The organism is Haloactinospora alba (assembly GCF_006717075.1).
GTDB lineage: Bacteria > Actinomycetota > Actinomycetes > Streptosporangiales > Streptosporangiaceae > Haloactinospora > Haloactinospora alba.
Genome location: NZ_VFQC01000001.1, coordinates 2,265,256 through 2,321,171 on the forward strand (window position 1 = coordinate 2,265,256; position 55,916 = coordinate 2,321,171).

General features: G+C 68.3%; 53 protein-coding genes, 6 tRNA genes and 6 pseudogenes (2 of these 65 only partly in view). 32 read left to right on the forward strand and 33 right to left on the reverse strand.

The window, feature by feature from the left end; translation table 11 throughout:
• On the forward strand, positions 1-381 hold the 3' portion of the coding sequence (locus FHX37_RS10180; RefSeq protein ID WP_141923692.1) for an SsgA family sporulation/cell division regulator. It extends 39 nt beyond the left edge of the window; 381 of the gene's 420 nt are visible here — the last part of the coding sequence; the start codon falls outside the window, past its left edge; its stop codon occupies positions 379-381.
• 172 nt (positions 382-553) lie between these two features.
• Here FHX37_RS10180 and FHX37_RS10185 read toward each other — a convergent pair whose 3' ends face one another.
• Entirely contained in the window at positions 554-1,396 is an 843-nt protein-coding gene (locus FHX37_RS10185; protein WP_141923693.1) for an aminotransferase class IV, read from the reverse strand.
• A 944-nt stretch (positions 1,397-2,340) separates the two neighbouring features.
• Here FHX37_RS10185 and FHX37_RS10190 point away from each other — a divergent pair.
• From FHX37_RS10190 to FHX37_RS23205, 8 genes and pseudogenes are all read left to right on the forward strand, one after another.
• The gene (locus FHX37_RS10190) at positions 2,341-2,772 is read left to right on the forward strand and encodes a roadblock/LC7 domain-containing protein (protein ID WP_141925174.1); all 432 of its coding nucleotides are present in this window, start codon (positions 2,341-2,343) and stop codon (positions 2,770-2,772) included.
• Positions 2,773-2,922: 150 nt separating this feature from the next.
• Positions 2,923-2,994 (forward strand) — tRNA-Gly (locus FHX37_RS10195).
• 30 nt (positions 2,995-3,024) lie between these two features.
• Positions 3,025-3,096, forward strand: a tRNA-Gly gene (locus tag FHX37_RS10200).
• Between the two features lie 42 nt (positions 3,097-3,138).
• Positions 3,139-3,213 (forward strand) — tRNA-Cys (locus FHX37_RS10205).
• 198 nt (positions 3,214-3,411) lie between these two features.
• A pseudogene (locus FHX37_RS10210) lies at positions 3,412-3,983 on the forward strand (IS607 family transposase).
• On the forward strand, positions 3,980-5,368 hold the full coding sequence (gene tnpB, locus FHX37_RS10215) for an IS607 family element RNA-guided endonuclease TnpB (protein WP_141923694.1): 1,389 nt from the start codon (positions 3,980-3,982) through the stop codon (positions 5,366-5,368). Before FHX37_RS10210 ends, tnpB begins: the two are co-directional and overlap by 4 nt.
• Positions 5,369-5,482: 114 nt before the next feature.
• A pseudogene (locus FHX37_RS24085) lies at positions 5,483-5,710 on the forward strand (YybH family protein); the annotation flags it as partial.
• On the forward strand, positions 5,661-5,927 hold the full coding sequence (locus FHX37_RS23205; RefSeq protein ID WP_211351942.1) for a hypothetical protein: 267 nt from the start codon (positions 5,661-5,663) through the stop codon (positions 5,925-5,927). The pseudogene FHX37_RS24085 and the gene FHX37_RS23205, both read left to right, overlap by 50 nt.
• 73 nt (positions 5,928-6,000) lie before the next feature.
• Here FHX37_RS23205 and FHX37_RS10225 read toward each other — a convergent pair.
• Both FHX37_RS10225 and FHX37_RS10230 read right to left on the reverse strand, forming a co-directional pair.
• Positions 6,001-6,219 (reverse strand): annotated as a pseudogene (locus FHX37_RS10225) (MBL fold metallo-hydrolase); the annotation flags it as partial.
• Positions 6,173-7,501, reverse strand: a complete 1,329-nt coding sequence (locus FHX37_RS10230; protein ID WP_342777610.1) for a haloacid dehalogenase type II — start codon at positions 7,499-7,501, stop codon at positions 6,173-6,175. The gene FHX37_RS10230 and the pseudogene FHX37_RS10225, both read right to left, overlap by 47 nt.
• On the opposite strand from FHX37_RS10230, the gene FHX37_RS10235 reads away from it, so the two are divergent.
• Complete coding sequence (locus FHX37_RS10235) at positions 7,401-8,231, forward strand: prolyl oligopeptidase family serine peptidase (RefSeq protein WP_211351795.1); 831 nt, start codon at positions 7,401-7,403, stop codon at positions 8,229-8,231. The genes FHX37_RS10230 and FHX37_RS10235 overlap by 101 nt on opposite strands.
• Positions 8,232-8,404: 173 nt before the next feature.
• Here the strand turns inward: FHX37_RS10235 and FHX37_RS24090 are convergent, their stop codons facing one another.
• A complete protein-coding gene (locus tag FHX37_RS24090) occupies positions 8,405-9,208 on the reverse strand; it encodes a thermonuclease family protein (RefSeq protein ID WP_141923695.1) in 804 nt (267 codons plus the stop codon).
• Positions 9,205-9,876: a TetR/AcrR family transcriptional regulator gene (locus tag FHX37_RS10245; RefSeq protein ID WP_141923696.1), complete on the reverse strand. Its 672-nt coding sequence runs from the start codon at positions 9,874-9,876 to the stop codon at positions 9,205-9,207. The genes FHX37_RS24090 and FHX37_RS10245 overlap by 4 nt, the downstream gene beginning before the upstream one ends.
• Before the next feature lie 232 nt (positions 9,877-10,108).
• Between FHX37_RS10245 and FHX37_RS10250 the strand changes: the two genes are divergently transcribed.
• A complete protein-coding gene (locus tag FHX37_RS10250; protein WP_141923697.1) occupies positions 10,109-11,290 on the forward strand; it encodes an acyl-CoA dehydrogenase family protein in 1,182 nt (393 codons plus the stop codon).
• Between the two features lie 4 nt (positions 11,291-11,294).
• On the opposite strand, the gene manA is transcribed toward FHX37_RS10250, so the two are convergent.
• Positions 11,295-12,545 carry a mannose-6-phosphate isomerase, class I gene (manA, locus tag FHX37_RS10255; protein ID WP_141923698.1) on the reverse strand — a complete coding sequence of 417 codons (1,251 nt, stop codon included), beginning with the start codon at positions 12,543-12,545 and terminating at the stop codon, positions 11,295-11,297.
• A gap of 539 nt (positions 12,546-13,084) precedes the next feature.
• Between manA and FHX37_RS10260 the strand changes: the two genes are divergently transcribed.
• A complete protein-coding gene (locus FHX37_RS10260) occupies positions 13,085-14,458 on the forward strand; it encodes a GntP family permease (RefSeq protein WP_141923699.1) in 1,374 nt (457 codons plus the stop codon).
• Positions 14,459-14,483: 25 nt separating this feature from the next.
• Here FHX37_RS10260 and FHX37_RS10265 read toward each other — a convergent pair whose 3' ends face one another.
• Positions 14,484-15,197: a FadR/GntR family transcriptional regulator gene (locus FHX37_RS10265; RefSeq protein WP_141923700.1), complete on the reverse strand. Its 714-nt coding sequence runs from the start codon at positions 15,195-15,197 to the stop codon at positions 14,484-14,486.
• Positions 15,198-15,324: 127 nt separating this feature from the next.
• Between FHX37_RS10265 and FHX37_RS10270 the strand changes: the two genes are divergently transcribed.
• Positions 15,325-15,831, forward strand: a complete 507-nt coding sequence (locus tag FHX37_RS10270) for a gluconokinase (protein ID WP_141923701.1) — start codon at positions 15,325-15,327, stop codon at positions 15,829-15,831.
• Positions 15,832-15,851: 20 nt separating this feature from the next.
• Here FHX37_RS10270 and FHX37_RS10275 read toward each other — a convergent pair whose 3' ends face one another.
• The 6 genes from FHX37_RS10275 to FHX37_RS10300 form a co-directional block, all read right to left on the reverse strand.
• The gene (locus tag FHX37_RS10275) at positions 15,852-16,595 is read right to left on the reverse strand and encodes an IclR family transcriptional regulator (protein WP_246062384.1); all 744 of its coding nucleotides are present in this window, start codon (positions 16,593-16,595) and stop codon (positions 15,852-15,854) included.
• Between the two features lie 230 nt (positions 16,596-16,825).
• The gene (locus tag FHX37_RS10280; protein WP_246062227.1) at positions 16,826-17,359 is read right to left on the reverse strand and encodes a sarcosine oxidase subunit gamma; all 534 of its coding nucleotides are present in this window, start codon (positions 17,357-17,359) and stop codon (positions 16,826-16,828) included.
• A 103-nt stretch (positions 17,360-17,462) separates the two neighbouring features.
• The gene (locus tag FHX37_RS10285; protein WP_141923704.1) at positions 17,463-20,291 is read right to left on the reverse strand and encodes an FAD-dependent oxidoreductase; all 2,829 of its coding nucleotides are present in this window, start codon (positions 20,289-20,291) and stop codon (positions 17,463-17,465) included.
• On the reverse strand, positions 20,288-20,569 hold the full coding sequence (locus tag FHX37_RS10290; protein WP_141923705.1) for a sarcosine oxidase subunit delta: 282 nt from the start codon (positions 20,567-20,569) through the stop codon (positions 20,288-20,290). The genes FHX37_RS10285 and FHX37_RS10290 overlap by 4 nt, the downstream gene beginning before the upstream one ends.
• Positions 20,570-20,589: 20 nt before the next feature.
• Entirely contained in the window at positions 20,590-21,786 is a 1,197-nt protein-coding gene (locus tag FHX37_RS10295) for a sarcosine oxidase subunit beta family protein (protein ID WP_141923706.1), read from the reverse strand.
• A gap of 127 nt (positions 21,787-21,913) precedes the next feature.
• Positions 21,914-24,391: a GcvT family protein gene (locus tag FHX37_RS10300; RefSeq protein WP_141923707.1), complete on the reverse strand. Its 2,478-nt coding sequence runs from the start codon at positions 24,389-24,391 to the stop codon at positions 21,914-21,916.
• Between the two features lie 247 nt (positions 24,392-24,638).
• On the opposite strand from FHX37_RS10300, the gene purU reads away from it, so the two are divergent.
• Positions 24,639-25,520 carry a formyltetrahydrofolate deformylase gene (purU, locus tag FHX37_RS10305; RefSeq protein WP_141923708.1) on the forward strand — a complete coding sequence of 294 codons (882 nt, stop codon included), beginning with the start codon at positions 24,639-24,641 and terminating at the stop codon, positions 25,518-25,520.
• A 47-nt stretch (positions 25,521-25,567) separates the two neighbouring features.
• On the opposite strand, the gene FHX37_RS10310 is transcribed toward purU, so the two are convergent.
• Positions 25,568-26,773 carry a glycine cleavage T C-terminal barrel domain-containing protein gene (locus FHX37_RS10310; RefSeq protein ID WP_141923709.1) on the reverse strand — a complete coding sequence of 402 codons (1,206 nt, stop codon included), beginning with the start codon at positions 26,771-26,773 and terminating at the stop codon, positions 25,568-25,570.
• A 371-nt stretch (positions 26,774-27,144) separates the two neighbouring features.
• Here FHX37_RS10310 and FHX37_RS10315 point away from each other — a divergent pair, with 371 nt between their 5' ends.
• Together FHX37_RS10315 and FHX37_RS10320 are read left to right on the forward strand one after the other, a co-directional pair.
• Positions 27,145-27,519: a methylenetetrahydrofolate reductase C-terminal domain-containing protein gene (locus FHX37_RS10315; protein ID WP_141923710.1), complete on the forward strand. Its 375-nt coding sequence runs from the start codon at positions 27,145-27,147 to the stop codon at positions 27,517-27,519.
• 10 nt (positions 27,520-27,529) lie between these two features.
• Positions 27,530-28,468: a methylenetetrahydrofolate reductase gene (locus FHX37_RS10320; RefSeq protein ID WP_141923711.1), complete on the forward strand. Its 939-nt coding sequence runs from the start codon at positions 27,530-27,532 to the stop codon at positions 28,466-28,468.
• 33 nt (positions 28,469-28,501) lie between these two features.
• On the opposite strand, the gene FHX37_RS10325 is transcribed toward FHX37_RS10320, so the two are convergent.
• A complete protein-coding gene (locus tag FHX37_RS10325) occupies positions 28,502-29,068 on the reverse strand; it encodes a TetR/AcrR family transcriptional regulator (protein ID WP_141923712.1) in 567 nt (188 codons plus the stop codon).
• 130 nt (positions 29,069-29,198) lie between these two features.
• On the opposite strand from FHX37_RS10325, the gene FHX37_RS10330 reads away from it, so the two are divergent.
• A complete protein-coding gene (locus FHX37_RS10330) occupies positions 29,199-30,794 on the forward strand; it encodes an MFS transporter (RefSeq protein WP_141923713.1) in 1,596 nt (531 codons plus the stop codon).
• A gap of 288 nt (positions 30,795-31,082) precedes the next feature.
• Here the strand turns inward: FHX37_RS10330 and FHX37_RS10335 are convergent, their stop codons facing one another.
• Positions 31,083-32,285: a molybdopterin molybdotransferase MoeA gene (locus FHX37_RS10335; protein ID WP_141923714.1), complete on the reverse strand. Its 1,203-nt coding sequence runs from the start codon at positions 32,283-32,285 to the stop codon at positions 31,083-31,085.
• Between the two features lie 185 nt (positions 32,286-32,470).
• On the opposite strand from FHX37_RS10335, the gene FHX37_RS10340 reads away from it, so the two are divergent.
• From FHX37_RS10340 to FHX37_RS10350, 3 genes are all read left to right on the forward strand, one after another.
• Positions 32,471-32,542 (forward strand) — tRNA-Gly (locus FHX37_RS10340).
• Between the two features lie 36 nt (positions 32,543-32,578).
• Positions 32,579-32,649: transfer RNA gene (locus FHX37_RS10345), tRNA-Cys, on the forward strand.
• Positions 32,650-32,665: 16 nt separating this feature from the next.
• Positions 32,666-32,742: transfer RNA gene (locus FHX37_RS10350), tRNA-Val, on the forward strand.
• 95 nt (positions 32,743-32,837) lie between these two features.
• On the opposite strand, the gene FHX37_RS10355 is transcribed toward FHX37_RS10350, so the two are convergent.
• The 5 genes from FHX37_RS10355 to FHX37_RS10375 form a co-directional block, all read right to left on the reverse strand.
• Positions 32,838-34,049, reverse strand: coding sequence for a tyrosine-type recombinase/integrase (locus FHX37_RS10355; RefSeq protein ID WP_141923715.1), 1,212 nt, complete (start codon positions 34,047-34,049; stop codon positions 32,838-32,840).
• Positions 34,050-34,280: a helix-turn-helix domain-containing protein gene (locus tag FHX37_RS10360; protein WP_141923716.1), complete on the reverse strand. Its 231-nt coding sequence runs from the start codon at positions 34,278-34,280 to the stop codon at positions 34,050-34,052. It lies immediately after the preceding gene.
• Between the two features lie 122 nt (positions 34,281-34,402).
• Positions 34,403-35,362, reverse strand: coding sequence for a DNA-methyltransferase (locus FHX37_RS10365; protein ID WP_281288290.1), 960 nt, complete (start codon positions 35,360-35,362; stop codon positions 34,403-34,405).
• A 47-nt stretch (positions 35,363-35,409) separates the two neighbouring features.
• Positions 35,410-36,300, reverse strand: a complete 891-nt coding sequence (locus FHX37_RS10370; protein WP_141921956.1) for an IS3 family transposase — start codon at positions 36,298-36,300, stop codon at positions 35,410-35,412.
• A gap of 5 nt (positions 36,301-36,305) precedes the next feature.
• On the reverse strand, positions 36,306-36,593 hold the full coding sequence (locus FHX37_RS10375) for a transposase (RefSeq protein WP_141921957.1): 288 nt from the start codon (positions 36,591-36,593) through the stop codon (positions 36,306-36,308).
• 49 nt (positions 36,594-36,642) lie between these two features.
• On the opposite strand from FHX37_RS10375, the pseudogene FHX37_RS10385 reads away from it, so the two are divergent.
• Positions 36,643-37,538: pseudogene (locus FHX37_RS10385) on the forward strand (IS110 family transposase); the annotation flags it as partial.
• Between the two features lie 41 nt (positions 37,539-37,579).
• A complete protein-coding gene (locus FHX37_RS23530; protein WP_246062228.1) occupies positions 37,580-37,924 on the forward strand; it encodes a helix-turn-helix domain-containing protein in 345 nt (114 codons plus the stop codon).
• A gap of 155 nt (positions 37,925-38,079) precedes the next feature.
• Here the strand turns inward: FHX37_RS23530 and FHX37_RS10395 are convergent, their stop codons facing one another.
• From FHX37_RS10395 to FHX37_RS10405, 3 genes are all read right to left on the reverse strand, one after another.
• Entirely contained in the window at positions 38,080-39,069 is a 990-nt protein-coding gene (locus FHX37_RS10395) for a hemolysin family protein (protein WP_141923720.1), read from the reverse strand.
• Positions 39,066-40,484 carry a hemolysin family protein gene (locus tag FHX37_RS10400; RefSeq protein WP_246062229.1) on the reverse strand — a complete coding sequence of 473 codons (1,419 nt, stop codon included), beginning with the start codon at positions 40,482-40,484 and terminating at the stop codon, positions 39,066-39,068. The genes FHX37_RS10395 and FHX37_RS10400 overlap by 4 nt, the downstream gene beginning before the upstream one ends.
• Before the next feature lie 516 nt (positions 40,485-41,000).
• Positions 41,001-41,801, reverse strand: coding sequence for an ATP-binding cassette domain-containing protein (locus tag FHX37_RS10405; RefSeq protein ID WP_211351796.1), 801 nt, complete (start codon positions 41,799-41,801; stop codon positions 41,001-41,003).
• On the opposite strand from FHX37_RS10405, the gene FHX37_RS10410 reads away from it, so the two are divergent.
• From FHX37_RS10410 to FHX37_RS23540, 5 genes and pseudogenes are all read left to right on the forward strand, one after another.
• Positions 41,794-42,081 (forward strand): transposase, encoded by a 288-nt coding sequence (locus tag FHX37_RS10410; RefSeq protein ID WP_141921957.1) that lies wholly within the window; start codon positions 41,794-41,796, stop codon positions 42,079-42,081. The two genes, FHX37_RS10405 and FHX37_RS10410, sit on opposite strands and share 8 nt — an antisense overlap.
• A gap of 26 nt (positions 42,082-42,107) precedes the next feature.
• Positions 42,108-42,389, forward strand: a complete 282-nt coding sequence (locus FHX37_RS22800; RefSeq protein WP_170181548.1) for an IS3 family transposase — start codon at positions 42,108-42,110, stop codon at positions 42,387-42,389.
• Positions 42,356-42,559, forward strand: a pseudogene (locus FHX37_RS24095) (integrase core domain-containing protein); the annotation flags it as partial. The gene FHX37_RS22800 and the pseudogene FHX37_RS24095, both read left to right, overlap by 34 nt.
• A gap of 189 nt (positions 42,560-42,748) precedes the next feature.
• Complete coding sequence (locus tag FHX37_RS23535; protein WP_170181451.1) at positions 42,749-43,090, forward strand: hypothetical protein; 342 nt, start codon at positions 42,749-42,751, stop codon at positions 43,088-43,090.
• A gap of 10 nt (positions 43,091-43,100) precedes the next feature.
• The gene (locus tag FHX37_RS23540; protein WP_170181452.1) at positions 43,101-43,292 is read left to right on the forward strand and encodes a hypothetical protein; all 192 of its coding nucleotides are present in this window, start codon (positions 43,101-43,103) and stop codon (positions 43,290-43,292) included.
• Between the two features lie 45 nt (positions 43,293-43,337).
• Here the strand turns inward: FHX37_RS23540 and FHX37_RS24100 are convergent.
• The 3 genes and pseudogenes from FHX37_RS24100 to FHX37_RS23225 form a co-directional block, all read right to left on the reverse strand.
• Positions 43,338-43,747: pseudogene (locus FHX37_RS24100) on the reverse strand (transposase family protein); the annotation flags it as partial.
• 393 nt (positions 43,748-44,140) lie between these two features.
• On the reverse strand, positions 44,141-44,542 hold the full coding sequence (locus tag FHX37_RS23860; RefSeq protein ID WP_281288291.1) for a DUF2637 domain-containing protein: 402 nt from the start codon (positions 44,540-44,542) through the stop codon (positions 44,141-44,143).
• A gap of 256 nt (positions 44,543-44,798) precedes the next feature.
• Positions 44,799-45,092 (reverse strand): hypothetical protein, encoded by a 294-nt coding sequence (locus FHX37_RS23225; protein ID WP_211351798.1) that lies wholly within the window; start codon positions 45,090-45,092, stop codon positions 44,799-44,801.
• A 522-nt stretch (positions 45,093-45,614) separates the two neighbouring features.
• Here FHX37_RS23225 and FHX37_RS10445 point away from each other — a divergent pair.
• On the forward strand, positions 45,615-46,730 hold the full coding sequence (locus tag FHX37_RS10445; RefSeq protein WP_246062230.1) for a serine hydrolase domain-containing protein: 1,116 nt from the start codon (positions 45,615-45,617) through the stop codon (positions 46,728-46,730).
• Positions 46,731-47,228: 498 nt separating this feature from the next.
• Here FHX37_RS10445 and FHX37_RS10450 read toward each other — a convergent pair whose 3' ends face one another.
• The 4 genes from FHX37_RS10450 to FHX37_RS10465 all read right to left on the reverse strand — a co-directional run bounded on the left by FHX37_RS10450 (position 47,229) and on the right by FHX37_RS10465 (position 50,725).
• Positions 47,229-48,476, reverse strand: a complete 1,248-nt coding sequence (locus FHX37_RS10450) for an MFS transporter (protein ID WP_141923723.1) — start codon at positions 48,474-48,476, stop codon at positions 47,229-47,231.
• A 5-nt stretch (positions 48,477-48,481) separates the two neighbouring features.
• Positions 48,482-48,808 (reverse strand): acyl carrier protein, encoded by a 327-nt coding sequence (locus FHX37_RS23865; protein ID WP_281288314.1) that lies wholly within the window; start codon positions 48,806-48,808, stop codon positions 48,482-48,484.
• A complete protein-coding gene (locus tag FHX37_RS23550; RefSeq protein WP_246062231.1) occupies positions 48,708-48,953 on the reverse strand; it encodes a hypothetical protein in 246 nt (81 codons plus the stop codon). Before FHX37_RS23550 ends, FHX37_RS23865 begins: the two co-directional genes overlap by 101 nt.
• Positions 48,954-49,432: 479 nt before the next feature.
• Positions 49,433-50,725: an NADH:flavin oxidoreductase/NADH oxidase family protein gene (locus tag FHX37_RS10465; RefSeq protein WP_141923725.1), complete on the reverse strand. Its 1,293-nt coding sequence runs from the start codon at positions 50,723-50,725 to the stop codon at positions 49,433-49,435.
• Positions 50,726-50,819: 94 nt separating this feature from the next.
• On the opposite strand from FHX37_RS10465, the gene FHX37_RS10470 reads away from it, so the two are divergent.
• Positions 50,820-51,410 carry a TetR/AcrR family transcriptional regulator gene (locus tag FHX37_RS10470; protein WP_141923726.1) on the forward strand — a complete coding sequence of 197 codons (591 nt, stop codon included), beginning with the start codon at positions 50,820-50,822 and terminating at the stop codon, positions 51,408-51,410.
• A gap of 71 nt (positions 51,411-51,481) precedes the next feature.
• Here the strand turns inward: FHX37_RS10470 and FHX37_RS10475 are convergent, their stop codons facing one another.
• Together FHX37_RS10475 and FHX37_RS10480 are read right to left on the reverse strand one after the other, a co-directional pair.
• A complete protein-coding gene (locus FHX37_RS10475) occupies positions 51,482-53,083 on the reverse strand; it encodes a succinic semialdehyde dehydrogenase (protein WP_141923727.1) in 1,602 nt (533 codons plus the stop codon).
• 120 nt (positions 53,084-53,203) lie between these two features.
• The gene (locus FHX37_RS10480; RefSeq protein WP_141923728.1) at positions 53,204-54,118 is read right to left on the reverse strand and encodes an acetoacetate decarboxylase family protein; all 915 of its coding nucleotides are present in this window, start codon (positions 54,116-54,118) and stop codon (positions 53,204-53,206) included.
• An 84-nt stretch (positions 54,119-54,202) separates the two neighbouring features.
• Between FHX37_RS10480 and FHX37_RS10485 the strand changes: the two genes are divergently transcribed.
• From FHX37_RS10485 to FHX37_RS10495, 3 genes are all read left to right on the forward strand, one after another.
• Positions 54,203-54,505: a hypothetical protein gene (locus FHX37_RS10485; RefSeq protein WP_246062232.1), complete on the forward strand. Its 303-nt coding sequence runs from the start codon at positions 54,203-54,205 to the stop codon at positions 54,503-54,505.
• 402 nt (positions 54,506-54,907) lie between these two features.
• On the forward strand, positions 54,908-55,114 hold the full coding sequence (locus FHX37_RS23555) for a hypothetical protein (protein ID WP_246062233.1): 207 nt from the start codon (positions 54,908-54,910) through the stop codon (positions 55,112-55,114).
• A 139-nt stretch (positions 55,115-55,253) separates the two neighbouring features.
• A protein-coding gene (locus FHX37_RS10495; protein WP_141923729.1) for an SDR family oxidoreductase crosses the window boundary here: on the forward strand, positions 55,254-55,916 show its 5' portion. The gene runs 162 nt beyond the window's last position; 663 of the gene's 825 nt are visible here — the first part of the coding sequence; the start codon lies at positions 55,254-55,256; its stop codon lies off the right edge, out of view.

The following is a 55,916-nucleotide window of genomic DNA, read 5'->3' on the forward strand; positions in this document are numbered from 1 at the left end:
CTTCGGCTCGTGGTTCCCGACCGCACAGCGGTCCCGTTGGTCGCGCAGGTGGACTACACGGCCGATGACCCCTACGCCATCAAGGTCGCGTTCCACACCGGCGAGGACGAGCCGGTGGAGTGGATCTTCGCGCGTGAGCTTCTCACCGTGGGAATCGTGCGCCCCGTCGGCGAAGGGGACGTGCGCGTCTGGCCCTCCACGGACGACGAGGAGCGTACGATCAACATCGCTCTCTCCTCGCCCTTCGGCCAGGCGCAGTTCGACGCCCCGGTGTCGCCGCTCGCCGAGTTCCTGCACCGCACGTACGAGATCGTTCCCGCCGGCCAGGAAGCGGACTACGTCGACCTCGACTCCGAGATCCAGCAGCACCTGCACACCTGAGGCAGCCGCTTCCCGGCCGAACCGGCGCCATTTACCGCGCTGCTGTATCCGGGCATGTCCGATACAGGGTGAAATGTAGCCACACTTGCGGCTTTTGGTTACCCATCTTCCATAAGGCACAAACGTGCCGTACCATCCCGCCGCCGACAGCACCGCGATACCGGCGCCCGGATCACGGATCCATGTCAGCGGCGCTGCGCCGCGTGAACACCTCCATCGCTTCGCGCGTCACCGGACCGGGGGCGTTGGCGAGGTTCTTCCGGTCGACACTACGTATGGGTTGCACGTCGCGTCCGGTGGACACCAGAAACGCCTCGGATGCGGTGGAAAGCGCCGGAAGCGGGATATCCGCCTCCGTCCCACCAGCCCACTCCAGCACGAGCTCACGAGTGATTCCCGCCAGCGGACCGGCGGAAAGAGGCGGAGTGAGCAGTTCACCGTCGGAGACGACGAAGACGTTACTGCCCGTACCCTCACACAGGTTTCCCGCCGTGTTGGCGAACAGCGCCTCACTCGCGCCCCGCTCCATCGCGTAGTTCAGCGCCAGGACGTTGTCCGCGTAAGAGGTGGACTTCACTCCGGTCAACGCCCCGTTCTCGTTACGGCTCCACGGGACGACGGTGACGTCCGCTGCGGGGGCGGGGTGCGCCAGTGGCCCTATCGCCACCACGTAGGTGGGTTCGGCACCGGTGCGTTCCGAGCCGAGCGGAGCGGGACCGCCCGTCATCGTGATGCGTACCCGTGCCGGTGAGACGTCCGGGTTGGCTTCCAGCGCCTGGCGCACGCCGTGCGCCAGGCGGGAGAGGTCGGGCTCCGGCAGTCCCAACGCGCCCGCGGAGCGCGCCAGCCTGCGGAGGTGGCGGCTCAGCGCGAACGGCTCCCCCGAGACCGCCTTGATCGTCTCGAAGACACCGTCCCCCACCGTGATCCCGTGGTCCAACACGGACACCCGGGCCTCGTCCGCGTCGAGCACCTGTCCGCTCCCGTGTCCAGCGCCCGCGATCCACACCCGCATCGTTACCGTCTCCTCGATATCTCGGTTTCTCGATCTCTCCCAGGGGCACGGCACGCCTCCGTAGCGGCCCCTATACGCCATCCGTGCTCGACGCAACCCATTGACCAGCATCGGCCGCACCCATTTACGGGATAGGACTGATGGGTAACGTGACGAAATGTCCCACTATCCCGGCACAGATCGTGGCCCTCGACACTCGGATACCCCTCCACCTAACGAATGCATCGGTCACAGATGACTATCATCTAAGCAACTCTTGCAGAACCGTCTCCGTCCTGCCCGTGCCCTCCGGAGTCCACTCCCGCACACGGCCGCACCACAGCGTGGCTGACGCGAGGGAGAGAGCCGTACCGACTCCTCGGGCCGGCGGCGACGTTCTCCAACGACACATCCGCCGTTACCGGACCGGCACTGTTGCGGGAGGTGAGACCGTGGCTCCCCACCACTCGAGCCGTCGTCCGTTCCTGTGTGCGCCTTTGCGCCTCCGGCTCCCGTCGGCCCCTCCCCCACGGCCCGAAACGGGTGAGGGCTGCGGCAGAAGGACCACAACGGCACGGACTCCCTCCCCCACGGCGTTCCGCAGCGCCTTTCCGTCCCTTCCCCTCGAACACCGCGGGATGGGAACCCCCACCACCCCCTGCCGCGGCGGCCGGGAGCACGGCGCCCCTGTTGTGTCACGCACGTTCGGAACCGGTTCTGTCACGGCCGCCCCCGCCCGACCCCCAGGTACACGACCGCATCTTCGGCACGCCTCCCCTGTTCGGGACCACCGACGAAGCACGCCCCGCACCCGCGGGGTTCGGAATCCGGTTCACTCCCACCGGACCGGGTTCCACCCGCCGCCCCCACGTTTCCCAGCGTGAACCGTCGCCCCTACATCACCAGAAAGGAGACGGGCGTCGCCTCCCGCGCCGTGTAGCGGAGAAGGCGTGCCCAACATCTCGATGACCCCACGCAGCACCACAACCGGTGAACTGAGCTGGCTGCTCGATGAGCTCATCACTCGCGCGACGGGCGCGCAGCACGCCATCGTCCTGTCGACCGACGGGCTACTGATGGCATCGTCCAACGGGATCAGCCGCTCCACCGCCGAGCATCTCGCCGCCATTTCCTCGGGGCTGCAGAGTCTCGCGGGCGGTGCCAGCAAACAGTTCGGCGCCGGGAGCATCCGGCAGAGCATCATCGAGATGGACGAGGCCTTCCTGTTCGTCGCTGCCGCCGGGGAGGGCGCGTGCATGGCGCTGCTTGCCGACTCCGACTGCGACGTGGGTCTGGTCGCCTACGAGATGAACCAGGTCATCCAGCGCGTGGGCACCTACCTCTCCGCCCCGCCCCGTCCGGACACCCCCACTTCCTCCAGTCTCCTGGAACCGTGAGACCCCCGGTGCGGGGCACCGCGTGGGGATACTGGCCCCTCGCATCCGTGGTTTCACAAGCCCGCGTTTTCCTCCAGCCGCTGACATCCGTTAGAGTGCGTAACGCAGCGGAGCGGAGCCCGACCCCGTCGGGCCGACCGCGAGCACTGCGCGGACGTAGCTCAGTGGTAGAGCATCACCTTGCCAAGGTGAGGGTCGCGGGTTCGAATCCCGTCGTCCGCTCTGCGGGGAGAACGAGCATCCCCACACCACGCGGACGTGGCTCAGTGGTAGAGCATCACCTTGCCAAGGTGAGGGTCGCGGGTTCGAATCCCGTCGTCCGCTCTGGGTTCCCGGAGAGGCCACTCGGTCCCTCCGGGAGTGTGCGGCGGAGTGGCCGAGTGGCTTAGGCAAGGGACTGCAAATCCCTGTACACGGGTTCGATTCCCGTCTCCGCCTCCAGAACGGGTAAGGCCGTTGTGGTTCCGCTCCGGCGGGCCGCAGCGGCCTTTCTCTTTGGTTACCCGGAAGGGCCCCGCCCGTCGGGTGGTGTGCGCCCCGCGCCGCGGACGACGGGCCCCGTGCGAGTGGACGTCGAGGGGTCGGCGACTGTTCGTTTGAATGTGTAAGAACAAGTAATTCCATGGCAAAGTCTTCCCCATGAAGTTGACGGAGTGGGCGCACACAGGGCGTCTCGTACCGAAGTGCGCTGAACTGGTTCCACGCGGGAACGCTGCCCGTTCCCGCCCGCCAATCGGCCACCGGCACCATCCTCGTCGAGGAGCCGGTGCGCACCGGCGGCCGTACCGTCGCCTACTGCCGTGTTTCCAGCGCTGACCAGAAGCCCGACCTGGAACGCCAGGCGGGACGGGTCGCCACCGAATGCACCCGGCGCAGCATCGCCCTGGATGGCACCATCACCGAAACCGGCTCCGCCCTCAACGGCAACCGGCCCAAACTGCGCGCTGCTGCGTGATGCGTCGGTCGCGGTAATCGTGGTCGAGCACCGCGACCGGCTGGCCCGCTTCAGGGTCGAACACGTGGAAGCGGCCCTGGCCGCATCGGGCCGGTCGCTGGTCGTGCTCGACGACACCGAAGTCGAGGACAACCTGGTGCGCGACGTCACCGAGGTACTGACGTCGCTGTGCGCCCGGCTGTATGGGCGACGATCAGCCCGGCGCCGCGCCCGCGCCGCCGTGGACACCGCCCGCGCGGAGGAAGGGTCGACGTGAACACCGGCGCCACCCACCACCAGGCGTACCTGTTCGCGCTGGAGCCCACCCCCGAACAGGCCCAAGCACTGTCCTCGCACTGCGGGGCAGCCCGGTTCGCCTACAACTGGGGTTTGGCCGCCGTCAAAGCCAACCTGGACCAGCGCACCGCCGAGCGTACCTACGGGCTGACCGAAACGGAGTTGACCCCCGCGCTGAACTGGTCGGCCTACGGGTTGCGCAAACAGTGGAACGCCGCCAAACACGAGGCGGCGCCCTGGTGGGGCGAGAACTCCAAGGAGGCCTACGCCAGCGGATTGGCGAACCTGTCGGCGGCACTGAAGAACTGGAACGCCTCGCGCACCGGCAAGCGCGCCGGGAAGAAGGCGGGGTTCCCCCGGTTCAAGTCCAAGCGGTCCCGCAAGTCGTTCCGCATCACCACCGGCACCTTCGGGTTGGATGAGGCCGACAACCGGCACGTGAAGCTGCCCCGTATCGGTCGGGTGCGTACCGGCGAGTCCACCCGCAAACTCGCCCGCCACCTGGAGCGCGGATCCGCCCGCGTCCTGTCGGCCACCGTCAGTTTCCAGCGGGGCCGCTGGCACGTGTCCTTCACCGTCGAGAAAACCACCGCCGCACCGGCTCCGGCCTCCGTTGGCGGCGCCGTCGGCGTGGACCTGGGTATCAAGCACCTGGCGGTACTGTCCACCGGCGCAACCGTGCCCAACCCCAAACACCTCGACAAGGCGCAGCGCAAGTTGCGGCGCGCCCAGCGGCGGGTCTCCCGCCGCCGCGGCCCCGACCGGCGCACCGGCCAGGCCTCGTCGGCCCGGTGGCGCAAAGCCCGCGCCGCCGCCGACCGCCTCCACACCCGGGCGGCCAACGCTCGCCGCGACCACCTGCACAAGCTCACCACTCGCCTGGTAGCCGGGTTCGACACCATCGTCATCGAGGACCTGAACATCTCCGGGATGGTCGCCAACCGGCGCCTGGCCCGCGCGGTGGCCGACACCGGCATGGGCGAGGTGCGCCGCCAGCTCGACTACAAGACCGCCTGGTCCGGACGCCGCCTGGTGGTGGCTGACCGGTGGTTCCCCTCCTCCAAGACCTGCAACGACTGCGGCGCGGTGAAAGCCAAACTGCGCCTGTCGGAGCGGGCGTTCGCCTGCGAGACGTGCGGGGTGGTCGCCGACCGCGACGCCAACGCCGCGGCCAACCTCGCCGACCTCGCCGAGGTCGCCTCCTCCCCGAGTTGCGGGGCGAGGATAAACGAGCCCGCTGGAAACCCGCGTAAGACCAGCTTCGCTGGCGACGGGTATCGCCACGGGAAGACCCCGCCCAGCCGGGCGGGGTCAAGGCCGCGCCGCAAGGCGACGGCTCAGGACACGTTTTCACACGTTTCCTGAACGGCACGGGAGCGGACGCACCGGCAGTTGACCTCAACCTGACTTGAGGCAACAGGATCTCCGTGACCCACAACCGGAACGGGCCGTGCACCGGCCCGTTGGGAACGGAGAACCATGACCGCCGACAGGCCGACGACCCAGCACGCCTCCAGTAACCATGACGACCGTCGGCAGGTCACCGACGTCGTGGCTCACTACGAGAACGCGTTCAACACCAACGACGCCGCGGCCATGAACGCGTTGTTCACCGAGGACACGATTTTCGTGAACATCGCGGGCACCCTCGTGGACGGTGCTGAGGCCCTGTACCGCTCCCAGGCGTTCGTGTTCGGGAACGGCGGACCGTTGGAAGAAATCAGGGTCAACTACGAAATCGAGAACCTGGCCTTCCTGGCCCCCCGACGTCGCCGTCGTCCACGCACGGCAGCACCCGGTCGACGACCAGGGGCGCCCCACAGCCACCGACACGGCGCGGAAGGAGAGCATCGTGGTGTTCGTCCTCGTCCGCGACGCGCAGGGCTGGCGCATCCGCGTCGGCCAGAACACGGCGGTGGCGTGACACCGACCCCGGTCCGGAGCCGCCGACAGCAGACACCCCCGCGCCGCGCGGCACGCGGCCGGGACGGCGGGCCTCAGCCGCCCCCCGGGCTCCCCAGTTCGTACACCGCTGCCGGGCGGGCCAGCTCGACGGGTCCGGCGAACGCGCTCCGTGCTTCGGTGAGGGTGCAGGCGTCGTCGTTCCACGGGACCAGACGGGTGAGCAGGAGCCTGCGCGCTCCGGCCCGGCGCGCGTGCTCCCCCGCCTCACTTCCCGCCAGGTGCATGTGCTTGGGGTGATCCCAGTGGTCGTGGCCTCACCACCGGCAGTCTCGGACCGCCTGCCAGGGGCAACCGCCATGTGGTGCTGCCGCGTATCGGGGGCGGTGCGCACCCACGAGCCCTTCCCGTGCCGCCCGCCACATGGCCGGCACGGGAAAGGCGGACCACGCGGCCGCGTAACGGTACGATAGCTCGGGACACGCTGCTACACGTTTCCCGAACGGTTCCCGCTGAGGACAGGAGCATCCGGTCGGTGACACGGCGCGACCGCGGGTCCGGGCCCGAGAGCCGGTGATACTCCTCCGGCGGAAAAGCGCTCCCCCCGCCAGTGTCAGCAGCCAAGTTGGTCGGCGAGATCGAGGAAGTCAACGGCGTTGATGCCGAACTCCTCCTCATAGCGCACGTCGACGCCCCCGCAGGTCCGAACTCCAGGGGGCGCGCGACGAAAGCGGTCCGGAAACCCAGCGAGGCCGCAGCCCGCAGGTCGTACTTGTGACAGGCGACCATCATGACCTCGGCGGGAACCAAGCCGAGGTAGGTCGTGGCCATTCGGTAAGTCGACGGGTGGGGTTTGAACGCTCCGGCCATTTCCACGTTGAAGATCGCGTCCCAGGGCAAACCGGCGCGTTTGGAAAGGTGCACGACCGCCGCGACGTCGGTGTTGGAGAGGGTGGCCAGCGTGAAGCGCGCCCTGAGCCGGTTCAGTCCTTCGACCGTGTCGGGCCAGGGTGCGAGCTTCTGCCAGGCCAGCGTCAGTTCCTCGCGCTCGGCGTCGGAGAAGACGGTGATGCCGTCCTCCCCGAGGAGCCGATCGAGCGCCTGACGGTACGTCGAATGCACCGTGACCCAGTTCCCCCGGTCGGGCTCGGCTGATCCCGTCGCCGCGAAATAAGCCGCACGCCACCGGTCGACGAAACGCGCCCAGTCCGTGTCCGGGCAGCGTCCCGCACTGATCCGGCGGGCCTCTCCGCACACAGTGGAGTGGAAATCAACGGCGGTGCCCTGCACATCGAACAGCAGCGCTTTGAGTGGGCGTTGCATCGGGGCTTTCTCTTCCCGTCGAACTGCACGCATCCTCTCAAGGCCGTGTGCGGACCCGCTGTGCGCGTCGTGCGGGCCCGGTTTCGCCCTTGGAGGAAAGGAGAGCCGTCGTCCCGCCGGACTGCCTACGGTGGCGTCGCAGACTGTGAACCGTCGGGGAGGGCAGGGGAGCGTGGAAACCGTTACCGGCACAGCGGCGGGTGTCCCGTTCACGGCGTTGCCACCAAGCGGTGCCACCGGCGCCTCAGCGCCGTTGATCGTGAGCTGGCACATGCTGGACGCGCCCCGCACGGACGCGGCCTTCGCTGCCGCATTGCCCATGGCCGGGGTACCCGCCTGGCGGGTCCACCTCGGTATGCCGATGTGCGGCGCGCGGATGGTCGACGGCCGTGTTGACGCCGTCATCGAACTCATACGTAAGGACCCGTTGATGGCGTACCTGGCCCCGTTCTTCCACCAGGCCGTCGACGAGTTCCCGGCCGCGCTGGCCGAGCTGCGCGACCAGCTGCCGGTCGACGACGGGCCGATCGGTATCCTCGGCGGTTCGCTCGGTGGAGCCGTGGCGCTGGAAGTGCTGGCCGCCGGGCGGATTCCGGTCAAGGCGGCCGCACTGGTCAATCCGGTCGTGCGGATGCGATCCGCTGTTGAGCTCATCGGGGCCGAGTCCGGACGGGCCTACCCGTGGGCTGAGGAGTCCCGCAGGACCGCCGACGAGCTGGACTTCGTCGCCCGCCTCTCCGCAGGCGCCGCGGCGCAGCCGCCGTTGCTCCTCGTCAGCGGCGAGCGGGACCACCCGGCGTTTCGGACGGACGCGACCGCTCTGGTGGGCACCCTGCGTGGGCAGTACGCGCGCCCCGGCGACGTCGAGCTGGCGACCGTGCCGGACCTGCCCCACCCGTTGGCCGAGGAGCCCGGGCTCGAACCCGCCCCGCAGCTGCCCACGGCCAGGGCCGTCGACGAGACCCTGGAACGGTGGTTCCTCCAGCAGCTCACGGCGGAGTGAACGACGACGGGCGGGCTCGGGGGTGCCCGACGCTATGGCAGGATCACGGTCGCTGGCCACGGCGCTCCCTCCCCGCACCGGGGCAGGGAAGGTGCCCGGAGAGCGGGTTGTACGGGGGTGAGGCGCGACGTCCAGGTGTTCGCTGTTCGGGCACGGCGGACCACTGGCGGATGTCAGGGGCAACTACGACGTCGAAAGCCTGACTCTCCTGCCCTCCGACGTCGCTGTCGTCCACGCGCGGCAGCACCCCGCCGACGTCCGGGGGCTCCCCACGTCCACCGACACGGTCCGCAGGGAGAGCGTCGCGGTGTTCGTCCTCGTCCGCGACGCGCAGGGCTGGCGCATCCGCGCCGGCCGGAACACGGCGGTGACATGGCGTCGGGCGCGGCGCCGGTCCCGCGTTCCCGTGCTCCCGCGGACGCGCACTCTCCCCACAATCCTCGCCCCATGGTTCTCGCGCGGTTCTCCGCGTGTCCGACCGTGGCGGCGCGGGCATCGTTGGGCCCAACCGGCAGCGCTTCGGCGTGCCCGGTGGCCACGAGGTCACGGTTGACCCAGGTGCCGTCCGCGTTCCACACCTGGAGCAGGTAGCGGCCGTACTCGTCCTTCGGTTCCGTTTCCGGGACGACGTGGGCGGTGCTGTCCGGCGGGAGCAACTCCGCGAGGCGCCCGCGGGCCTCCGCCGCGTAGCACGTTCCCGGTTCCGGGGTGTCGACCGCCAGCAGTCGCACCCGAAACCGCCCCTCCGGCGCTCCCCGGGCAGGGCTTTCGGACGCTCGCCCGACGAAGGTGTCCCCGTCGACGATCCGCGCCACGGTCACCGGCCAGGCAGTGGTCGGCCTGCCGGGTTCGGGATCCGGAGCCCGAACCCCGGGCTGCTGGGCGCAGGCGGCCAGGGCGAGGGCGAGCCCCGTGGCCGCCGTGGGAGAGCGCGCGCCCCACCGCCTGCCGGAGGGGCGGGTACCGGGACGGTTCACTCCCCCTCCTCGGGGGAGCCCGGCGGCTGGGCGTGCCCTCCCGGCACGAGAGAGGCGTACAGCTGGGTGAGGCCGTCCAGGAAGGCGGAGAGGGCCAGTTCGAAACTCTCGTGGTCGATCGCCGCGGCGTGTTCGGACAGGCGGTGGGCCTGGGAGAGGTTGGGGTAGCGGTCGCGGTACACGCGCACGTCGTCGTCGAAGCCCCGGGCGAACGAGTTGGTGGCGGCTCCCACCACCAGGTACTTGGTGGATGCGCCGATCATGGTGGCGTGCCGCGCGGGCCAGCCCGCCGCGATCAGTCCGCCGTGCACGGCGTCGGCACGGCGGAGGGCTTCCGTACGGCGCCCGGGGCCCGCGGCGATGAACGGGACCAGGTTGGGGTGGGCCGCCAGAGCCGAGCGGTACGAGCGGGCCCACACGGTGAGCCCGTGCCGCCAGTCGCCCGTGTCGAAACCGGAGACGTCGACGCCGGACATGATCTCGTCGGCTATGTCCGCGAGCAGGTCCTCCTTGGTGCGGTAGTGGCTGTAGAGGGAGGCGGCCTGGACGTCCAGCTCGTGGGCGAGTTTCCGCATGGAGAAGCCCTCCAGACCCACGCGGTCGACCAGTGCCAGCGCGGTCGCGCGGATCCGCTGGGCGTTGAGTATCGGCGCTTTCGGTCGGGCCACCGGCGTTCCCCTCCGCTCCGGTCGTGGGTGGCCGGCACTCTCCGCCACCGCATCGGGAACCTAGCAGGCGGCGGCCGCGAGCGAAACGCTCTCCCCCGATGTCCACAGGCTGCCCTCCTGCCACGCCGTTTCCGTGGCAGCGGCGCTGTTCTCCTCCCTTGCCACACGGACGCGCGGCTCCTACGCTCAAAACCAAACAGCGTTAGGTTTGTTTGTCACGAAAGAGCGAGAGATGGTCGATTTCGCGCTGTCCGACGAGCAGCGAGAGATCCGCGACTGGGTACGCACGTTCGTCGAACGTGAGCTCATGCCGCTGGAGAACGAGGTCCTGCGCCGGGAACGGGAAGGCGCCGAGCCCGGACTGAACGCCGAGGAGCGGGACAGGTTGCAACACACCGCCCGCAAGGCCGACTTCTGGGGGGTGCAGACCCCCACGGAGTACGGGGGGATGGGGCTGGACGCCGTCACGGCGGCACTCATCGAGATCGAGCTGGGCCGGACGTTCCTGTCGTTCCGCTTCGGCGGTGAGGCGGACAACATCCTGTACTACGCCAACGAGGAGCAGAGAGAGCGCTACCTCCTCCCCACGATCAACGGGGACCGCCGCTCCTGCTTCGCCATAACCGAACCCGGGGCCGGATCGGACGCCAAAGCCATCCGCACGCGGGCGCGAAAGGAGGGGAGCCAGTGGGTCATCAACGGGGAGAAGACCTTCATCACGCACGGCCACGAAGCCGACTTCGCCATGGTGTTCGCGGTCACTGACCCCCAGCTGGGTGCCAACGGCGGGGTCACCTGCTTTCTCGTCGACCGGGAGGCGGGGTGGACCTCCGAACCCATCGACACCATGGGAGAGCGCCGACCCGCGTCACTGATCTTCGACGAGGTGCGGGTCCCGGAGGAGAACGTGCTCGGCGAGGTCGGCCAGGGGTTCGCGCTCGCCATGCGCTGGATCGGTAAGGGGCGCTACCTGCTTCCCGCACGCGCCCTGGGAGGGTGCGAACGGCTGCTCGGCAAGAGCATCGAGTACGCCAACACACGCGAGACGTTCGGCTCCCCCATCGCCGACCGGCAGGCGATCCAGTGGATGATCGCCGACTCCGAGACGGAGATCGAGGCCCTGCGGCTGCTCGTCCTGCACGCCGCGTGGCGGGCGGACCAGAGCGACGACCGCGGGTCCAGGCACTCGCAGTCCATCGCCAAGCTCTACGGCGGGGTCAAGGCCAACGAGATCGTCGACCGGGTCATGCAGATCCACGGCGGCATGGGTTACACCCGTGAGCTCCCCATCGAGCGCTGGTACCGCGACCTGCGGCTGTTGCGGATATTCGAGGGAACCGACGAGATCCAGCGCCGCACCATCGCCCGTGACCTGCTCACCGGCAACGTGGCGATCGGCTCCTCCCTGGGGTGAGGGGTCACGAGCCGAACCCGCTGGCTTCCCGACCGCTGGCCTCCCGCCCCTCCGCCGGCGCGGCCTGGCCGGCGGGTTCGGTCTCGCACACCGTGGCCGCGACCAGATAGCCCTCTCCCGCGACCCGCACCTCCCCCTCGTGGGCGGGAACGAACGCCGACCCGCCGCCACCGAGCCGCACACCGCCCGCGCGGGAGCGCAGCTCCACGTTTCCCTCCAGCACGAGAACACCCCAGGGTGTGCCGCCGGTGAGGCGGCCGTCGACAGTTCCCGGCCCCATGGCCGACAGCGCCACCTCCGGCGCCGGTGTCCGGTACTCCAGGATCCCGTCCCCCCGGGAGGGCGGAACGTAGGGAACGGGCCGTGCGGAGAAGTCCACGACACGCAGCAGTTCGGAAGGGTCGACGTGCTTCCCGGTGAGTCCGGCCCGCAGCACGTTGTCCGAGTTGGCCATCACCTCGACCGCGGTCCCTCCGAGGTAGGAGTGCACGTTTCCGGCCGGCAGGTAGAGCGCCTGGCCGCGTTCCAGTGTCACCCGCCGGAGCAGCAGGGCGGCCGCCGCACCCGCGTCACCCGGGTACCGACGCGCGAGCTCGGGGATGACGTCGGCGTGGGTTCCCCTCCCCCGCCGCTGCCATTCCCTCGTGAACGCGGTGACGAGCTCGTTCCGGTGGCCGGGCGACAGCGTCAGGAGCCGTGTCAGGGCGGCGCGGAGCCCCGAGGGAGCGTCCCCGGAAGCGAGGTCGCTTCGCAGGACCCGTGCGAGCTCACACTGGAATCCCCGCAGGTCCCCCAACACCTCCTCAGGGGCGCGGAAGCCGCACAGGGCCTCGAACCGCCCCAGCGCGAGCAGCATCTCGGGCTTGTGGCGCGGGTCCGGATAGTTGCGGTGCTCAGCGTCCGCCGGGACCCCGGCGGCCTCCTCGGCGGCGTATCCCGTACGCGCCTGCCCGGCCGTGGGGTGCGCCTGGAGGGACAGCGGCGCCTCCGCGGCGAGGACCTTCAACAGGAACGGAAGACGGCCCTCGAAGGAGCGGGCGGCCCGCTTTCCCAGCATCCGCTCCGGTTGGGCCGCGATGACACGGTCGAGGGGGACGGGACCGTCCGGGGTCCGTGCGGAGCTGGGCGCGCTGGGGTGGGCACCGACCCACAGTTCGGCCTGGGGCGTGCCGTCCGGGGGTTCACCGAGCAGCCGTGGGAGCACGGTCGTGGAACCCCACGCGTACCGGCGCACGTAGTTGTTCAACCTGTACATTCGTCCGCTTTCTCGAAAACCCCGCTCCGGGACGTCGGCTGGCACGGTCGCGACAGACGGCCTCCGGGCTTGCCGCGGACTCTCCGTGCCGGCTGCCCCCACCCACCGGTTACGCGGCTCGCCCGGCGGAGGCGGCCGCCCGGCCCCGCTCTCCACGGGCCCGGCGGCACCCCACCTCCGCCGACCGGGGGCTGACCGCAGGTGTCGTCACCAGCCCGTGCGAGGGTACTCCCGTACCCGCCGGCCCCGCGATCAAGGACCGCGTCCGCGGACCGTCCGGGTGTCTTTTCCGGTCCGGACGCACCGGTCCCACACCCGGCGGTACGACGGGGGAGCGCCATGCGGCCGCCGTTCGGCGTTCGCGGCCAGCGCGGCCCGTTGGCACACACCAGCGCCGCCGAAACGCCCTTTCTCTATATAACCGGCATAACGATCACGGCCGCCGTGTGCCACAACTACCGTTCAATGGTATTACCATTGGGTCGGTTTATGGCTCAGGTCACATTCCCCTCTCCCCGTCCTATACGCCGGAGGATCGTGTGGAACCCATGGAACCCGCCTACAGCACGGGACCGCTGCTCGCCATCACGGCAGCCGCGATCGCCCTTCTCCTCGTACTGGTGATGAAGGTCCGACTACATGCCTTCGTCTCCCTCACCCTGGTGAGCCTCCTGGTCGCCCTGGCGACCAGGGTCCCGCTGGAGGACATCGCCGACACCCTCCTCAGCGGGTTCGGAGAGACCCTGGCCAACGTCGGACTGCTCGTCGGGCTCGGGGTGATGATCGGCAGGATGCTGGAGATCACCGGCGGTGCGGCGGTCCTCTCCCAGCGGCTGATCAGCACCTTCGGCCAGCGGAGGGCGCCGCTGGCGTTGGGAGTGGCCTCCCTCGTCTTCGGGCTCCCGATATTCTTCGACGCCGGTTTCATCGTCATGCTCCCGATCGTGTTCACCGTGGCACGGCGCGTCGGCGGTTCCGTACTGCTCTACGCGCTGCCAGTGGCGGGGGCGTTCGCCATCATGCACGCCTTCGTCCCACCGCACCCCGGTCCGGTGGCAGCTGCCGGCCTCATCGGCGCGGACATGGGGACCACGATGCTCGTCGGTCTGGTCCTGGCCGTACCCACCTGGTACCTGGGCAGCTACCTCTACTCCCGCTACGCGGGGCACCGTTTCCGGATCGACCCGCCCGAGGAGGTCCCGGACGAGCAGTTCGACGCGCACCGGCCGCCGCGGCTGCTGACGGTCGTGTCCGTCCTGGTGCTTCCGATGCTGCTGATCCTCTGCAACACCGGCACCACCACCCTGGTCGAGGCCGGGACCCTCGACGGAGGAAGCCCGTGGGTCCAGGCGCTCACGCTCGTCGGCGAGACGCCGGTGGCCCTGCTCATCACGGCGATCACGGCGATGGCGATTCTGGGGTACGGACGTTACTCGCGCGGAAACGTCGAGAGGATCGTCAACGACGCCCTGGGGCCGGTGTGCGCGCTCCTGCTGATCACCGGCGCCGGCGGGATGTTCGGGGGCGTGCTGCAGGCCAGCGGCATCGGGACGGCACTCGCCACGGCCCTGGAGTCGACCGGTCTGCCCGTCATCGTGGCGGCGTTCGTGATCGCCGCCGCGCTACGGGTGGCCCAGGGGTCGGCGACGGTCGCCCTGACGACCTCGGCGGGGCTCGTCGCCCCCGCGGTGGAGGCCGCACCGGACACCTCGAGCGTCGAGCTGTCGCTCATCGTCATCGCCATCGCGTGCGGGTCCACCGTCCTCTCCCACGTCAACGACTCGGGGTTCTGGCTGGTGGGCCGCTTCCTGCGGATGGACGCCTCGACCACACTGCGCACCTGGACCGTGATGGAGACGCTGGTCGGAACGGTGGGCTTCACCCTCGCCTTCGCGGTGAGTCTGCTGGTCTGACCGCCCCGACAGGGCCCGCGCCGTGTCACTCCCCCGCGTCGTCCAGGGCCGTGACGACCTCCTCGACGATCGCGCGCATGGACGCCTCCGCCACGGCGGGGAGGCCGTCACGGACCGCGTTGACGACGTGAGTGTGCAGGGACAGGGCTTCCGGCCTGGGAGGGTGCGGCATGAGTTCGTAGTTGGTGCGCCCGGCGAGGACCTCGGCGACGACACCGGACAGTCCCGCGAACATCTCGTTACCGGACAGTTCCAGGATCCGACGGTGGAACTCGATGTCGCACTCCAGGAACGCGGCGGGGTCGCCGCCGGTGCCGGACCCGGCCTCCAGCATCCGCTGGTTGGTCTCCACGAGCCGTTCGCACTGGTGCGGCGAGGCGCGCCGCGCCGCCGCGGCCGCCGCCGGGGGCTCGACGGCCGCCCGGAGTTCGGTGAGCGAACGCAGTTGTTCTATCCGGCCGGGGCCGGCCAGCCGCCAGCGGATGAGCTGGGGGTCGTAGACGCTCCACTCCGCGGCCGGACGAACACGTACGCCGGTGCGGGGGCGGCTGACCACCATCCGCATGGATTCCAGTACCCGCACCGCCTCCCGGGCCACGGTCCGGGAGACGTCGTAGTCGCGTTCCAGCCGGTCGAGGGTGAAGACGTGGCCGGGCGCGTACTCGCCCGCGGCGATCGCGGGGCCGATGTCGGCGAGTACCCGGTTGTGCAGGGTGCGTGGGTCGGCTTCGGCGGCCATGGGTGCCATGGTCCCAGAGGGCGGGCCGGGTGCGGGTGGCGCGCACTGCGTTTCGGGATTCATTGATATCACCATTATGGGTAGGGTGCTTCCCATCCACGCGCGTCGCGAGAAGGAGCACGGGGGCATGCATTTCGTCTTCATGGGAGTGTCCGGCAGCGGCAAGAGCAGGGTCGCGCAGTGTGTCGCGCAACGGTTGGAGCTGCCCTGCGCGGAGGCCGACCGGTTCCACCCCGCGGCCAACATCACCAAGATGGCGGCGGGGGAACCACTGACCGACGCGGACCGCCACCCCTGGCTGACGGCACTGGCGGAGTGGATCGCCGACCACGAGCGCCGCGGTCAGGACACGCTCATGGCGTGCTCCGCCCTGAAACGCAGTTACCGTGATACTCTCCGTAGTGGATCCGCAGAGACGTGCTTCCTGCACTTGGACGGCCCCACGCCGGTCATCGCCCAACGGTTGGAACAGCGTTCGGACCATTTCATGCCGGCCGGGCTACTGCCCTCCCAGCAGGAGGAATTGGAGCCGCTCGAGAGTGACGAGGCTGGTGTCACACTCGACGTCTCCCCGAGTGTCGGGAAGATCGCCGAGCATGCGGTCCGGTTCATCACCACGGCCCGGGGCGCGTGAGTCCGGCGCCCCACGGACGTTCAGGAAGCCACTTCCATGTGTCCCATACGAGTGGAGATCTCGACGGCGGCTTTCACAACAGCCTCACCGAGCGGCAACAGTTTGTCCTCCGTCATCCGGTACGAGGGTCCGGACGCGCTGACAGCGGCGATCACCTCGCCGGTGATACCGCGGACGGGGGCGGCGACAGCGTTCAGGCCGTACTCGAGCTCCTCCACCGCAGTGGCGAATCCGCGTTCCAGGATGTCGTCGAGTTCGGCGCGTAGCGCATCGGGGTCGGTAATGGTGCTAGGGGTAAGAGCTTCCAGATGTCCTCGCAGCACCCGTCGTTGATCGGATTGGCGCATGAACGCCAGCAGCACCTTGCCGCTGGAGGTGGAGTGCGGAGGGTTCTGTCGACCGATCCAGTTCTGTGTGACCACGGCGGAAGCACCGCGAACCTGGTCGATGTTGACAACCATGTCGCCACTGGGGATCGCGATGTTGACCGTCTCACCGAGCTCGGCCGCCAGGTCCTCACAAACACGGCGGCTCTGCTGGGTCAGATCGAGCCCTGCCGCCATCGCGCCGGCCAGTCGGATTATGCCAAAGCCCAATTGGTACTTGCCACGCAATCCTGGTTGTTCCACCAGACCGCGACGTTCCAGAGCTCCGACCAGTCGGAACGCGGTGGACTTGTGCACCCCGAGCTCAGCAGCGATCTCGGTAACCCCGGCGTCCTTCTGCTGGGCGAGAATCTCTAAGACGGTGATGGCACGGTCCACCGACTGGACCGGAGCCCCCTCCTTGCCGGAGGCTGCCCTGACAGACTCCGCTTCACCACCCGCCCGCTCAAACTGTTCGTCATCTGGCGTGCTCGGGCTGTTTCCTGTGCGGTGGTCGTTGGAAGCCATGCTCTCCACGATAGTGGTGCAATCTTAACGATCCCTGGACAGGCGCCTTCCACCTCCTGTTTTCACAGGTCAGCGTGGTCATATCGGCTCCCTTTACTCACTCAGTCCACTGGCGTGCACCACTCCGTCGCGTCTAGGAGCCAGCGGACCAAGTAGTCGGTGAAGGAGGATCGTACGAGGAGGCGGTAGACCGGACCGTCGTCGGTCTCGGCGGTCTGGTGGATACCGACGGTGGCTTTGGCCAACAGGGTCTGGGCGTAGTCTCCCGGGCCGAACGCGCGGGGGTGCAGGTCAAGGGTGCAGCCGTGCGCGAGCACGTCGCGGGCGGCGGGTCCGCTCAGCTCCAGGATGGCACGCTGCGCCGAGACGTCCACGACGCTGCCGCACAGCGAGCCGTACTCGCCTCCCAGGGCCGTGGACAACGCGGTGTGCAGCCCTCGCCCAGTGGCGTTGGGGTCGACGATCAGGTACCAGCCGGGGCCGCACCACAGGGCGTACGGGCTCCCCCGGCCCGTCACGCGGCCGGGCGGGGGGAGCTCACAGCCGAGGAACTCGCCCGCCATCCGCGCGGCCGCCTGCTCGTCCTCCTCGTTGACTCTCAGCTCCACCTGGGCGAGGAACTGCAGTTCACGCACCGTGGCACGGGCCGGCGAACTCGCGGCGGCACACGCTCCGGCAAGATGATCTGCCGGGCTTCTCGGTTCGATCCGGGGCAGTGGGTCCCTGGCGGTCTGCGTCTCATCCATCACGGCGGCTGCCCTCCTTGTCGTAGAACACCGGATCCGTCACCAGTACCGGCTCGGTCTGATCCAGGTGGACCGCGTACACCCGTTCGCCGTGCCGGTCGCGTCCGCCGCGCAACAGTCCCAGGGCAAACGAGCGTTCCATCGCCGCGCTGGCGTAGGAGGAGGTCACACGGCCCTGCGGCGGGTGCGGTCGTTCCCGGGTCACCGGTGTAGCGGGAGGAGTGTCCACCAGCTGCGCCCCCTCCGCGAGCACGTGCCCCGTGTCCTCGGGAAGCAGCCCGACCAGTTGCTCCCGGTCGTCACGCGCGAGGTCCGGGCGCCACAGCGAGCGTTTGCCGATGAAGTCCTTGCGTTTGGAGACGGCCCATCCCAGACCGGCGTCCACCGGGGTGACGTTGCCGTCGGTCTCGTGCCCGACGACGATGAACCCCTTCTCCGCGCGCAGCACGTGCATGGTCTCGGTGCCGTAGGGGGTGATGCCGTAGGGCGCCCCCGCGGCCATGACGGCCTCCCACACCGCCTGCCCGTACCACGCTGGGACGTTGATCTCGAACGTGAGCTCTCCGGTGAAGCTGACTCGCAGTATCCGGGCCGGAACCCCCAGCACGTGGGCCTCCCGCACGGTCATGAACTCGAACCCCTCGGCGGACACGTCCAGGTCGGGGGCGAGCTGGGCGACGACGTCCCGGGAGCGGGGGCCGACCACGCTGATGGTGGCCCAATGGTCGGTGACGTGCGTGACGTGCACGCACATGTGCGGCCACTCCGTCTGCAGCCACTCCTCCATCCAGGACAGCACCGTCTCGGCGTTGCCGGTGGTGGTGGTCGCCATGAAGCTGGACTCACCCAGCCGGACCGCTACCCCGTCGTCCAGCACGATCCCGTCGGCCGTGCACATGACGCCGTAGCGGCACTTTCCGGTACGCAGCGTGGAGAAGTTCCCGGTGTAGATCCGGTCCAGGAACGCCCCGGCGTCGCGTCCCTCCACCATGATCTTGCCGAGTGTGGACGCGTCCAGCACTCCCACGCTTTCCCGGGTGGCGGCGCACTCCCGCAGGACGGCGGAGCGCATGTCCTCGGTGCCGCGCGGGTAGTACCGTGCCCGTCGCCACTGGCCCACGTCCTCGAACACGGCTCCGTGGGAGACGTGCCACTCGTGCATGGGGGTGCGTCGGGCGGGGACCAGCAGTTCCCCGCGGTCCAGCCCGGCCATGGCGGTGAACGGGACCGGAACGTACGGCGGGCGCGCGGTCGTCCCTCCCACTTCCCGTACCGTGCGTCCCGTCTCCTGGGCCACGATTCCGGACGTGAGCACTCCCGAGGTCCGCCCCTGGTCGGGGCCGGTGCCGATGGTGGTGTGCCGTTTGACGTGCTCGATGGAGAACATCCCTGCCGCGAGGGCCGAACGGATGTCCGCCAGCGTGGCGTCGCGCTGCATGTCCACGAACACCCGGGCCGGGTCGGTCTCCGGCCCCCGCACGGTCCACAACGCGGCCGGCGGGGTGTCTCCACTGCTGACAGGTGTTCCGAGGACCTCCTCCTCACTGCCCCGCGCCGCGGCCTGGCCGGCTTTGCGTCCCTCGTCCACAGCCGCCTGGACCTCGCGGGTACCGCGTGCCGCTCCCACGCAGTGGACCCCTGCGGGCAGGGTCTCGGGCAGAACCCCGGCAGCGGCGGGGTCCCAACGCGCCTGACCCCCGATATGGGTCGCCAGGGCGATCGCGGAGTCGTACCCGCCGGACACCGCGACCAGGTCGCAGGCGAGCTCCTCCTCAGCGCCGGTGGCCTCTCCCCCGGCGTCGATCGGGGCGACAGCGGCCCCGTCCACCCGACCCTCGGCGTCGGCGGTGGTGCGGGTGACGCCGCTCGAGGTGCGGACCGCGACCCCGCGCTCGTGCAGCGCCTCCACCGGGACAGCGCCCGGCGCGGGGCGCGCGTCGGCCACGGCCACGAGTGCCGCGCCGGCGTCGTGCAGTTCCACCGCCGACCACAACGCCTCGTCGTGGCAGGAGAGGACGACGGCGTTCTCCCCCGCCAGCACTCCGTGCCGGCGCGCGTAACGGGCGGCGGCTCCGGCGAGCATCGTTCCCGGCCGGTCGTTTCCGTCGAAAGCGACGGGCCGTTCCAGGGCGCCGGTCGCCAGGACGACGCGTGCCGCCCGGATGTGCCACAGGCGGTGCGTGTGGTCGCGGCGCTGCAGCGCGGTCACGTCGCCGTGGTAGTAATGGCCGGTGACGGTGGTGCGGGTGAGGATGCGTACCTCGGGTTCGCTCTCCAGGTCGGTGCGTGCGGCCTCGGTCCACTGCCCCGCCGTCAGCCCGTCCACGCTCCGCTGGCTTCCGACGAGGTCGCCCCCCAGCCGCGGCCCGTCCTCGGCGAGGACGACACGGCTCCCGGCACGTGCCGCGGCCATGGCGGCCGCGATCCCGGCGGGCCCGCCTCCCACGACGAGCACGTCGCAGTGCGCCCACATCCTGTCGCCCGGTGCGGCGTCCCGGTCCTCGGGTAGCCGCGCGTATCCGGCCAGGCCGGCCGCACGCAGCCCCGCGTGTGTCTCCACCCGGGTTGCCTGGGTCATGGAGTCGCCGGGGGACGAGTCCACCCGAACGTAGGCGTTGGGTTCCTCGAGGCCGATCCCGACGACGCCGCGCGGCCGTCCCGTGTAGGTTCCGCTTCCCACGGCGGCGACGCCGTTGGCCAGGAGTGTGGCGGAGAGCGGTTCGCCGTCCCGGCCGGTCAGCTCCTGACCGTTGACGACGACCGGAACGGTCTCGGTGTCCGTGTGAGCGCTGTTGTCCGTGGTGATGCGCCGTCCCGTCATACGGCCACCTCCGGGAGGGCGCCCCCGGGGCGGGAGGAGCCGGCGACGCGGTTGGTGGCGGTGTCACGGAGCACGTCGCACCAGCGCCGGCACCCGGAGGTGTGCACCCACCGTTCCGCGAACCATCCCTTCGGGTTGTCCCGGACGAACAGGAACTCGGCCCACTCAGCGTCGTCCAGTTCCCACGGGTCGGGCGGATAGCTCACGCGGGCCTGCCCTCCGTAGCAGAACTCGCTCTCGTCCCGCTCTCCGCACCATGGGCACGGAATGAGTAGCATCGTGTCCTCCCTGCTGTTGGTCAGTGCGCGACGGCGGCCGCTCCGTGTTCGTCAACCAGTGCCCCGGTGCGGAACCGGTCGAGTGAGTACGGCTCGGCGAGCGGGTGCGGCCGGTCGTTCGCGATGGTGTCGGCGAACACGTGGCCGGCACCGGGGGTGGCTTTGAAGCCTCCGGTTCCCCAACCGCAGTTGAGGTAGAGACCGTTGAACGGGGTCAGGCCGATGATCGGTGAGGCGTCGGGGGATACGTCCACGACTCCGCCCCACGTGCGCAGGGTGTGCGCGTGTCCGAAGACGGGGTAGAGCGCGACGGCGGCGGCGACCTGGTTCTCGATGGTGGCCGGGGAGCCGCGCTGGCTGTAGCCGTTGTAGGCGTCGATACCCGCGCCCAGCACGAGTTCTCCCTTGTCCGCCTGGTGCACGTAGACGTGCACCGTGTTGGACATGACGACGGTGTCGATCACCGGTTCCATGACCTCGGACACCAGGGCCTGCAACGGGTGGCTCTGCACGGGCAGGCGCAGCCCCAGCGTCTCGGTGAGGACGGAGGTGTGGCCCGCGGCGGACAGCGCCACTCTGCCGGCGGAGATCGGGCCGCGGGTGGTCTCCACCCCGGTGATGGTGTCCCCGTTGCGGGTGAACCCGGTGACCTCGCAGTTCTCCACCAGGTGCACTCCCAGCCGGTCGGCACCGCTGGCCAGCGCCCAGGCGACGTAGTCGTGTTTGGCGACGCCGGCCCGGGGCTGGAAGGTCGCGCCCAGGACCGGGTAGCGCAGTTCGGGACTGATGTCGATGATCGGGACGAGTTTCTTGACCTCCTCCGGGGTGAGCCACTCCGCGTCGATGCCGTTCAGGCGGTTGGCGTTGACCCGGCGTACGGACTCCCGCTCGTCATGGGTCGTGTGCGCGAGGTTGAGCACACCGCGCTGACTGAACAGCACGCTCTGTCCGAGGTCCTCCTCCAGTCCCTCCCAGAGCCGCAGTGCGTGCTCGTAGATACCGGCGCTGGCGCCCCACAGGTAGTTGGAACGGATGATGGTGGTGTTGCGGGCCATGTTTCCGCCCGCCAACCAGCCGCGTTCCAGAACGGCGACGTCGGTGATGCCGTGTTCGCGGGCAAGGTAGTAGGCGGTCGCCAGTCCGTGCCCGCCGGCACCGACGACGATCACGTCGTAGCTGCTCTTGGGTTCGCGTGATCTCCACAGCGGGGTTGTCATCAGATGTTCGGGGCGAGCCTTCCGGTCCTTCCGGTACCGGGAAGGGAAAAGCCCCCTCCTCCCTCCGTGTGGTGGCTGGTGCTGGTAGCGGCGGGCTTGGGGACCCCGCCTTCCGGCGGGGAGCCCGTCACACTTTCAGCCGTGTCATCTCCGGGTCGAACAGGGGATCGCTCGCCACGGTCGCGGTAAAGCGCCGGTCGAAGTAGGCGATCTCCAGGTCGGTTCCGGGCGCGCTGTGCTGGTCGGGCACCCAGGCGTAGGCGATCCCGGTGCCGAGGGTGTAGCCGTAGCCCGCGCTGGTGACGTAGCCGACCGCGGTGTCGCCGCCGGGGAGGTACACGGGCTCGCCGCCCATGACCGTGTCCGCGGCGTCGGGGAACGTCAGGCAGCACAGTCGGCGCTCGACGTCCTGCGGGTCGCGGCCCTCCAGCGCCGCCCGGCCGATGTAGTCGCCCTTGTTCCAGCGCAGGGCGAAGCTGACCCCCGCCTCGTAGGGGTCGTGCTCGTCGGTCATGTCGCCGCCGAACGCCCGGTAGCCCTTCTCCAGCCGCAGGCTGTTGAAAGCGCCCCGCCCCGCCGCGATCACGCCCAGCGGCTGGCCGGCCCGCCACAGGGTGTCCCACAGCCGCAGCCCCATGTCGGGGGTCGTGTAGAGCTCCCAGCCGAGCTCCCCGACGTAGGAGACGCGCAGTGCCAGCACCGGGACCTCTCCGATGTACATCCGCGCGCAGCGGAAGTAGCGCAACCCCTCGTTGGAAAGGTCGTGGTCCGTCAGCGGCTGCACCAGGTCACGGGCGAGCGGCCCCCAGACGCCGATGCAGGTGGTCTGGCTGGTGACGTCCCGGACCTGGACGCTGCCGTCCTCGGGCACGTGGCGCTGCAGCCAGTCGACGTCGATCTGGCTGTTCACCCCCAGCTGGTAGTGGTTCTGGCTCACGCGGGCGACGGTGATGTCCCCCCGCAGGTGCCCGTCGGGGTCGAGGAGCAGGCAGTAGGCGACGAAGCCGGGAACGCGGGCGGCGCGCCCGGTGGTCATACGGTCGAGGAACGCTTCGGCCCCGGGGCCGGTCACCTCGGCCCGCATCAACGAGGACATGTCGTACATCGCTACGCGCTCCCGGGTTATCTGCGCCTCGGCGCCGATGATCGGGGACCAGTAGCGCGCGGCCCACGGTCCGGGCTCGGGTATGTTCCGGCCGTCGACCAGGTCGGCGTTGGCTTCGTACCAGTGCGGACGTTCCCACCCGGAGGCCTCCAGGTAGAAGGCGCCCAGTTCGTCCTGGCGGACGTGGAACGGCGCGAGCCGCAACGGGCGCGGTTCCTCGATCGGCTGCTGTGGGTGGATCGCGTCGTAGACCTCGACGAAGTTCTGGCAGTCGCGCTCCATCACGTAGCTGGGCGCGAGCTGGTGCGGCTGGAAACGGTTGAGGTCGCACCCGTGCGTGTCGAACGTCGAGGTTCCGTCGACGATCCGCTCCGCCGTGGCGCGTGCCACTCCCGCCGAGTGGGTGATCCACACGGCCTCGGCCACCCAGAATCCGGAGACGTCGGGGGACTCTCCCACCAGTGGCATGTTGTCCGGTGTGAACGAGAACAGCCCGTTGAAGCCCTCCTCGATCTTGGACTCGGCCAGTGCCGGCAGCAGTCCGACACTGTCGCTCCACGCCTCCTCGAAATCCTCCGGGGTGAACTGCAGCATGGAGGGCATCGGACGGTCCGGGGTGGTCTCCGGGGTTCCGATGGCGTCGGGGTCGATCGGCATGGGGCGGTGCCCGTAGTAGCCCACTCCGATGGTGTCGCCGTGTTCCCGGTAGTACAGGTCCCGTTCCTGGTAGCGCAGGATCGGGTGGCGGGCTTCGCCCGGTCCCGCCCCCGCGAGGGCCGGAACAGCCCCGGTCCAGCCGAACTGGTGCGCGAGCGGGGTCAGGGGGAGGGTCATCCCCACCATGCGCGTGATGCGCGGACCCCAGATACCGGCGCAGCAGACCACGAGGTCGGCCGGTACGTCCCCCTGGTCGGTGTTGACCGCGGTGACCCGGCCGCCGGTGGTCTCGATGTCGAGCACCTCGTGCCGCGCCAGGAAGCGCGCCCCGCGTGCCACCGCCGCCTCGCCCTGGGCCTGCGCGGCTCCCACCGAGTTGGCCAGTCCGTCATCGGGGGTGTACAGGCCGCCGAGGACCCGGTCGGCCTCCACCAGGGGATGCGCCTGTGCGCACTCGTGGGGGTCGATCACTCGGGCCCGCAGTCCCCAGGAGCGCGCCCAGTTGGCGCGGCGGTACAGCTCGTCGAGGCGCTCGGGTGTGGCTGCCAGCTCCAGTCCCCCGACCGTGTTGAAGCAGGGGCGACCGTCCGCGCGCAGCGAGGAGTACTTGCTCACGGTGTAACTGGCGAAGTCGGACATGGCCTTGGCGCCGCTGGTCTGGAACACGAGACCGGGGGCGTGCGACGAGGAGCCGCCCGTCGTGAACATGTCCCCCTGGTCGACCACTGTGACGTCGGTGTATCCGCGGGCGGTGAGCTCGTCGGCGAGAGCGCAGCCGACGATCCCCGCACCGATCACGACGACTCTCGGGACTGACTGGGACGCGGGACGAGGAGCAGGCATAGCACTCCTACCTTCACCGTCGAAGTTTTGATCAGCGCAACTAATATCGAGTTACGCAACAGAATCCAGGTCGAACGAGAGCGTGTCAAGGGGGCGCGATCAGGCCATATGCGGCGTGGCGCCACTTCTTCGCGGTAGAGCACCTCCAAACCCGTTGTTGCGGATAAAAATACGAGTTGTTTATAGTGCAACCCACATTTCGGGCGAACGCCCCGGTTCGTGCTTCGTTTCCCCCCAAGGAGGCCCCATGGCCGACACCAGCACAGCCCCCGCCCCCACCAGGGAGTACGTCCTCACTCTCGACTGCCCGACACGCCCGGGAACCGTGCACGCGGTGACGGAGTTCCTGTCCCGGAACAACGGCGACATCGCGCAGTACCAGCAGTTCCACGACCACGAACGCGGCCGGTTCTTCATGCGGGTACACGTGGTGGCACGGGGCGGCGGCCCCACTCGCGGGGACCTGGCCCAGCGGTTCGGGCCGCTCGCCGAGGCCTACGCGATGTCCTGGCACCTGGCCGACGCGACGGAGCCCGTACGGGCCGCCGTCCTCGTCTCCAAACACGAGCACTGCCTCAACGACCTGCTGTTCCGGCGCCGTCTGGGCGCGCTGGGGGTCGATATCCCCCTCATCGTCTCCAACCATCCCGACACCGGCCCCCTCGCCGCCTCGCACGGAGTGGACTTCCGGCACGTTCCGGTGACGCCGGAGACCAGAGCCGACGCGGAGGCGGAGCTGCTGCGGCTGGTTGAGGACTACCGCATCGACCTGGTGGTGCTCGCCCGCTACATGCAGGTCCTCTCGCCCGAGCTGTGTAAGCGGCTGGACGGGCGGGCGATCAACATCCACCACTCGTTCCTGCCGAGTTTCAAGGGGGCGCACCCCTACCGGCAGGCCCACGCTCGCGGGGTGAAACTCATCGGGGCGACCGCGCACTACGTGACAGCGGACCTGGACGAGGGCCCGATCATCGAACAGGACGTCGCCCGGGTGAACCACACGATGGACGGTCAGCGCCTGGCCGCCACGGGACGCGACGTCGAGGCCCAGGTGCTCGCACGGGCGGTGCGCTGGCACGGCGAACACCGCGTCCTGCTCAACGCCGGCCGGACCGTGGTGTTCAACTGACCAAGGCGCCGCGGCGCCGGACCGCGGTCCGGCGCCGCGGCGCTGCGCTACCCGTTGACCAGTTCGTGCAGGTTCTGCTTGGGAAGGGACTTCTGCGGGTCGATGAAGGGCTTCTCCACCACGGTGGCGGGGACGATCCCGCCGGGACGCTGGACCGCAAGTTCCGTTCCCACGGTGGAGAGTTCGATCGGCACCATGGCGAAACCGATGTTCTGCTCCAGCCGCGGCGAGAAGCAGGCCGAGGTGACCTTGCCGACCGAGTCCTCCTCCCCGGGCCGGTGCACCGGGAACACGTCGATCATGGAACCGTCGTTGTACGTTCCCAGCGGCGTGCCACCGATCTCCAACCCCACCAGCTTGCGGTCGATGCCGTTGTCGCGGATGCGGGTGAGGGCGTCCTTGCCGATGAAGTCGGCCTCCTGCTGCAGGTCGACCATCCAGCTCACCTCGTAGCCGTAGCCGACCTCGAACGGATTGGTGTCCAGCCCGATGTCGCTGCCCCAGGCGAGGATGCCGCCCTCGATCCGGCGGATGTGGCACGGCCCGATGACCTCGATACCGTGCGGCGTTCCGGCCTCGATCACCTTGTCCCACAGTGTGACGCCGTCCCGCGAGGCGTTCCGCAGGTAGATCTCGAAGCCGAGCTCGGAGGTGTAGCCGGTGCGGGAGACCACCACGTCCAGGCCGTCGAGGTCGTACTCGGCGCAGTAGTAGTAGCCGATGTCCAGCACGCCGGGGCCGAACAGGTCGACCATCACCTCGCGCGACTTGGGGCCCTGCACCTGTACCGGTCCGACGTCGGCGATCTGGATGTTGACGTCCAGCCCGCTGTTGTGCGCGAGCCCCTGTGCCCACAGCAGGACGTCGCTGTCGGCGAGGGAGAGCCAGAAGTGGTTCTCCCCGAGGCGCAGCAGCACGGGGTCGTTGATGATGCCGCCATCCGGGGACGTGATGAACACGTACTTGCATTGCCCGACCTTGCACTTGTGCAGGTCACGCGGAACCAACATGTTGGTGAAGGTGAACGCGTCCGGCCCGGTGATCTCCACCTGGCGTTCCACCCCGACGTCCCACAGGGTGACCCCGTTGAGCAGGTGCCAGTACTCAGCGAGCGGGTCGCCGTAGTGCCGGGGGTGGTAGGTGTGGTTGTAGACGCTGTACTTGGCCACGCCGTGCCTGCGCGAGGCGTAGAAGAACGGCGACTTCTGGACTCGCGGGTAGAGCAGGATCTCCGGGTTCTCGATGACGGCCATCTGGACCTCCATCTCTCAGTGCGCAACGAGGATCGCCATGTGCAACAGAGCGTCCCCCGTAACCACCCCCCCTGTCAAGGGACGACACCACCTATAAGTTTCGTGTAATGCAACGAGGATCTATTGACGCAACAAATAGGCGGGCTCTAGGCTGTACTCACAATATCAAGTTCCCCGATACGCACATCGTTTCTTAATAAGAAACGCTGGGGTCTGTGGGCCACTCGCTACCCCACTGTCGACGCGCTTCCGACTCCAAACGCGACATCGAGCGACAACACACCAAAGAGACACAGTTCGCTACCGCTCGCGTCCGACCAGTCGCGCACTGGCCGAGCGCGAACCCCGACGGGAAAGAACGGGGCGGGGCCATGGCCAAACTGCTCGAGACGATCGAACACGCGGTGAAGAAACCGGTCTGGGACTGCCGCATGTGCGGCCAGTGCGTGTTGCACTCCACCGGCCTCACGTGTCCGATGACCTGCCCGAAACAGCTGCGTAACGGTCCGTGCGGCGGAGTGCGCGAGGACGGGGGCTGCGAGGTCGACCCGAGCATGACCTGCGTGTGGCTGAAGGCCTACACGAGGTCGGAGCGCATGCCACAGCGTTTCCGGGAGGAGTTCGACGACCTCCGTCCTCCGGTGGACAACCAGCTGCAGGGAACGTCGTCGTGGATCAACCTGTTCACCGGCAGGGACAAACAGGTACCCGCCGGCTGGAACTCGGCGGACGCGGAAGAAGAGTAGGAGGAACCTGGTGCCCGGACTCAGGGAACTGCTTACCGACCCCGCACCGTCGCGCCCTGTCATCACCGCGGAGTGCCCGGTCATCGACGGTGGCGGCCTGGGCGAGATCGCCTCGCACGTCACCAGGATCGCTCCCTACGCGGACGCGATCAACGCCACCGACAACACGGCTGCGCGCGCGCACGCCTCCAACGTGGCCGTCGCCATCGCCCTGAAGCACCTGGGCGTGGAGCCCGTGCTCCAGGTCGTGTGCCGGGACAAGAACCGGTTGGCGCTGCAGGCCGACATCATGGGTGCCGCGATGCACGGCGTCACCACGGTCTCCTGCCTCACCGGCGACGACGTCACGGCCGGCGACGAGCCGGAGACACGCCGGGTGTTCGACATGGACGCCCCGCAGCTGATCCACGCCGCCTCCGGGCTCAACCGTGGCACGTACCTGTCCGGGCGGAAGATCGACCCCGCACCGCAGCTGTTCATCGGGGCCGTGGAGAACCCCGGCGCCCCGCCGTTCGCCTACCGCGTGCGGCGCGGTCTGAAGAAAGCGGCCGCGGGGGCCCGCTTCCTTCAGCTGCAGATCTGCTACCACTCGGACCGGCTGGCCGAGTTCACCCAGTTGGCGGAGAGCACCGGGCTCAACCGCAAGACCGCGCTGCTTCCGAGTATCGCCCTTGTCGGCGGAGCCAAGGCGCTGCGTTACATGGACGCCAACGTTCCCGGCATCCATGTTCCGCAGACGGTCGTGGAACGTGTGGAGAACTCCTCCGACCCACGCGAGGCCGCCTACCAGCTGGCGCTGGAACAGGCCAGGGAGGCCCTGACCATGCCCGGTGTGCGCGGACTGCACATCACCGACTTCCGGCGTGACGACACCCTCGGCCGACTGTGCTCCGACCTGGGACTTCCCACGGTGCGTAGCGCACCGGAGGAGAACGCCCTGGCTGTCTGACGCAGCGGCCCCGCTCCCCCGCCGGGTCCGGGGCTACGTCCCGTGGCGGTGCTTCCGGGCGGAGGCGGCGTCGGACTGTTCCACCAGGCGCTCCGTGAGCTGGCGCACCGTATCCGGGTCCGGTTGGGGAAGCCCGGCGATCGTGGTGAGGTAGAGGCCGTCTCCGACGAGACGGATCATCTCGGCCAACACCGGATCGCCGACCTCGTCGTGCAGTAACCGGGACCACTCCTGGAACAGGTGCCGGATCAGCTCCCGGGACTCCGGCGAGATGTCCTCCTTACTGCGCAGCGCCGCGATGATCGACCAGAAGAGTTCGGTCTCCTCGGCCGATTCCGGCACGGAGGTCCGCAGGAAGGCGCGTACCACACCCTCCTCCCCCTCGGCCGCCGCGCGGAACTCGTCCTCGGCCCGCTCCGCGAGACGGCGGACCAGGCCGGTCAGCATGTCCGACTTCGAGGGGAAGTGGTAGAGCAGGCCGCCCTTGGAAACGCCTGCGGCCGCGGCCACGCTCTCCAGCGTCACGCCGGAGTTTCCCTCTTCGATCAGGATGTCCTGCAACGCATCCAGGATGCGGTCGCGTGTCGGGGAAGTAATCACGGTTGAAACTATACCGTCCGGACGGTACTGTACCGTCTGGACGGTAAAGAATGGATACATGGGGAGAATAAGATCCGGTGATCCCATGTTCCACTGGGATGAGACACACCCTCGAGCGCGAGAGACGAGCATGAGTTCCACTGACGACCGCGCAACAGCCGGAGAGACGGGCGAGCACCGGGCCGGCCCACGCGCGTGGGCCGGGCTCGCGGTGCTGGTGCTACCGGTGCTGCTGATCTCCGTCGACATGACGGTGCTCGGCTTCGCCGTTCCCTACCTCAGCGAGGACCTCTCCCCCAGCTCCGACCAGCTGCTGTGGATCGTGGACATCTACTCGTTCGTCCTCGCCGGGCTGCTGGTCACCATGGGCTCACTGGGCGACCGCATCGGCCGCCGTAAGCTACTGATGCTGGGGGCGGCCGGGTTCGGCGTAGCGTCACTCGCCGCCGCCTACGCCCCCACCCCCGAGCTCCTGATCGCGGCCCGCGCCCTGCTCGGGTTCAGTGGCGCCACCCTCATGCCCTCCACGCTGTCCCTGCTGCGCAACATCTTCCTGGACCACCGGCAGCGCCTGTTCGCGATCGCGATATGGGCCTCCGGGTTCTCGGCGGGGTCCGCGCTCGGACCGATCGTCGGCGGCTGGGTGCTCGAACACTTCCACTGGGGCGCGGTCTTTCTCATGAACCTCCCCGTGATCGCGCTGATCCTGGTAACGACGCCGCTGCTCATCCGCGAGTCGCGCGCTCCGGCACCGGGCCGGCTCGACCTCACCAGCGTGGCCCTGTCCCTGGGGACGATGCTGCCGGCCGTCTACGGGGTGAAGAGGATCGCTGACAGCGGCCCCGCCATAGCACCGGCTGTGGCCATCGCCGCGGGGGTCGTGTTGGGGGTGTTCTTCCTCCGGCGCCAGCTCCGGTTGGCCGACCCGCTCATCGACGTACGGCTGTTCGGCGTCCGGGAGTTCAGTGTCGGGGTGGGCACCAACCTGATGATCGTGTTCGCGATGGCCGCGTCACTGTTCTTCCTCACCCAGTACCTCCAGCTCGTCCAGGGCATCAGTCCGCTACGCGCGGGCCTCCTCCTCGTCCCGGGACTGGTCATGTCCGTGGTGGCGAGCTTCATCGCGGTGCGGCTGTCGCGCGCCTTCCGGCTCGGTACGGTGCTGGCCGCCGGACTGGCACTGATCGCCACCGGTTTCCTCTCCCTCACCCAGGCGCCCCTCGACAACGGAGCTCTCCTGGTGGCGGTGGCCTTCACCCTGATCGGCAGCGGCATCGGCCTCACCGAGACACTCACCAACGACGCGATCATGACGGCCGCCCCTCCCACCCGCGCCGGAGCCGCCTCGGCGATCTCCGAGACCGCCTACGAGCTGGGCGCGGCCCTCGGTGTCGCCCTCCTCGGGAGCGTCCTCACCGCGACCTACCGGCTGCAGCTCGGTGACGTCCCCGGAGTTCCCGAGCGGACCATGGAAAACGCGCGCGAGACACTGGGAGGCGCGGCCGAAGCGAGCCGGGCGCTTCCCGGCGAAAGCGCGCAGGCGCTGATGCACGCGGCCAGGGAGGCCTTCACCTCCGGTATGAACGTCACGAGCGCGATCGCGACACTCATCACCGCCTACGCCGCCGTCCAGGCCGCCGTACTGCTCCGGCGCTCCGGGAACGACGGTGGGAAAGACAGCGGTTCGGACACGGGCCAGCGCACGGAAGTACGAGAGGCCCACTGACCACCGCGGGGCAAAGCTGCCGGGGACGAACCCAGGGGTTGTCCGGCCCCGGCAGCTACTGGCGGCCAACGAGAGCCCAGTCACACATTCTGGTGGTTCACAGCACGAACACGCCAGCCCCCGGGCGACATTGATCCAGAAACCGGTCCCTGCGGCCGCATCCCCGCTTCCGTCCCAGCACCGCGTGGCGTGGGCACGGGCCTCCGCAAGCGGCTGGGGGAACGCAGTGCCCGCCCGGCAGCAAGGCGGCCTCGGGCTCGTCGGACAGGCGGGGTGGGGTGCGGGGACTCACCGCGGCAGCCACACGAGCGGTACGCCGGAACCCGCCCAGTCCGGCGGTAGGGCGGCCAACGCGTCCGCAAGGGCCGCGCCCCGCAGGCTCCCTGGACGGTCGTGTCCCACCGGCTCGACCCACGAGCCCCTCTCCCGCACCGCGACCAGCCGGGTGTCGCGGTGGTGCGGCCGCACCTCTCCCGCCAGGGGCAGGCTCTCGGGAGGGGCGCAACTGGGGTCGCTCCGGCCCGCGAGCGCCGCGAGCAGCGGGACGAGCAGGGTGACAGCGCCCGCGAGCGCCGCGTTCGGGTTTCCCGGAAGCCCCACGACCACCGCACCCGGTTCCTGTTCGGTTCCCATACGGGCGAGGATCTGTGGATGACCGGGACGGCACGCGACCCCGTCTACCAGCATCGTCGCGTCAACGTCCCGCAGCGCTCCACGCAGGTGGTCGGCGGCTCCCGCCGACGACGCGCCGCACACCACCACCACGTCGGTTCCGGCGTCGCTCGCTGCCTCCGCCAGCATTCCCGAGACCGCGGAGAAGCTGTCGGCGACGTGGCGTTCGCCCGCGACGACGGCACCGCTCCACGTGACGATCCCGGGAAGCATCGGCCCCAGCGCGTCGCGTACCGTGCCGTTTCCCGGGATCCCGGAATGCACGATCTCGTCCCCGGTCGTCACAACGGCCACACGCGGCCGCCGCACGAGCAGCGTGTCCCGGCCGAGGCTGGCGGCCAGCCCCACGACGGCGGGGGTCACCCGCGTGCCTTCCGGGAGGACCGCCGCCCCAGCGGGCACATCCTCTCCCGCCCGCCGCACGTGCCGGCCCGGCGTGATATCGCCCACAATTCCATGCCCGTCGTGGTGCGCGAGCTCGTACGGCAACACCGCCGTGGTGCCCTCCGGGACGCGTGCGCCGGTGGCGATCTCCACGGCCTCTCCCGACGACAGCCGCGCGACGGGCAGCGGAGCCCCCGCCAAAGCACGGGCCGTCACCCGCCACGGCCCCGAGCCGGACACCGCGTAACCGTCCATCGCGGAGGAGTCGTAGGAGGGCACACCGATGTCGGCGGTGACCCTCTCCGCCAGCACCGCCCCCCGTGCCTCCGCCAACGGGACTGCCGACGGCGAAACCCCAGCGCAGCGCCGCCCGAGTTCCCGGGCCTCGTTCCGTGCCTGTTCCCACAGCACCGGCGTGCCGTGCGCGTGGCCCATTCCGCCCCCTGGAGGTTCCGATGGCACTACCGTTCCACACGCTTCCTGTATATCGCTGCCACGCTCCGTAGGCTCCCGGTCCCGCATCCCCACTCGATTTGCTCTGTGCTCAGATTCCGCTAGAGTTCTTACTGCGGCAACGGCGAAGGGGCCGGGAACAGACCGGAACCGCAGCCGAGAAGCGCGCGGACGTGGCTCAGTGGTAGAGCATCACCTTGCCAAGGTGAGGGTCGCGGGTTCGAATCCCGTCGTCCGCTCGGAGACGCAGGGATGTATAATCTCTGGTTGAATCCGGTGGAGTGGCCGAGAGGCGAGGCAGCGGCCTGCAAAGCCGTCGACACGGGTTCAAATCCCGTCTCCACCTCCCTGGAGAGGGTCTTGGGCGGTTAGCTCAGTTGGCTAGAGCGCTACCTTGACACGGTAGAGGTCACTGGTTCGAGTCCAGTATCGCCCACCATTGAAATAGCAGGTCAGAGGCCGTTCATCGATCTGCTTCAGTTATTCAGGGCTCCGGTGTGGAGCCAATCTGGAGACAATCTCGCTCCGGCACTCTCACGAAGCCTGGTGCTCGTCGGGTGCACGGTAGTACTCACCGAGCCGCGGAACCGTCTCCAGGATCCACTGGCGCTCGGCCGGTTTCAGCGCCTGCAGGCTCTGGCGCCAACGCGTCTCCAGCACGCTGCGCACCTGCTCCTTCATCGCCGGGGTGACGTGCTCGTAGACGTTGCCCATCCCCCGCATCCGGTGTCCCAGCCGGGCGGCCCGGGCCACCTCGGGGATACCGTCCTCAGCCAACCACGTGCGGTGGGTGTGCCGACCTTCATTGAACGTGAAGCCCGGCAGGATAGGCGACCGCAGCCACCCCTCCTCATTCCCCGGCTTCCCGTCCCAGGCCGGACGCCAGAACCGGTCTCGGAAATTACCGCGCCGCAACTGCCCACCGCGCGAACCGGTGAACACCGCACTGCCCGGTTCGACCTCGGCGAGCAGGTCGACATAGACCGCGTCGAGGAAATCGGGCAGTTGGATCCAGCGCTTGCCCGCCGGCGTCTTCGCCCGTTTGGCTTTCTTCAGCCGCCCGGCGGTCTCCTGCAGCGGGGCGCGCACCGGGATGGCGTGGTTAACCTCGTCGTACTCATGGGGCTCCAAGGCCACCAGCTCCGACCAGCGCGCGCCGGTGTAGCCGTTGAGCAGACACAGCACGAAGCCTGCGCGACCGAACGTGTGGTGCAGCCGCATCGCTGCCCTGAGCATCTGCGCCGGGGTGGCCACCTGCCGCTCGGCCTCATAGTCGCCTGAGGTGACCCGAATGCCGTTGCAGGGGTTGGCCGGAATCCGGCGGGCGCGCACAGCAGTGTTGAGAATGGTGGAGAACAGTGCGAACACCGAGGCGATACTGGACTCGGACAGGTGTTCGTGCATCTCGGTAACCCAACCTTGGATGTCGACATGGCTGTTGAAAATGCTGATCAACGGCCACTCGCCCCACGCCGGGAGGATGTGGGTATCCAGGTAGCAGCGGTATTTAGCACGGGTGTTGTCCGACAGGCGCACGGTGTCCATCCACTGCTCGGCGAAGACGCCGAAGGCCACCTCACGGTCCTCAGGTGCGATCCAGGTCCGGGCCCTGACCTCGACTTCTTGTTCCTTGGCCCAGTGGAGTGCTGCGTCTTTGGTGGCGAATCCGGACTTGGATCCCCAGATCCCGTCGGGCTTTTTGAAGCGCGCTCGCCACGATTTGGAGAGCCGTTCGGCGTAAGCCATTCATCTCCTCCTCTTCCTATTCGTGGTGTGGCGGCCTCCGCTGTCGGAGTGCTTGTCCCGAACCGCTTCTTGCGCGCCCTCATGCACGATCTGGACAAGATCCTCAGCGGTGAAGCGCAGATGCTTACCGATGAACGTGCACGGCACTGCGCGTTGGGTGGCTTTCTTGCGCAACCAGGACTCGGGCACTTTCAACTTCTCGGCCGCTTCTGATGGGGTATAGACCTCCACATCGGTCTGTTCCTGTGCGTCCGTACGGACAGGACCCACCGATGAGGGCCCTGCAGGATATAGGCCCCGGGTGCGTGAGTGGCCGCGCTGGGCCGACTGGGATTCATCGTTTGACGGCGGGGTCACCGTTTCCTCCCTTCGGCATGGGCCTGCCGGAGCCGCGCGGTCGTCAGATCGGCGTAGGCGGTGTTGAGGTCGATACCGATTGCGTACCGGTCCAGCTGGTGGGCGGCGAGCAGGGTGGTGCCAGCTCCGACGAATGGATCCAACACGGTGCCGCCTTCGCGACAGCCGGCAGCAATACACCGCAGCGGGATATCGGTCGGGAAGACGGCGAAATGCGCGTGGCGGTAGGGGCGGGTAGGAATGTCCCACACGTCGCCGGGATTGCGGCCCTGGGGGTGGGCGGCGGCATGCCGGCTGCCGGTGGGACGCATCTCAGTACCGTGTTCGGCCCCGTTGAACGCCGCCGCGGCATCGGTGTACTTGCCGGACCGGCGGGCACTGGGGCCGGTACGGTCTTGCCCACTTTGGGTTCCGTCGGCTGGCGGCCAGGCGGTGGTGATGGAGCTCGGGCGGGTACCGCCATTGCGGCTGCGCCGCGAGAGTGCGCGCTGTCCGCTGTAGGGCTGGCGGATCGCATCGAGGTCGAAGTGGTAGCGGCGCTGTTTGGCAAACAAGAAAATGTGCTCGTAGCGACACAAGAGCCGGTCGGTCACCGATTCGGGCATGGCGTTGGGTTTGTTCCAGACAGCGGCGTTACGCAGGATCCACCCCTGGGTTTGCAAGCTGAAGGCCAGTCGCCATGGCAATCCGAGCAGGTTCTTGGGGACCAGTTGCGCTGTGGGGCGAGTCAGAGGCTGCTGATCGTGAAAGCCTTGACCGCGCTGGAATCCGTCGGAGTTGGCGGCGTAGCGGTCTCCGATGTTGACCCAGACGGTGCCGTCCTCGGCCAGCACCCGGTGGACCTCGGCAAAGACCGCACACAGGTTGCGCAGGTAGTCCTCGGGATTGTTCTCAGCGCCGTACTGCCCGGGATGGTCGTAGTCACGCAACCCCCAGTACGGAGGTGATGTGACCACGCAGTGAGGGGCCTTGCTGATTCCGGACAGGGAGTGAGCCGGTGATTTTACGCAGCTAGGCGCTGTTTCTCATGTTCCGCATAGATCTCTGATGGAGTGTTGTATCCCAGTGCGGAATGAAGACGCCTGTGATTATACCAGTGCTCGATGTATCGTGTAATGTCCCGTCGTGCTCGTTCTCGCGTGGGATACACCATCTGGTTCACACGCTCATTCTTCAACACCCCGAAAAATGATTCCGCCATCGCGTTGTCGAAACAAATCCCGGTTCGCCCCACCGACCGTGTCATCCCGACCGAAGCAAGGTAATCACCGAACTCCCGGGACGTGTAATTACTCCCCCGATCCGAATGGAACACCGCCCCCGCACGAACCTTTCCCTTGCCTGTCGCATGAGCGACAGCCCGGATGATCAGCGGAGTCCGGTAGTTGTCATCCATCGCATAACCAACCACTTCTTTCGTGCAGCAATCAATGACGGTGGCCAGATACACCCACCCGCTCCATGTCGGGATATAGGTGATATCCCCGACGAGTTTCACACTGGGCATGGGTGCGGTGAAGTCGCGGCCCACGAGGTCGGGGATCGCACCGGTATCCGCTGGTGTGGTCAGCGAGCTGCGCCGGGGGCGGGGTTGGCAGGGATGCAGCCCCATCTCGCCCATCAACAGACGCACCAGCTCCACTCCCACCGCAACGCCCCAGCGTTGCAGCTGGGCGCGGATCCGCCGGTGGCCGTAGGTGCCGTCGGCGTGGTCTACGGCGGTGCGGATCAGTAGCCGCAACTGTTGGCGGCGCTGAGACGTGGCGGATTCGGGCCGGGACCGCCATTCGTAGTAACCCGACCGGGAGACGTTCACGCATGCACACATGAAATCAACGGGGAAAGCGTACTCCGCGTGTTCATCGAACCGCATCGTCTCGATGAACTCGTATATGTCGCTTACGGACGATCCTTCGCGAAGTACGCGGCCGCTTTTTTCAAAAAAGCGATCTCCATGTCCTTCTCGCGGTTGAGTCGTTCCAGTTCACGCAGCCGGGCCCGCTCGGTCGTATCCAGTGACGGTGCATCGTCGGGAGTTTCTTTCCTGTATTTGCGCACCCAGTTCCGTAGTGTTTCCGAGCTGATCCCGAGCTCGTTGGCAACCCGGTTGATAGAGCGTTGACTCTCGATGACATGTTTCACCGCTTCATCACGGAACTCCGGCGAATATGCGTTTGCCTTGCCCAATGCTTCCCTCGTTTCCTTTCAGAACCATCGTATTGGCACTCTGTCCGGAAAACACGAGGCACCCCATGCGGCGGTGATCGCTGATGCGGCCCGGGCAATGCCCCACACCTTGGGCGATGTGGCCCCTGATGACGAGACCACCGCCGCGCTGGCCATGATCGTAGGCCACGACGACGACCTGGCCGCCGAGGCCACCCGCACCCGCAACCGGCTGCGTGGGCTGCTCACCCAGCTCCACCCCGCCCTGGAGCGCGTCGTGGGCCCCGGATGGACCACCCCGCGGTGCTCACGCTCCTTCAGCGCCACCCCACACCTGCGCGTCTGCGCGAGGCCGAACGCGCTGGCCTGCTCGAGCTGATCCGCCCCGAGGCCCCTCGGATGGCCCAGCGCCTCATCGACGAGATCGTCGCGGCCCTGGACGAACAGACGGTCGTAGTGGCCGGTACCGAGGCTGCGGCCACCGTGATCACCAACCTCGCTTCCTCCCTGCACACCACCCTGCAGCAACGCAGCGCCCTGGCCACCGAGGTCGAGACCCTGCTGGAGGCCCACCCTCTTGCGAGGGTCCTGACCTCGATGCCCGGAACCGGGGTCAGGACCGCAGCCAGGATCGTGATCGAGGTGGGCGACGGCTCGGCCTTTGCCAGTGCGTCCCACCTGGCCTCGTATGCCGGGCTTGCGCCCGCCACCCGCGCTTCGGGCACCTCGATCAAGGGCGAACAGCCATCGAAGAGGGGAAACAAGCAGCTCAAACGCGCGCTCTTCCTCTCCGCGTTCGCCTCGCTGTCGCATCCGCCCTCACGGTCCTACTACGACCGAAAGATCGCCCAGGGCAAACGCCATAACCAGGCCCTGCTCTGCCTGGCACGTAGACGCTGCGACGTCCTGTTCGCGATGCTGCGCGACGGAACGTTCTACCAACCGCCCACCGCTCTCGCCGCTTGACAAAACCATAGAAGCACCCCCCCCCCCCCGACGTGCGCCTAGTGTTCCACGTCTTCACCGCGCTGGCCGAATTGCCCGGAGAGATGATCGTGGAGGGCACCCGTAAAAGGCTGAAGGCGGCCCGCGCGTCCGGAAAGCGCCTCGGCCGATCTCCGGCGATGACCGAAGAGCAGGTCCGCCACACCCGCGACCTGCTCACCCAACCGGAGAACAGCGACTCCGCCATCGCCCGTCTACTCGGGATAAGCCGCTCCACGCTGTACAAACACGTACTTGAGCTGTCCGGTGGCCGCACGGCCCTTTCTCCGCATCATTGGATGGTCAACCGCGCGCCTGGTGTCCGATATTCAAGCGTGCCTCCAGGTCGCTACCGGCTACACGAGTGAGGAGATTCGCGTACAGCGGATCGTCGTGCGCGGCCACGTCATGCCCCTGTATTGTCCTACAGCCGGACGTGGTTGGCGGCCGAGTCGAACAGGCGGCTGTAGTAGCGGCGCCCACCGGGCCGGGCGCCGTTCGGATACCTAGGGTCCGGGGCCGTCTACACCGGTTCCGGCAGCAGCCGTTCCACGAGGTTGGATAGTGTGATGATCCCGACGAGCTGGCCGTCCTCCTCCACCAGCGCCAGGTGCGCGCGCTGGCCGCGCATCGTGTTGACCGCCGCATGGTATGGCGTGTCCGCCGCCAGGGTCAGCATCGGGCGCATCATATCGCGGGCCCGGGTTTCGGGCTCTCGGGTGAGCGTGTCCCGCACGTGCACATACCCGACGGGGACGTCCCCGTCGCGTACGACCAGCCGCAGGTGGCCGGTGCGCCGCGCGGTGTCCTGGATGGCGCGGACGTCGTCGTCGGCGGACACCCCGGAGGGCTCGTGTGCCAGCTCGCGGATCGGGGTCCGCTCCAGTTCCAGCGCGGTGACCAGCTGGTCGCGCCGGGCCTGGTCGAGCATGCCGGTCTTCGCCGAGTGGTCGACAAGCTGACGCAGGTCGTCGGCGCTGCGGCCGTAATCCATCTCGTCGACGGGCTCGACGCCGCACCAGCGCAGACAGCGGTTGGCCATGCCGTTGAGCAGCAGCAACAGCGGCCGCGCGACCACCATGAACGCGCGCATCGGGATCGCCAGCATGATCGCCGACTTCTCCGGGTGCGAGATCGCCCAGGACTTTGGGGCCATCTCGCCGACGACGAGGTGCAGGAAGGTCACGACGGTCAGCGAGATGACGAACGACGCGACGGTCGCTACAACGACCGGCATCCCCCAGCCCTCCAGGACCGGCTGCAGCGCGTACTCGACGGCCGGCTTGGTGACATGGCCGAGACCCAGCACGCACAGTGTGATGCCGAGCTGGGACCCGGCGAGCAGCACCGAGATGTCCTTGGCGCTGCGCAGGGCGGCCCGCGCGGACGCGGACGTCTGCGCGGCCTCCTCCAGGCGGTAGTTGCGGGCGGCGATCAGGGCGAACTCGATCGCCACGAAGAACGCGCTCGCCGCGAAGAGCAGGACGGACACGACGATTTCGACGGCACTCATGTCCACTCCTTCTGTTTTTGGGCCGCACCGGACGCGATCGGCTCGGCCCACACCACGTGCACCGCGGCGGGCACCCGCCGGTCGGTCTCCTGCACCGTCAGATGGAGGGAACGGTCCTGTCCGTCGGGGTTGTCCGCGGGGATGACGACGACCGCGCTGTCGCCGGTCTCGGGCAGTCGTTGCAGCTCGGCCATCACCAAGCCGCCGACGGTCTGGTACTCGCCCTCGGGCAGCTCGGCATCGATCAGCCGGCCGACCTCGTCGATGTGCCGGTCACCCGGCACGACCCAGCCGTCCTCGGACTCCCGGACCTGGTCAGTGCTGGCCTGGTCGTGCTCGTCGGTGATCTCGCCGACCAGCTCCTCCGCGATGTCCTCGACGGTGATGACACCGGCCAGGCCACCGTATTCGTCCAGCACGCAGGCGAGCTCCTCGCCCTCCTCGCGCATCCGGGCCAGCACCTGCGGCAGCGGCAGCGACGACGGCACCAGCACCGGCGCGCGCATCAACTCCGACACCCGCACGTCGCCGAACGACTGGTCGTCCAGCCGCTCGGACAGCGCCAGCACGTCCTGCAGACAGACGACGCCGATCAGCTCCAACGCGGTCTCCGGGTTGTCCGCGTCGCTCCCTTCCGCCGCCGGCGGGGACCCGAGCACTGGGTAGCGCGAGTGCTGCGCTGCCATCTGCCCGCTCAGGCTCTCGACGGTGGCATCGGACCGAACCCAGGACACCCGCGGCCGCGGGATCATCGCGGCCCGCGCGGTCCGGTCGGTGAAGTCCACCGTCCGGTCCAGCAGGATCGCCAGCTCCGGGGCGAGGTCACCGGAGCCCTTCGAGTCGTCGATGATCGCCTCGAGATCACGCGGTGTGGCCGAGTATTCGACGTCGTGCACCGGCTCGATGCGCAGCGCCCGCAGCAGGGCGTTGGACGCGGCGTCGAAGATCCGGATGATCCAACCGAACAGAGCCAGGTAGGTCTTGGTGGACAGCGCCAGCCAGCGCGCCACCGGCTCCGGCCGGGCGATCGCGAGGTTCTTCGGGAACAGCTCGCCGAACACCATCTGGACGACGGTGGCGAACAGCAGAGCCAGCGCGATGCCGAGGCCCTGCGGGACGTCGACGAGGCTGAGCAGCTCGCCGATGCCGTTGCCGATCAGCGGCTCGGCGACGTAACCGACGAGCAGACCGGTGACGGTGATGCCGAGCTGGGAGCCGGATAGTACGAACGACGTCCGGCGGGTGATGTCGAGGGCGCGGGCCGCTCCGGTGTCGCCCCCTTCCGCCCGGGCCTTCAGCCGGGATCGGTCGACGGCCATGTAGCCGAACTCCTGGGCCACGAAGTAGCCGGTCAGCGCGGTGATCACAAGGACCACCAGGACACCGAGGAGGATTCCGAGGATCGTGCCGATCACCGGGGCGTCACCGCCCGGTCATCGGGATGGGTGGGTTGTCACTCTCGGGCGGGGACGTGGGCAGTGCGAGGTCGCCGTCCACCGGGCGGGGGACGGCGCCGGGACTGTCGGTGGGGTCCATGACTCCTGACTCACGGGTCTGATGGGGATACGACGCGTTCAACGCGTGCCGGAATCATACCGTTCTGGGACGGTCTTGTCGTCCCGGTCGCCCGACTCTTGAGTGGCCGGCGGTGCGGGAGCCCACTCACCCAGGGGCAACGGCGTCGTCCGCGAGATCGGTGGCGGCGGGGCATCGACATAGGAATGAGTCCGATCTTGCGGATCTCATCGCTCTTCAGCACTGTGCTGTGACGGACTGATACGGCGAAGTCAGCCGATCGTGCTGCTGCCTATGGCCAACCGCCGGTGGATAGTTTAAGCGAGGATGCCGTAGTTCTCGAGGTCCTATCGACGACAGTCGATACGAGGAAGGCGAGGATAAGCTCCGCTTATGTGCCGCAGCCATACGGATCTTCACTCTGCCACTCGCTCACGTCTGCCATCGCTAGCGATGCGCAGTGCATCGACTAAACTCGCGTACAAGGCGTCATTCGTAAGCAGTTCGTTGTGAGTACCGGTCGCGCGAACGCGTCCAGCATCCAGAACAATAATTTGGTCGGCGTCCATAACGGTTGAAAGTCGGTGTGCGATTGTCACGACGGCACCGCGAGCGGCTTGCCGACGAATACCTTCGCTAACAGCAACTTCGGATAGGCCGTCAAGTTGAGCAGTCACTTCATCTAGAAGCAGGAGTTCCGGGTCTGCGATAATTGCTCTCGCCACGGCGATACGCTGCCTCTCGCCACCAGAGAGGGTGTTTTCCGATATATCAGCATCAACCCCATCCCGAAGTGAACGAATCCGGTCGTCGAGTCGAACAACCTCCAGTGCGTACCATAGGCTTGCGTCGGATGCCTCCGGCGCGCCGTAGGCAAGATTATCGCGCACCGTTCCCGGAATTATGGGCGTATCTTGTTCGACGTAGGCTAGACGTGACCGGATATCCGCAATTGTCCATTTCTCGAAAGGACGCCCATCAAGTATGATAGAACCATGATTTGGCTTCATAAATTTTAGTAGAATTGCGAAAATTGTCGTTTTACCCGCCCCCGACGGGCCGACGATGGCGGTGTGCCCGTATCGGGGAATTGTGATGTTGACACCGTCGAGAACCCATGGGCTGTCAACCTCGTAGCGGAAGTGGGGTGCCTCGTGTTTTCCGGACAGAGTGCCAATACGATGGTTCTGAAAGGAAACGAGGGAAGCATTGGGCAAGGCAAACGCATATTCGCCGGAGTTCCGTGATGAAGCGGTGAAACATGTCATCGAGAGTCAACGCTCTATCAACCGGGTTGCCAACGAGCTCGGGATCAGCTCGGAAACACTACGGAACTGGGTGCGCAAATACAGGAAAGAAACTCCCGACGATGCACCGTCACTGGATACGACCGAGCGGGCCCGGCTGCGTGAACTGGAACGACTCAACCGCGAGAAGGACATGGAGATCGCTTTTTTGAAAAAAGCGGCCGCGTACTTCGCGAAGGATCGTCCGTAAGCGACATATACGAGTTCATCGAGACGATGCGGTTCGATGAACACGCGGAGTACGCTTTCCCCGTTGATTTCATGTGTGCATGCGTGAACGTCTCCCGGTCGGGTTACTACGAATGGCGGTCCCGGCCCGAATCCGCCACGTCTCAGCGCCGCCAACAGTTGCGGCTACTGATCCGCACCGCCGTAGACCACGCCGACGGCACCTACGGCCACCGGCGGATCCGCGCCCAGCTGCAACGCTGGGGCGTTGCGGTGGGAGTGGAGCTGGTGCGTCTAACGCGATGGCGGAATCATTTTTCGGGGTGTTGAAGAATGAGCGTGTGAACCAGATGGTGTATCCCACGCGAGAACGAGCACGACGGGACATTACACGATACATCGAGCACTGGTATAATCACAGGCGTCTTCATTCCGCACTGGGATACAACACTCCATCAGAGATCTATGCGGAACATGAGAAACAGCGCCTAGCTGCGTAAAATCACCGGCTCACTCCCTGTCCGGAATCAGCAAGGCCCCTCACCAGCGGCCGCACCAGGCCCTGGACATGGCCGCCCCGACCACCCGGTTCCGGCCCAACGGCCCCACACGTATCGCCCTGGGCGCCCCCCTCGCCCGTCTCCGAACATGACGAGGAGCAGGTTGGGGAGCCCACAGGCGCCGAATTCGTGGTCGAGGTGATCGAACCGCTGGCCCTTACCGCTACGGAGGAGAGCGAAGGGGCTGCGGTGGAGTTCGAGGCCCGCGTTCCGCCCAGCGGCGAGTTCAGCATCGTCTCCGGTCGGCAGAGCATCGCCCTGCACCGGAGCACGGCGGGCAGAACGGTGACCGTATGGGCGGACCTGCGCAGTATCCACGTGCTCGTGGACGGCCACGTGGCGCGCACTGTCGCCTCGCGGCTGATCCCGGACGACCCTCACCCTGCTGGCGATGAAGGGCGCCCGGCCCGCCGGTCCTCCACCGGCCCGGCCCGCGCTGCGCCGCCGGAACGGAACCCCGCCCCTTCCTGAGAGCAGGGCCGTGGAGATCGAGCGTGTGGTCATCCGGAACGGCACGGTCAGTATCGCCGGTGAGCGGCATTTGGTGGGCTTCGCCTGGGCCGGCCGGAGGGTGGTGCTGCGCCTGGATGGGCATCTCATGCATGCCATCGCCGATGGGGCGCTGGTCGGGACCTGGCCGTGCCCGGTCGGTGCAGGAACGGATCTTACGTAGGACACGCCAGTTCTTCAGCTCGGCGTTGACCCGCTCACCCGGTCCCCGCTGCCGGGCATGGGCGGTGTTGACCTCCTTCTGCGCCCGCGACAGCCGCCGGTAGCGACCGGCGTCGGGATCGCGGCGGCGGCGACGCTGGGGAACCCGGATCGCCGGACCGCCGCCCTGGTAGGCGGTGTCGGCGATCGCCCGCACCCCGGCCGCGGTGAAGGCGTCGACGACGCCGTGCTCGCGGGCGGCACCCATATCGTGACGCGCCCCGGGCAGCGCCGGCGAGATCCACACCGGCCGACCGAACGGATCGGCCACGCCCTGCACGTTCACCCCGTGGCATTTGTGCTTGCCGCTGTAGAACGCGCGGTCGTCCCGCTGGTCATGGCGACGCGGTCGATGCGCAGCAGGGTCCCGTCGAGGATCACGAAGGCCTTGCGGTGGGCCCGCAGCGCGTCGGCGAGCACGCCGAGCGCGCGGCTGGACACATTCATCCCGGAGGGGTAGGACAGCATGTGGAGCTCCTGGTTGGACGGTTTGGTCTAGGCAATCGCCCGTCTACCAGGAGCTTCACGTGTTCGTGGCCACGCCACGCCGTACACCCTCCGAGTAGCCCGAACACCAGGTTGGCAAAGGCTCAGTGGCTGCGTCTGGCCCTGGTGGCCCGGGCCGAGGGAGGGCTGTAATGCTCATCGGTGTCTGCTCGCTTGGCGGCGCTCCCCGGGGTGAGCATGCTCAGAGGTGCCCCGGGGAGGGGAATGCCGGGTCACAAGCCGTTCTCTTCGTGCTTGACCCCGACGTGACGTCAGAGTCTTCTCTGACCACATGCCACTCGTCGCACTTGCCTACTACGCCTCTCACCTGCTGAGCCTGCTCGGCAACGGCATCGCCTCGGTGGCGCTGCCGCTGATCGTCTTGCAGACCACGGGCAGCCCGCTGGGCATGTCCGCCCTGGCGACCGCGACGGCGGTGCCCTCTGTTGTGGTCGGGCTCCTTGGCGGGGTGATCATCGACCGGATCAACAGGGTCCAGGGCAGCACTCCCCCACGTCTCCCCTGCCGGGCGTCGCTGAGCAGAGACATGGAGGCGGCCACGATCATGCCGTCGACCGACAGCGGGAACAGACCAGCCCGCCAGGCGGGCTCGCCATGGCCCAGGGCCAGCTCGAACATGTGGGCATAGGAGACCACGGCCGCGATGGCGGCCAGCAGCAGGACGGTAGCGACGGTGATCCAGCGCGACCACATCGGACTCGACATGGGTATGTACTCCTCCTTGCAGGCCATCGACCATACGTGGGAGCCGAACACCGGTGAGTACTACCGCCGACACGGGCACCGGGTGATCGTGGAGACGGCCGCTCCACGCGGACGGCGTGGAGACGAAATGGAGACAGGAAGATGTCTCAACGGGGCTCAACGGCGCCGAACGGCTCCCAATGAGGGCCTCTGACCTGCGAGTCCGCATATCGGTCCAGGTCGGCTAGAGCACCGTACTACCTTGACACGGTAGAGGTCACTGGTTCGAGTCCAGTATCGCCCACCAGCAACATCGCAGGGCAGAGGCCGCTTCGGTGGCCTTTTCCTTTTTTGGGACGATCGCCGTGGAGGCGATCCTGCTCCTTTGCCACCACGGGGACTTCCACGCACACGGCGCTCGGTAGTACTCACCGAGCCGCAGAGCCGTCTCCAGGATCCACTGGCACTCGGCCGGTTTCAGCGCCTGCAGGCTCTGGCGCCAACGCGCCTCCAGCGCGCTGCGCATCTGCTCCTTCATCGCCGGCGTGACGTGCTCGTAGACATTGGCCATACCGGGCATCCGGTGTCCCAGCCGGGCGGCGCGGCCCACCTCGGGGATACCGTCATCAGCCAGCCACGCGCGGTGGGTGTGCCGACCTTCGTTGAACGTGAAGCCCGGGAGGATAGGCGAAGGATATAGGTATCCAGGTAAGAGCGGTATTCGGCCGCAGTATTGTCGGCCAAGCGGACCTGTGCCCACCACTGGTTGGCGAACTCCCCGAAGGTGATCTCCTGTTCCCTGGGCTCTGTCCAGGTCCCGGCGCGGACTTGGGCCTCCTGTTCCTGTCCCCAATCCAGTGCGGCAGTTTTCGTCTCGAAGCCGCCCCGAAGCCCAAGTGCCGTCAAGGCACCAAACCAGCTGTGAGGCACGCTCTAGCCGCCCCCACAAACCTCGGGTCTGGCACCCCCACAAACCCCGGAGGGAAGCGGGCGGATCCCAGGGGTTGGGCTAGGGCATTCCCGGATGCGCCCGCTTCCTCCGCTTCGTCAGGCTGGCCGCGACGGATCGTCCACGAAGATCGAGGAGGTCGGGATGAAGCGTGTGTCCCGGGTGCTGGTGACCGCGACGACGGTGTTGGCCGTGGCCGCGGCGCCGGCCGTTGCCACCGCCGAGTCAGAGAGTAAGGATCGTCCGGAGCTGCAGAGCCGACTGGACGACCTCGTGGCCGCTGGGGCGGTGGGCGCGCTGGCGGAGGTGCGTGACGAGCATGGCGTGTGGCGCGGCACCAGCGGTGTCGCCGAGCGGGACACGACGCAGGAGATCCCGGTCCAGGGCCGGTTCCGGGCGGGCAGCGTGACGAAGACGTTCCTCGCCACCGCCATTCTGCAGCTCGTCGACGAGGGGCAGCTGCGGCTGGACGACACAGTCGAAGAGTGGCTGCCCGGAGCCGTACCGAATGGTGACGGCATCACCGTGCGCCAGCTTCTCAACCACACCAGCGGGTTGTACGACTACCGGAGAACCCTCACGTTGCCACCGGATCCGGAGTTCCTGAACAACCGGTGGCGAACCTGGACCGCGAACGAGCTGGTCGGACGCGCCGTGGCGAACCCCCCGACGTTCGAACCGCCGGGTTCGGAGTACGAGTACTCCAACACCGGCTACGTCTTGCTCGGCCAGATCGTCGAGAAGGCCACCGGCCGGTCGTACGGCGAGGAGATCGAGCGGCGGATCATCCAACCGTTGCGGTTGAATGGCACCACGATGCCGGGAGAGTCGCCACGGATGGACGAGCCGCATCCGCACGGCTACGTGCCAGCAGAGTGGGGCGGCGAAACGCACCTCGTCGACTTCACCGAGATGAACCCGTCGGTGTTGGGAGCGGGTGGCGAAGTGATCTCCACGACGAAGGACCTCAACCAGTTCGTCGCCGCACTGCTCGACGGCCGCCTGCTGTCGGATGACCAGCTCGACGAGATGACGACACCGGCTGTGGAGGGCGAGACGTACGGGCTCGGGCTGGCCTGGCGGGACACCTCGTGTGGGGTCCGTGTGTACGGCAACGACGGCGATGCCCTGGCGTACCAGTCCTGGTCGTACTCGACGGAGGACCAGCAGCAACAGGTCACGATCGCGCTCACACCAGACTTCAGCGGTGACCCCGACGACGCAGCGGACGCGTTCCTGGAAGAGGCCATCTGCGGCTGACCGCGGCCGGGGTGGTGTAGGAGAGGGGGACGCGGCGGCATCTTGCCATGGGGCCTGCTGATCCTGGGCAGCCTCGCGTCCCTCGCGGCCAACATCGCCGTGGCCGACCCAGCGGTCTGGTCCCGGGGGATCCACGCGTGGCCGAGCTTCGCCCTGAAGAAACGCCTGCGAAGGCGAAGAATGCACGGATGCGGACGCTGGTACAGAAGACGTACAGGACCGTGATTGGGGAGACTGCACGTGGTGGATGGGGGCGGTGTAGCTCCGGCGCTCGGCATTGCAGGCCCTGGGGAGTTGGTGTTCCGCGCATCCAGTCGTGTCGAAGAACGCCGAGAACATCCGCTCCACGTTCAAACGCCTGCCCAGCCGTGGCATCCTCCTCGGGACCGAGCCGGGTTTGTTCACCCAGCCGCGCCCCTAGCCCAGCACAGATTCCCTGACCAGCCCGCCCTGTCCAACCCCTCCGACGAAGGGGACATCAACCCACGAAACGCCCTCTCAGCGGTCGGACAGGGCGCGGAATGCCGGAAGCGCCACGGCGATGCTGACGAAGGCGATGCCGGTGGCCGCGAGGATGCCGATGAAGGACCCGCTGGCACCGGCCACGGCCCCGCCGAGGGCGATCCCGGCGGCGGATCCGGCCGTATTGGCCGCGCCGCCCCAGCTCTGTGTCTGCGCCCAGTTCTCCGGTGGGCTCATTCTGTCGAGGAGGAGGAAGGTGAGAGACATGAGCGGCACGACGAACAGTCCCACTGCCGCGAGCAGAGCCGTGATGGCCAAGAAACCGGGCTCTGGCAGGAGGAGGAGCAGGAGGCCAGCCTGGAGCAGGGACAACGCCACGAACTGCACGCTGGGTCGGGCCCGCCAGGAGACGGCCGCATAGACCAGGCCGCCGACCAGGCTGCCGGCGCTGAGAACGGATAGGGCGACGCCCACCGGGGCGATGCTCGTCTGGCGCTCCACGGTCAGCTGGATCAGACTGGACTCGATCATTCCTAGCGGAAGTGCCGACAGCGCGATGGCCGCCACGAACCAGATCACCGGCATCCTCCGGCGTCGCAGGGGAGAGGCGTAGTCGGCATCGCGCCCGGCCGTGTCCCGCTCGGAGGGCCCGTCCTCCGCACCGGTTCCGCCCTCCGCGGTCCCGGCCAGGGGTTCCCTCAGCCGTTCGCCCGCTGTCGCCAGGAAGCCCCCGGTCCCGACGAGGACGAGCGCGGCGCTTCCCGCGAAGATGACGGCCGGGTCCCAGAGCACCGTGCCCAGCGCAGTCAGGGTCGGACCGGCGATGAAGATGATCTCCAGCGAGGTGGCGTCCAGGCTGTAGGCCGTGTTCAAGGAGGTCGACGGAAGGGTTCGTTTGAGCGTCAGGCGGGTCATCGCGGTCACCGAGGGGATGGTTCCGCCGGCCGCCGCCGCCAGGACGATCAGCAGCACCGCCGGCGCGTCCCCGGCGTACACCACCCCGGCCAGCACCAGCAGCGTCAGGACCTGAGCCGCCGCGAAGCAGGTGATGATCCGGGGTTTGGGTGTCCGGTCGAGCAGCCTCCCCTGTAGCGGTGCGGCCATTGCCGTGCATAGCGAGGCCACCCCCGTCACGGTCCCGGCCAGCGCCAGTGACCCGGTCGTCTTCTGCACGCCGAACAGCAGGGCCTCGAACACCAGCCCCAATGGAAGCCGTGCCACGAACGACCAGAACAGGACCGGCCTGATCGCGCGTTCGGCGGCGATTACGCGGAGGGGGTGCATGTCGGTCATTCTTCGCCCTTCGCGGACGTGGGCGACGCCTCCGGGCCGAGGACGGCCGCCAATTCGGCAAGCGACTTCGCGTCGAACAGCGTACGCATCGACGGCCGTACCCCGAGCCGCTCGCCGAACCGGTTTGCTAGGACAGCCGCCGACAGCGAATTGCCCCCAGGGGCAGGAAGTCGTCGCCGGCTCCGAGGCCGTCGATGTTCAGCACGTCCCGGCAGTCCTGGATCACCTCCCGTTCCGCCCGGGTGCGACCCTCGGCGCCCTTCGCGGGTCCCTTGCCGGACCGGGACAGGGCGGCAGGAGGTCGGCGGCGCCGCGGGCCAGATCCGACGGGGCGGCCTCGTCGGCGAAGTAGGCGGCCAGGAGGATCCCCGACGCCTCGTCGTCCTCGACCACGACGGCCGCCTGGTCCACCGCGGCTGCCGCGCCAGGACCGCCCCGATCTCGTCCAGCTCGATGCGATGTCCGCATACCTTCACCTGGTGTTCGTCACGCCCCAGCACCTCGAAAGCGGCTGTCCCGACGGAGGCGGGCGAGGCCGCCGGTCAGGTAGAGGCGCCCGCGTCCGCCGACGGCGTCGGGCTCCCGAACGTTCAGGAATGTCACAATTTCACCTGGGCCGCCGAGGAGCCCTCCGAAGGGATCTGAGCCCGGGCGATCCTGGGTTCACACGAGGGGCGGATTCCCCTGTGGCCTTTCATCGTGGCCGACAGGAATCTGTACACGGGGCAGAACCCGCAGTCCTCGGGGAGACTGGCCGAGCGACTCGTCGCCGGTGTCGCTGCCTCGTCCTCGACGTGACCCTCCCTCCCGTGAGTCGTCGACGCCTCTTCGGACACGGCCCACCGCTGAACGCGGTGCCGCGGCTCTGGCACTCGGCCATCGCCCGACAGTGATGGCCGAGTGCCAGAGCCGGTTCGTGGAGACAGGGACATACTCGGTGCTCCCTGTCAGGAGGTCCTTGACACCCGGTGGCGCGACCGCGCGGGTCGGTTCGCTGTCGCGGCGCCTCGTGACGTGAGCAGCCAGGCGCGGTAGCGGCGCAGGGCTCGCCGCTGGCGGAGCTGTTCGGAGAGTAGGGCGTACGCCGGGTGGGTGCCGGGTCTGGGAGACCGTCCGCGGGAGAGGCGCCGCATCTGGTGGCGGACCAGCGCCATGCTGGCGGCCGAGGCCAGGGCCTTGTTGGACCAGGTCACCGGCCGCATCGACCGGTCGGCTTCGCGGCGGTCCCGCCAGCGCAGAGGCAGGTCCGGGGTGACGGCAAGAGAGGTGCCCATCCCGATGAGATCCACGCCGTTGGCGAGGACCCTGTCGGCGGTGGCGCGCCGGGTGATGCCTCCGGTGAGCATCAGCGGCAGCGGGCTGGTCTCGACCATGTCCCGGGCCAGGTCCAGGAAGTAGGCTTCCCGGGCCTGCGTGCGCTCGTCGGCGGAGCGCCCGGTCATCGCCGGGCTCTCGTAACTGCCGCCGGACAGTTCCACCAGGTCGACGCCGAGCGGTTCGAGCATCGCGATCACCCGGCGTGCGTCGTCCACGTCGAACCCGCCGCGCTGGAAGTCGGCTGAATTGAGCTTCACCGCGACAGCGAAGGACGGAGCGACGGCGGTGCGGACCGCACGGACCACGTCCAGCAGCATCCGCGCCCGGTTCTCCAGCGACCCGCCCCAGGCGTCGGTGCGCTGGTTGACCAGCGGGGACAGAAACTGCGACAGCAGGTAGCCGTGCGCGGCGTGAATCTCCACCCCGTCGAATCCGGCCTGCTCGGCTCGGGAGGCCGTGACCGCGAACCGCTCCACGGTGTCCCCGATCTGCTCGGGGGTCATGGCGACCGGGCGTCCGAAGTTCTTGCTGAGCCGGCCCAGGTCGACGCCCACCGCGGACGGGCCCCACGCGACGCCGGGCATGTTGGCCTGGACCTGGCGGCCTGGGTGATTGATCTGCATCCACACCGCCGCGCCGCCGGAGCTGGCTTCCTGCGCCCATGCGGCGAACGGTTCCAACGGGGCGGCCTCGTCGAGCACCACACCGGCGGGCCCGGTCAGCGCCTCGGCGTGCACCATGACGTTACCGGTGATGAGCAGCCCCGCTCCGCCCGCCGACCAGCGCCGGTACAGCTCCAGCAGTCGATGGTCGGGCAGCTGGCCCTCGCCCGCCATGTTCTCCTCCATGGCCGCCTTGGCGATCCGGTTGCCCAGAACCGTCCCCGAGCGCAGGTGCAGGGGTGAGTACAATCCGCCAGTCATCGGAACCGCTTTCTCTCTCAGGTCCGTTACAATGTACGCATTGCTTACATTAGAGGGAGGATGTGAGCACTGCAAACATTAGGGAGTGTGATCCGTGCCGCAAGCGAAGAGCAGTTACCACCACGGCGACCTGCACGCCGCCTGCCTGCGCGCGGCCCGGGACCTGCTCGAAGAGGACGGCGGAGCCGCGCTGTCCCTGCGGGCGGTGGCGCGGCGGGCCGGGGTGTCGGCGACGGCCCCCTACCGCCACTTCTCGGACCGTGAGGCGCTCGTCTCCGCGGTCGCGGCCGAAGGGTACCGAGAGCTCGCCGAACACCTGGCCTTGGCGAACGCATCGCCTGAGACCCCCGACGATCTGGCCGGAATCGCCGTCGCCTATGTCCGCTTCGCGCTGGAGCGACCGGCGCTGTTCCGGACGATGTTCGCCGAACCCTGCGACCCGGAGCACGAGGAGCGGGTCGCCGCTACCGCCGCCATCTGGGAGTACGTCCACGGCATCGTCCACGGTGTCTTCCCCGACTCCGAGCCCGAGACGCTCTCCACCGCGGTGTGGTCCCTGGTCCACGGCCTGGCCTTCCTGCACCTAGACGGCAAGCTCGACGCCGCAGACCCCGACAGGGTCGCCGACCGGGTCCGCTCCACCGTCCACGCGCTGTTCGCCGCCACGGCGGTGCCGCGGGCGTAGGGACGCCCGCGGGCGACACCGGCCGGCCTCCGGCCCGGTGCCGCCCGTCCTCCGTGGTCACCGCCCCCGGCTCAACGCATGCCCATGCCCTTCATCCGCTTCAGCGCGACGGTCAGGGCCTGCGCCCACGTGCGGTACGAGACCCCGGCGGGCGGTGTGAACCCCAACAGGCGCTGGTGGGCGACCGTCTGCGGCTCGGTGTACTTCAGGATGCCGTCGGCGCCGTGGCGGCGGCCCAGCCCTGAGTCGCCCATGCCGCCCATAGGCGCGTCGATACTGCCCCAGGCGGCCGCGAAGGCCTCGTTGACGTTGACCGTACCGGCATGCAGCCGGGCGGCCACCGCACGCCCCCGGGCGCCGCTACGACTCCACACGCTGGCGTTGAGCCCGTACGGCGTCGCGTTGGCCCGGGCGATCGCCTCGTCGACGTCCCGGTACCGGTAGACCGACACGACCGGCCCGAAGGTCTCGTGGTCGTACAGCGTCATGTCCGGGGTAACACCCGTGAGAATGGTCGGTTCGTAGAACAGTGGCCCCAGGTCCGGCCTCACCCGGCCGCCCGCCAGGACGGTCGCGCCCTTGTCGACGGCGTCCTCCACGTGCGCGGTCACCGTATTCAGCTGGGACGGGTGGGTCAGACTGCCGACGTCGTAGCCGTAGTCGTACCCGGCTCCCACCCGCAGTTCCCTGGTGCGGGCGGCGAACGCGGCGACGAAGCGGTCGTAGACCGCATCGGCCACGTACATCCGCTCGATGGACACGCACAGCTGCCCGGCCGAGGGGAACGCCGCGGCGATCGCCCCCTCCACCGCGCGGTCGACGTCGGCGTCGTCCAGGACGACCATGGCGTTCTTGCCGCCCAGCTCCAGGGAGGCCCCGATCAGGCGCTCACCTGCGTCGCGGGCGATCTGGCGCCCGCTCGCGGTGGAGCCGGTGAACATCATGTAGTCGGCGTTGTCCATGAGTGCACCGCCGAGGGAACTCCCGCGACCGATCCCCATCTGCCACACGTCGGTGGGCAGTCCCGCCTCGTGCATCAGGTCCAGGGCCCACAGCGCGGTGAGAGCGGTCTGGGTGTCGGGCTTCTGGACGACGGCGTTGCCCGCCATGAGCGCGGGGATCGCGTCGCCCGCGGCCATGCTGAGCGGGTAGTTCCACGGTGAGATGACGGCGACGACGCCCTTGGGATGGCGCAGTTCGGTGGTGTGGGTCAGCAGCGGGATCGCGCCGCGGCGGCGCCGGGGCGATAGCATCCCGGCGGCGCCGCGCGCGTAGTACCGGGCGGTCAGCGCGATGTCGGTGACCTCCAGGAACGCGTCGCGGCGGGTCTTGCCGCTCTCGGCCTGCATCAGGTCCAGAGCCTCGTCGCGGCGTTCGATGACCAGGTCGTGGAAGCGCAGCATGATCCGCTTGCGTTCGCGCAGCGGGGTGGCGGCCCAGGCCTTCTGGGCTGCGCGGGCCCGCGTGAACGCCGCTTCGACGTTCTCGGGCGTCGAGACCGGCAGGTCGGCCAGCGGGCCACCGGTGTACGGCGCGGTGGTGGTGACCCGCACGGCGTCCGGAGTAGCCGCGACCCGTGCGGTCAGCCGTCGGAGCAGGACCGGGGTCAGCGTCGGCGGCAATCCGGGGGCGCGGACGGCCTGCGCTGTTCGGGTGCTGGGTTCGGTGGTCATGGCAGTGCTCCGCGGTGTCTTTTCGGGCGCTGGAGCGTCCGTGGTCGTCACGGACCGGGGCGTCCCGGTTCCGGTCGCCGGCTCGGTGTCGGTCATCGCTGCCTCCTTCGGTTTCCCGCGCTAGCGGTTCCGGATCGAGACCGGGACCGGCATGTGCAGTGCGGCCTGGCTCTCGGTGGTGACGTCGAGCTGGATGGTCCGGATCGGGTCGAGCGAGCGCAGGTCGTCGGTCAGGCGGCCGTTTCCGGACTTGAGAACCAGGTCGCGCGGTGAGCGCGTTCCTCCCGTCGAGAGCACGTTGGTCTGGTTCAGGATCGAGTGCCAGGCGCCCTCGATCGACGTGTAGGAGGTGAGCGTCGAGACTCGTTCACCGGACGGATACGTGGTCTGAGCGGGTGTGGACACCGACAGGCTCAGGTCGTCGCCACCGGAGTCGTTGGCCACACGTGCGGTGGCTCTGTTGGAGTCGATATCGACGTCGAGTTCGGTGACCCATTTGGGGAAGCCGTAGCCGTCGTGGCCGCGGACCTGGGCGATGTCACTGTTGACCGGCAGGGACAGTACGTAGGCGTGGAGGTCGTCGTTCTTGAGGCCGGAGGCGAGGTCGACGAACCTGAGCCGACCGTGCCGGGCGGGCCGGACCGGAATCGCGACGGCGGCCTCGGTGTAGAAGTCGATGTCGCACACGTCGTAGCGGAAGAACATGATCGAGGCCAGCCCGAGGCCGGGCGCGATTTCCAGCGGGTCCAGCTCCGCGGGCAGGCGGGAGCGGAGCGCGCGGGACCGGGCGAGCATCGTGACCCGGGCAGTCGAGACCCGATAGTAGAAGTTCGGCGTGAGCGTCGGACCGATCGGTGATTCGACCCTGGTCTTGGGCAGCCGACGGAAGAAGTCGACGCTGCTGACGCGGGGATCGCGGGCGACCTCGTCGAGATCGGTGTCCATGCGGTAACGGTCGTACAGGCCGCCCTTCGGGACCGCGAGCTTGCGGCCGCCCAGATCGACCTCGACCGTGTCCTGCTGGGTCGATGGCATTGGTGTCTCCCTCGCAAAATGTATGCGGCGCTTACATGAGACTAAGATGGTCATGTGTACACTGTCAACAATGAGGAGGGTCACATGCTGCGACGCAACGTCCCAGCTCGGGAGCCGAGCAGACAAAAGCCACTGTTCGAGCGGCCGAGCTTCTCCGTGATCCCGATCGCTCTGGACGCGGCCGACGTGCGGCTCTCGGCCCGCAAGGGCAGCGTGCGTGCTCGGGGCAGGGGACGTCTGGGCGGCAAGGACCGCACCGTTCCCCTACACGCCCAAGCCCGCACCACCCTGGAGGAACTCCTGGGCGAGCCCGGCCGGCCCGCCAAGGCCGCTGATCCGCAACCGCGGGCGGCGCCCTGTCCACCCGGGCGGGCAACGCGGCGGTGAGCGTGCTGGGGCTGCGGCAGGGATCGGCCCAGCCGACGACGGCCACGTACTCATTCGCCTCGGCGATCCACCGATACCGGCCCCTGAACCGTTCGCCGAGCTGCAGCGAAGCCCTCTGGCCTTTCCCCGGAACCCGATCAGGGCGCCCCCGCATCCCTACAGCCTTGCTGAGCTGGTCCGCGAACTCGGAATCCCGGGGATACGGGTGCGTACCGCGGCTCTGCACCAGCTCGTGCTCCAAGTTCCCGCGCCAGTGACCGCACAGGCTTTGGGGTTCCACGACAAGACCACGACACAGGTCCTCACGGAAGTCGGCCACTTCCTGCATCTAGAGGCCCCGAGGTAATCATCCCGTCCCTGCGAAACAGGGGCCACTGCTCGTCGGTGAGATCGCCTCGTGCCATGGACGATGCTCTACCAAGACCGGACTCCGGACAGGATCTAGCCCAGGGCCTGCAGCCGCTCAACGTCGTGGCCTACGGTGCGCTCGCTGACGTCGAAACGTTCGGAGAGTTCGCGGCCGGCCGCTCCCGGCGGACCTGCAGCAGTGCCAGCAAACGGAGGAGCCTCGCCGAGGTGTCCATCATAGAACCATTCTCCGCGCTCTAGCGGACAGGATCCGACCGCAATTCTCGCTAGCTTCGGCAGCGCCAGATCGCGAACCGAGATGGAAACACCCCATCATCCCTACCTGGACCGCGAGGCGCTAGGACCCGGTTCCGGACACCGACAACCCTAGGGAGAAACCATGACCATCCTCGTAACCGGCGCTACCGGTAATGTTGGGCGCCCACTGGTAGAGCAGCTGCTGGCCGAGGGGCACAGCGTCCGTGCCCTGACCCGCGACCCCGCACAGGCCGGCCTGCCGGCAGCGGCCGAAACTGTGGCGAGCGATATCGCTGACACCTCGACCTTGGGCGAGGTGTTCACCGGGATCACCGCGGCCCACCTCATCAGCTTCGGCGGCGACGACTACGCGCCGCTGCCTAACGGACCGGAGATCATGGAGCTGGCCAAAAAGGCGGGCGTCCGCAAGGTCACCGTGCTGAAAGGGGACATGGACCACACCGAGCTGGACCAAGCGGTCGAAGCGAGCGGTGCGGAGGGCACCTACCTGCTTCCCAGCGAGTTCATGTCCAACATCCTGGAGTGGGCGGACACCATCCGCGAGGAGGGCGTGGTGCGCGAAGGGTTCGCCTCCGCCAAGAGCGCAATGATCCACGACTCCGACGTCGCCTCGGTGGCAGCGGCTGTACTCACCGGTGACGGCCACGCGGGCGAGGAATACCGGATGACCGGCCCCGAGGCGCTCACCCCTCCGGACAAGGTGCGCATCATCGGTGAGGTCTTGGGTCGCGAGGTGCGCTACATCGAGCTCAGTCAGGACGAGATGGTCGCGCAGTGGCGCGAG

Coding starts and splice junctions, on each gene's coding strand:
- FHX37_RS10185 (WP_141923693.1), bottom strand. CDS start 1,396: ATGCGGGTGTGGATCGCGGGCGCTGGACACGGGAGCGGACAGGTGCTC.
- FHX37_RS10190 (WP_141925174.1), top strand. CDS start 2,341: ATGACCCCACGCAGCACCACAACCGGTGAACTGAGCTGGCTGCTCGAT.
- FHX37_RS10230 (WP_342777610.1), bottom strand. CDS start 7,501: ATGTGCCAGCTCACGATCAACGGCGCTGAGGCGCCGGTGGCACCGCTT.
- FHX37_RS10250 (WP_141923697.1), top strand. CDS start 10,109: ATGGTCGATTTCGCGCTGTCCGACGAGCAGCGAGAGATCCGCGACTGG.
- manA (WP_141923698.1), bottom strand. CDS start 12,545: ATGTACAGGTTGAACAACTACGTGCGCCGGTACGCGTGGGGTTCCACG.
- FHX37_RS10265 (WP_141923700.1), bottom strand. CDS start 15,197: ATGGCCGCCGAAGCCGACCCACGCACCCTGCACAACCGGGTACTCGCC.
- FHX37_RS10270 (WP_141923701.1), top strand. CDS start 15,325: ATGCATTTCGTCTTCATGGGAGTGTCCGGCAGCGGCAAGAGCAGGGTC.
- FHX37_RS10285 (WP_141923704.1), bottom strand. CDS start 20,291: ATGACGGGACGGCGCATCACCACGGACAACAGCGCTCACACGGACACC.
- FHX37_RS10290 (WP_141923705.1), bottom strand. CDS start 20,569: ATGCTACTCATTCCGTGCCCATGGTGCGGAGAGCGGGACGAGAGCGAG.
- FHX37_RS10295 (WP_141923706.1), bottom strand. CDS start 21,786: ATGACAACCCCGCTGTGGAGATCACGCGAACCCAAGAGCAGCTACGAC.
- FHX37_RS10300 (WP_141923707.1), bottom strand. CDS start 24,391: ATGCCTGCTCCTCGTCCCGCGTCCCAGTCAGTCCCGAGAGTCGTCGTG.
- purU (WP_141923708.1), top strand. CDS start 24,639: ATGGCCGACACCAGCACAGCCCCCGCCCCCACCAGGGAGTACGTCCTC.
- FHX37_RS10310 (WP_141923709.1), bottom strand. CDS start 26,773: ATGGCCGTCATCGAGAACCCGGAGATCCTGCTCTACCCGCGAGTCCAG.
- FHX37_RS10315 (WP_141923710.1), top strand. CDS start 27,145: ATGGCCAAACTGCTCGAGACGATCGAACACGCGGTGAAGAAACCGGTC.
- FHX37_RS10330 (WP_141923713.1), top strand. CDS start 29,199: ATGAGTTCCACTGACGACCGCGCAACAGCCGGAGAGACGGGCGAGCAC.
- FHX37_RS10335 (WP_141923714.1), bottom strand. CDS start 32,285: ATGGGCCACGCGCACGGCACGCCGGTGCTGTGGGAACAGGCACGGAAC.
- FHX37_RS10355 (WP_141923715.1), bottom strand. CDS start 34,049: ATGGCTTACGCCGAACGGCTCTCCAAATCGTGGCGAGCGCGCTTCAAA.
- FHX37_RS10395 (WP_141923720.1), bottom strand. CDS start 39,069: ATGAGTGCCGTCGAAATCGTCGTGTCCGTCCTGCTCTTCGCGGCGAGC.
- FHX37_RS22800 (WP_170181548.1), top strand. CDS start 42,108: ATGCGGTTCGATGAACACGCGGAGTACGCTTTCCCCGTTGATTTCATG.
- FHX37_RS23860 (WP_281288291.1), bottom strand. CDS start 44,542: ATGTCGAGTCCGATGTGGTCGCGCTGGATCACCGTCGCTACCGTCCTG.
- FHX37_RS23225 (WP_211351798.1), bottom strand. CDS start 45,092: ATGGCCAATGTCTACGAGCACGTCACGCCGGCGATGAAGGAGCAGATG.
- FHX37_RS10445 (WP_246062230.1), top strand. CDS start 45,615: ATGAAGCGTGTGTCCCGGGTGCTGGTGACCGCGACGACGGTGTTGGCC.
- FHX37_RS10450 (WP_141923723.1), bottom strand. CDS start 48,476: ATGCACCCCCTCCGCGTAATCGCCGCCGAACGCGCGATCAGGCCGGTC.
- FHX37_RS23550 (WP_246062231.1), bottom strand. CDS start 48,953: ATGCGGACATCGCATCGAGCTGGACGAGATCGGGGCGGTCCTGGCGCG.
- FHX37_RS10465 (WP_141923725.1), bottom strand. CDS start 50,725: ATGACTGGCGGATTGTACTCACCCCTGCACCTGCGCTCGGGGACGGTT.
- FHX37_RS10475 (WP_141923727.1), bottom strand. CDS start 53,083: ATGACCACCGAACCCAGCACCCGAACAGCGCAGGCCGTCCGCGCCCCC.
- FHX37_RS10480 (WP_141923728.1), bottom strand. CDS start 54,118: ATGCCATCGACCCAGCAGGACACGGTCGAGGTCGATCTGGGCGGCCGC.
- FHX37_RS10485 (WP_246062232.1), top strand. CDS start 54,203: ATGCTGCGACGCAACGTCCCAGCTCGGGAGCCGAGCAGACAAAAGCCA.
- FHX37_RS23555 (WP_246062233.1), top strand. CDS start 54,908: ATGGACGATGCTCTACCAAGACCGGACTCCGGACAGGATCTAGCCCAG.